At 55.9% G+C, this 57,671-nt stretch carries 39 protein-coding genes and 1 tRNA gene (1 of these 40 running past the window's edge); 21 read left to right on the top strand and 19 right to left on the bottom strand.

The genetic code is table 11. From position 1 onward, the window contains the following. The 3 genes from amrS to amrB form a co-directional block, all read right to left on the bottom strand. Positions 1-1,058, bottom strand: the 5' portion of a protein-coding gene (gene amrS, locus LAO21_15865) for an AmmeMemoRadiSam system radical SAM enzyme (protein MBZ5554193.1). 37 nt of this gene lie to the left of the window's left edge; 1,058 of the gene's 1,095 nt are visible here — the first part of the coding sequence; the start codon lies at positions 1,056-1,058; the stop codon falls past the left edge of the window. Positions 1,059-1,116: 58 nt separating this feature from the next. Then, complete coding sequence (locus tag LAO21_15860) at positions 1,117-3,261, bottom strand: fused MFS/spermidine synthase (GenBank protein MBZ5554192.1); 2,145 nt, start codon at positions 3,259-3,261, stop codon at positions 1,117-1,119. 118 nt (positions 3,262-3,379) lie between these two features. Then, a complete protein-coding gene (amrB, locus tag LAO21_15855) occupies positions 3,380-4,909 on the bottom strand; it encodes an AmmeMemoRadiSam system protein B (GenBank protein MBZ5554191.1) in 1,530 nt (509 codons plus the stop codon). 841 nt (positions 4,910-5,750) lie between these two features. Between amrB and LAO21_15850 the strand changes: the two genes are divergently transcribed. From LAO21_15850 to LAO21_15835, 4 genes are all read left to right on the top strand, one after another. Continuing rightward, the gene (locus LAO21_15850; GenBank protein ID MBZ5554190.1) at positions 5,751-8,900 is read left to right on the top strand and encodes a response regulator; all 3,150 of its coding nucleotides are present in this window, start codon (positions 5,751-5,753) and stop codon (positions 8,898-8,900) included. A gap of 648 nt (positions 8,901-9,548) precedes the next feature. Continuing rightward, positions 9,549-12,146: a protein kinase gene (locus LAO21_15845; GenBank protein ID MBZ5554189.1), complete on the top strand. Its 2,598-nt coding sequence runs from the start codon at positions 9,549-9,551 to the stop codon at positions 12,144-12,146. A 17-nt stretch (positions 12,147-12,163) separates the two neighbouring features. Next, positions 12,164-12,478, top strand: a complete 315-nt coding sequence (locus LAO21_15840; GenBank protein MBZ5554188.1) for a hypothetical protein — start codon at positions 12,164-12,166, stop codon at positions 12,476-12,478. 94 nt (positions 12,479-12,572) lie between these two features. After that, complete coding sequence (locus tag LAO21_15835; protein MBZ5554187.1) at positions 12,573-13,142, top strand: hypothetical protein; 570 nt, start codon at positions 12,573-12,575, stop codon at positions 13,140-13,142. A gap of 639 nt (positions 13,143-13,781) precedes the next feature. On the opposite strand, the gene LAO21_15830 is transcribed toward LAO21_15835, so the two are convergent. Beyond that, positions 13,782-15,125, bottom strand: coding sequence for a protein kinase (locus tag LAO21_15830; protein ID MBZ5554186.1), 1,344 nt, complete (start codon positions 15,123-15,125; stop codon positions 13,782-13,784). A gap of 166 nt (positions 15,126-15,291) precedes the next feature. Beyond that, positions 15,292-15,876: a sigma-70 family RNA polymerase sigma factor gene (locus LAO21_15825; protein ID MBZ5554185.1), complete on the bottom strand. Its 585-nt coding sequence runs from the start codon at positions 15,874-15,876 to the stop codon at positions 15,292-15,294. 303 nt (positions 15,877-16,179) lie between these two features. On the opposite strand from LAO21_15825, the gene LAO21_15820 reads away from it, so the two are divergent. Both LAO21_15820 and LAO21_15815 read left to right on the top strand, forming a co-directional pair. Next, entirely contained in the window at positions 16,180-16,635 is a 456-nt protein-coding gene (locus LAO21_15820) for a hypothetical protein (GenBank protein ID MBZ5554184.1), read from the top strand. A 190-nt stretch (positions 16,636-16,825) separates the two neighbouring features. Next, on the top strand, positions 16,826-17,278 hold the full coding sequence (locus LAO21_15815) for a hypothetical protein (GenBank protein MBZ5554183.1): 453 nt from the start codon (positions 16,826-16,828) through the stop codon (positions 17,276-17,278). Between the two features lie 388 nt (positions 17,279-17,666). On the opposite strand, the gene LAO21_15810 is transcribed toward LAO21_15815, so the two are convergent. Both LAO21_15810 and LAO21_15805 read right to left on the bottom strand, forming a co-directional pair. Continuing rightward, the gene (locus tag LAO21_15810; protein MBZ5554182.1) at positions 17,667-18,413 is read right to left on the bottom strand and encodes a helix-turn-helix domain-containing protein; all 747 of its coding nucleotides are present in this window, start codon (positions 18,411-18,413) and stop codon (positions 17,667-17,669) included. 130 nt (positions 18,414-18,543) lie between these two features. Continuing rightward, the gene (locus LAO21_15805; protein ID MBZ5554181.1) at positions 18,544-21,024 is read right to left on the bottom strand and encodes a protein kinase; all 2,481 of its coding nucleotides are present in this window, start codon (positions 21,022-21,024) and stop codon (positions 18,544-18,546) included. Positions 21,025-21,186: 162 nt separating this feature from the next. Between LAO21_15805 and LAO21_15800 the strand changes: the two genes are divergently transcribed. From LAO21_15800 to LAO21_15785, 4 genes are all read left to right on the top strand, one after another. Beyond that, on the top strand, positions 21,187-22,761 hold the full coding sequence (locus LAO21_15800) for a hypothetical protein (GenBank protein MBZ5554180.1): 1,575 nt from the start codon (positions 21,187-21,189) through the stop codon (positions 22,759-22,761). A 352-nt stretch (positions 22,762-23,113) separates the two neighbouring features. After that, on the top strand, positions 23,114-23,389 hold the full coding sequence (locus LAO21_15795) for a type II toxin-antitoxin system Phd/YefM family antitoxin (protein MBZ5554179.1): 276 nt from the start codon (positions 23,114-23,116) through the stop codon (positions 23,387-23,389). A gap of 2 nt (positions 23,390-23,391) precedes the next feature. Then, positions 23,392-23,724 (top strand): type II toxin-antitoxin system RelE/ParE family toxin, encoded by a 333-nt coding sequence (locus LAO21_15790; GenBank protein MBZ5554178.1) that lies wholly within the window; start codon positions 23,392-23,394, stop codon positions 23,722-23,724. 228 nt (positions 23,725-23,952) lie between these two features. Continuing rightward, positions 23,953-24,318, top strand: a complete 366-nt coding sequence (locus LAO21_15785; protein MBZ5554177.1) for a hypothetical protein — start codon at positions 23,953-23,955, stop codon at positions 24,316-24,318. A 318-nt stretch (positions 24,319-24,636) separates the two neighbouring features. Here LAO21_15785 and LAO21_15780 read toward each other — a convergent pair whose 3' ends face one another. Then, positions 24,637-26,763 (bottom strand): xanthine dehydrogenase family protein molybdopterin-binding subunit, encoded by a 2,127-nt coding sequence (locus LAO21_15780; protein ID MBZ5554176.1) that lies wholly within the window; start codon positions 26,761-26,763, stop codon positions 24,637-24,639. After that, positions 26,760-27,224, bottom strand: a complete 465-nt coding sequence (locus LAO21_15775; protein ID MBZ5554175.1) for a (2Fe-2S)-binding protein — start codon at positions 27,222-27,224, stop codon at positions 26,760-26,762. The genes LAO21_15780 and LAO21_15775 overlap by 4 nt, the downstream gene beginning before the upstream one ends. A gap of 468 nt (positions 27,225-27,692) precedes the next feature. Here LAO21_15775 and tadA point away from each other — a divergent pair, with 468 nt between their 5' ends. Beyond that, on the top strand, positions 27,693-28,202 hold the full coding sequence (tadA, locus tag LAO21_15770) for a tRNA adenosine(34) deaminase TadA (GenBank protein MBZ5554174.1): 510 nt from the start codon (positions 27,693-27,695) through the stop codon (positions 28,200-28,202). 67 nt (positions 28,203-28,269) lie between these two features. Further along, positions 28,270-28,363, top strand: a tRNA-Ser gene (locus LAO21_15765). Between the two features lie 48 nt (positions 28,364-28,411). On the opposite strand, the gene LAO21_15760 is transcribed toward LAO21_15765, so the two are convergent. Continuing rightward, on the bottom strand, positions 28,412-29,701 hold the full coding sequence (locus LAO21_15760) for a hypothetical protein (GenBank protein ID MBZ5554173.1): 1,290 nt from the start codon (positions 29,699-29,701) through the stop codon (positions 28,412-28,414). Between the two features lie 209 nt (positions 29,702-29,910). Between LAO21_15760 and LAO21_15755 the strand changes: the two genes are divergently transcribed. Further along, on the top strand, positions 29,911-30,051 hold the full coding sequence (locus LAO21_15755; GenBank protein ID MBZ5554172.1) for a hypothetical protein: 141 nt from the start codon (positions 29,911-29,913) through the stop codon (positions 30,049-30,051). A 122-nt stretch (positions 30,052-30,173) separates the two neighbouring features. Here LAO21_15755 and LAO21_15750 read toward each other — a convergent pair whose 3' ends face one another. Next, the gene (locus tag LAO21_15750) at positions 30,174-30,818 is read right to left on the bottom strand and encodes a hypothetical protein (GenBank protein MBZ5554171.1); all 645 of its coding nucleotides are present in this window, start codon (positions 30,816-30,818) and stop codon (positions 30,174-30,176) included. A 360-nt stretch (positions 30,819-31,178) separates the two neighbouring features. Between LAO21_15750 and LAO21_15745 the strand changes: the two genes are divergently transcribed. From LAO21_15745 to LAO21_15720, 6 genes are all read left to right on the top strand, one after another. Beyond that, positions 31,179-32,402 (top strand): MFS transporter, encoded by a 1,224-nt coding sequence (locus LAO21_15745; protein MBZ5554170.1) that lies wholly within the window; start codon positions 31,179-31,181, stop codon positions 32,400-32,402. Between the two features lie 347 nt (positions 32,403-32,749). Beyond that, positions 32,750-33,043, top strand: coding sequence for a hypothetical protein (locus tag LAO21_15740; GenBank protein ID MBZ5554169.1), 294 nt, complete (start codon positions 32,750-32,752; stop codon positions 33,041-33,043). A 466-nt stretch (positions 33,044-33,509) separates the two neighbouring features. Beyond that, the gene (locus LAO21_15735) at positions 33,510-34,634 is read left to right on the top strand and encodes an ABC transporter permease (GenBank protein MBZ5554168.1); all 1,125 of its coding nucleotides are present in this window, start codon (positions 33,510-33,512) and stop codon (positions 34,632-34,634) included. A gap of 243 nt (positions 34,635-34,877) precedes the next feature. Next, positions 34,878-35,627: an ABC transporter ATP-binding protein gene (locus LAO21_15730; GenBank protein MBZ5554167.1), complete on the top strand. Its 750-nt coding sequence runs from the start codon at positions 34,878-34,880 to the stop codon at positions 35,625-35,627. 418 nt (positions 35,628-36,045) lie between these two features. Then, the gene (locus LAO21_15725; protein ID MBZ5554166.1) at positions 36,046-37,272 is read left to right on the top strand and encodes an efflux RND transporter periplasmic adaptor subunit; all 1,227 of its coding nucleotides are present in this window, start codon (positions 36,046-36,048) and stop codon (positions 37,270-37,272) included. A 619-nt stretch (positions 37,273-37,891) separates the two neighbouring features. Continuing rightward, complete coding sequence (locus LAO21_15720) at positions 37,892-39,067, top strand: aminotransferase class I/II-fold pyridoxal phosphate-dependent enzyme (protein MBZ5554165.1); 1,176 nt, start codon at positions 37,892-37,894, stop codon at positions 39,065-39,067. 229 nt (positions 39,068-39,296) lie between these two features. Here the strand turns inward: LAO21_15720 and LAO21_15715 are convergent, their stop codons facing one another. The 6 genes from LAO21_15715 to LAO21_15690 all read right to left on the bottom strand — a co-directional run bounded on the left by LAO21_15715 (position 39,297) and on the right by LAO21_15690 (position 48,341). Then, positions 39,297-41,468, bottom strand: a complete 2,172-nt coding sequence (locus LAO21_15715) for a VWA domain-containing protein (GenBank protein ID MBZ5554164.1) — start codon at positions 41,466-41,468, stop codon at positions 39,297-39,299. 10 nt (positions 41,469-41,478) lie between these two features. Beyond that, positions 41,479-44,943: a TonB-dependent receptor gene (locus tag LAO21_15710; GenBank protein ID MBZ5554163.1), complete on the bottom strand. Its 3,465-nt coding sequence runs from the start codon at positions 44,941-44,943 to the stop codon at positions 41,479-41,481. A gap of 390 nt (positions 44,944-45,333) precedes the next feature. Continuing rightward, the gene (locus tag LAO21_15705; GenBank protein MBZ5554162.1) at positions 45,334-45,711 is read right to left on the bottom strand and encodes a hypothetical protein; all 378 of its coding nucleotides are present in this window, start codon (positions 45,709-45,711) and stop codon (positions 45,334-45,336) included. A gap of 1,059 nt (positions 45,712-46,770) precedes the next feature. Further along, entirely contained in the window at positions 46,771-47,178 is a 408-nt protein-coding gene (locus LAO21_15700) for a Spy/CpxP family protein refolding chaperone (GenBank protein MBZ5554161.1), read from the bottom strand. An 18-nt stretch (positions 47,179-47,196) separates the two neighbouring features. Next, positions 47,197-47,730, bottom strand: a complete 534-nt coding sequence (locus LAO21_15695) for a hypothetical protein (GenBank protein ID MBZ5554160.1) — start codon at positions 47,728-47,730, stop codon at positions 47,197-47,199. After that, positions 47,727-48,341 carry a sigma-70 family RNA polymerase sigma factor gene (locus LAO21_15690; protein MBZ5554159.1) on the bottom strand — a complete coding sequence of 205 codons (615 nt, stop codon included), beginning with the start codon at positions 48,339-48,341 and terminating at the stop codon, positions 47,727-47,729. The genes LAO21_15695 and LAO21_15690 overlap by 4 nt, the downstream gene beginning before the upstream one ends. A 27-nt stretch (positions 48,342-48,368) precedes the next feature. Between LAO21_15690 and LAO21_15685 the strand changes: the two genes are divergently transcribed. After that, positions 48,369-48,662, top strand: coding sequence for a hypothetical protein (locus LAO21_15685; protein MBZ5554158.1), 294 nt, complete (start codon positions 48,369-48,371; stop codon positions 48,660-48,662). A 594-nt stretch (positions 48,663-49,256) separates the two neighbouring features. On the opposite strand, the gene LAO21_15680 is transcribed toward LAO21_15685, so the two are convergent. Together LAO21_15680 and LAO21_15675 are read right to left on the bottom strand one after the other, a co-directional pair. Beyond that, on the bottom strand, positions 49,257-52,490 hold the full coding sequence (locus LAO21_15680) for a TonB-dependent receptor (protein ID MBZ5554157.1): 3,234 nt from the start codon (positions 52,488-52,490) through the stop codon (positions 49,257-49,259). An 879-nt stretch (positions 52,491-53,369) separates the two neighbouring features. Then, positions 53,370-56,588: a TonB-dependent receptor gene (locus LAO21_15675; protein ID MBZ5554156.1), complete on the bottom strand. Its 3,219-nt coding sequence runs from the start codon at positions 56,586-56,588 to the stop codon at positions 53,370-53,372. 722 nt (positions 56,589-57,310) lie between these two features. On the opposite strand from LAO21_15675, the gene tnpA reads away from it, so the two are divergent. After that, a partial coding sequence (gene tnpA / locus LAO21_15670; GenBank protein ID MBZ5554155.1) for an IS200/IS605 family transposase occupies positions 57,311-57,671 on the top strand: 361 nt, incomplete at its 3' end.

Below are 57,671 nucleotides of genomic sequence, written 5' to 3'. Positions count from 1 at the left end.
TTGCACTTGCCGGCAGCCATGTTGTTGGCGTAAATCCGGAATCCTTTTCGCTCCATGAGCAGCTTCTTGCATCCATGGCAGTAAGTATTTTCGGCAGCATGCCCGGGGACATTGCCGACGTACACATAGTGCATTCCTGCTTGCATGGCGATTTCTCTCGCTTTGTCGAGGGTCGAAACAGGGGTCATGGGGAGCTGGCTGAGTTTATAGAGTGGAGAAAACCGTGTGAAGTGCAGGGGGCAATCGGCCAGTCCGTTGGCCGCCAGCCAGTCGCTCATCCTCTTGATCATGTCAAGATTGTCGGTCCAGCTCGGGACGACCAGATTTGTGATTTCCAGCCACACGCCCTCTTGCTTCAAGGTCTTGAGGGTATTCAGGATGGGCGCCAGTTTGCCCCCGGACAATCGGGCGTAGGTCCCATCCTCAAAGCACTTCAAATCGATATTGGCCGCGTCGAGATTCTTACACAGCAGGCGGAGGGGTTCTTGATTGATGTAGCCATTCGACTTAAAAACATTTCTAATTTTTTTCGCGCGGGCAAGCTTTGCCGTATCCAGCACATATTCGTAAAATGAAATTGGCTCCGAATAGGTATACGCAATCGATTCACAACCCGAATTGACACACTGGTCAACCACAGCTTGGGGCATTAAATCCGCATTGGCTGTTTCCTTTGGGCTGACTTGGGAAATTTGCCAGTTCTGGCAGTTCAGGCACCGGAAATTGCATCCGGCCGCAGCGATCGAGAAGGCCCGGGTGGTAGGAAGAAAATGATAGAGCGGTTTCTTTTCGATGGGATCAATGTGAACTGCGCAGGGATTTCCATAGGCAATCGTGTAAAGCTTTCCCTGGTAGCTCACCCGGTTGCGACACTTCCCGGTGTCATCCAGTCCCAGTTGGCAGTAGTTGGGGCATTTCAGACAGGTGATGGTATTGCCTGTTCTTGAATAGAAAAGGGCTTCCTTGCTCCATTTCCCGGGACCTTCAGAGCCCAGAAGTACATTCGAGGTGCCGGTGAGATGCTCCAGCCAGTCCAGCCCGACAAGACACGCCCCCATCCCCAGGACACAGTACTTATTGAATCGTCTTCGAGTCAAATTCTTCTGTTCGATTAGTTCACACATGGGCCAACTCACTCTCTGAAAAAACGGTGGATCGGTTTCTATTGAGCGTCGTCACGACGGCACTCAGCAAGCTCAGGGATGCGACGACAAGACTGACTTTCGCAATGCCCAGGAGCGGGACCAGGAAGGTCGAGACAACCAGGGCGCCGATGGCCGAGCCTATGAGGTCGATGCTGTACAGTTCTGAGGCCACCGACTCAATTTTTCCCCTCCGAAGGGCTGAGGCGATGGAGAACTGCAGGCCGACGAGCGCTGCCACCGCAAAGGTGAGGAGGACGAAGATGGCGTGAATTATGAAGTCCCCCAGATGGGCTCCCTTCAATATCAAAAGGACGATGGGGAGCAGCAGGCAATAGACGCCAATGGCGCACTGGGTACCAATGAATCCCGGAACACCAAAAGGCCTGGATCGTTTCTGTCCGTAAAAGGATCCCGCCGCAAGCCCCGCCATGAACAGGGTAATGATCAAGCCGGTGGCCTGATAGACGTACCCATAAAGGATTTGAAACGAAATCAGCAGCAGAAGTTCCATGGAGGAGGCCGCGAATCCCCCCGTAAACAATCCGAAGCTGATCGTATTGAGCTTCGCCGTCACGAGCGCGAGAAGAACGATCAAGACGCCGCCCGGGATCCAGGGACTGAACTGCAGGGAGCTGAGCCAGTACATTAATTGGCGATAGTAGGCGATGGGAGCAAAATCTCTGTTCAAGACGGTCCGCCCTGAGAGATCCCGGACCATGGCATCACTTCTTTGGCGCAAGGAGAGATCGTCGACATAACTGGAATTCACATAGCTGTTGGCGATGTGGCGCTGTTCAATCCTGCGGGTGATTTCGATGTCCAACGGAGCGTCGGAGGCGAGATAGTAATTTCGCAGCCCGGGGACAATCAGCACATTCTTGAACGCCGTGCGCAGCGTATTGTTCATGATGGAACTGAGCAGCCGGGCTTCCGCACCCTGGTAGTCCACCGACGGGAGCAGGCTGAAGGAGACCACTGCCTCCGCATTCAGCTTCATCTTGAGCTGCCGAAGAAACTCTACGGTATAGTACCGGTTAATTTGCGCGGTCACCGGATCGGGCACATTGACTAAGGCGACGTCGTAGTGTCCGTCCGCATCTCTGAGGAATCTCCGGGCATCGTCCGTGAAGACATGAAGTTTGGGACTCGTTAATGCGGAGGTATAGTCTCTCCCCATCTCGATGAGCCAGGGATTGAGCTCCACATAATCGATTCGATCCACATCATACTTCAGGATCTCCCGGATCGTCCCTGAAATGCCGCCCGAGATGAGGAGGACGTTGCGGGGACGTGGATGTTGGACCATGGCATAGTGAACCGCTTCTTCATTCGACATCACATCATTTGTGGAGAAAAGAAGGACACTGTTCTCGTAAAAGTTCCTTTGCTCCCCTTGTTGGGTGAGGGTTAGGTTGCCGTAAGGGGTGTCCAGGTAAAAAAGGAGTTCCTGATTCCGGAACAGGAACCGCTTCGAAAGTGCATCCAGGTTGACCGTTAAAGCCAGCACCACAACCAGACCTCCCACGAGCGGGAGGGCGTACCTGAAGGCCGGCCTCCCATATTTCAAGGAGACAGAGAAACAGACACTGAGGTTAAAGACAGCGAGGAGGAGGAGGGCTTGAAAGGTCGAAAGCAGGAAAACGATCACGAGGTTGAACAGAAAGCCGCCCACGATACTCCCCAGGGATTCCCAGCAGTACACGCTGGCGATGAGATTGGAATTCCCCTGTTCCGAGGCGGTCTGTGCAAAGAGGGTGAAGAGGAGGCCTGAAATCACGCAGTAAGGGAGCAGGAGCAGAAATGAGCTGTACAGGCTTTCGACCAGCCCAATCAGGGCGCCCACAGGGAAAACAAGATTTCTGAGATAGCTCAGGAGGAAGACGGTGACGATTGGAAGCAGGGCAGTCAGAAGGAACAAAATGATGATGAGGTCCAGCCGATGTTTCGCCTTGCCGGCGAACCGTCCCAGAAATGACCCCACCCCGGTCAGAATCATCCAGCTGGCCAGCACAATCCCGATGACCAGTTCATTCCCGGAAAATACCGACAGAAATTCACGCAACAGGATCGTCTGCGTCATGATCGACGTAAAGCCAACTGCGCCGATGGCAAGCATGATCCTTCTGTCGACACTCGAATGAACCATAAAGATAGCACCCGGGATCGCCGGATCGTTGAAGGGGTGGCAAGCCGGATTTCCGAGAATTGGCCCCGGGCAAATCCCGGAATTCAGGTCAATGTTTCAGGATTTCTTTTTCACTGAACACGATCGCCTCGTAGACGTAGATTTCCGCGTCTTTCCACCCGTTCCAGCCCAGGCCCGCTTTGTCCTGGGCGCAATGACCCAGGAACTCTTCCTTCGTCCAGTGCGTATCGGTGGCCACCTGCGGCAGAAACGTTCCTGACTTCATTCCCCTGCGGAGATAGATGCCGTGCTTGCCCATTTCAATCTCATCGATGGAGTGGATGCGCCGCAACGGGGTGAGCACTGAGATTTCGATTTCAAGTTTGTTCAATTCTGCGGATTCCACGGGACCGAAGCGGGGATCTTCCGTTGCTGCGGCAACGGCCATTTGCTGGACCACCTTGTACAACGGCTCGCTCGCATCAAATCGTCCGATGCATCCTCTCAACTGGTCGTTCTTATTCAGCGTCACAAAGGCGCCGGTCTTCGTCCTGATGTTTTCAGAGAAAATGGACGCATCAATCTCAGGGACCCGCCGATTCCTGAGGTACTGATCGAGGGCCGACCGCGCGATTCCCAATAATTCCCCCTTTTCCTTATCGGTCAGGCCGAAGCCGCCACCGGGGGCCCCCTCCTGGAGTGACACAGCGATGGCGTAATACCCGACGACCTGCTGTCTCATGCCGGGATCCGCATCTCCCGAATTCTTGTATTGAATCGGCGTGTAGGTCACCCGGGAATTGTCTTGCGTCATATACAGCAACGTCAGCACGCCCGATAGCCCGCACATGCTGGTGGCCAGGTTGGGGATGCTTTTCAGGGCGTTGGCCCTGACGGTCTTCATCAGGTTTCCGGCGGAATTAGTCAACACGGCATCGCCCGTGGCCTTGTCGACGGTAACCGCATCAGCGTAAGCCGGATAGTGAGAGAAATCAGTGCTGATCACGAAGAGGTTTCTCGTATTCAAGTATGGGCGCAGGGCTTCCGCGATCTGCGCGTACATTTCGGCTGACCCGGAGCCTACGATGACGGGAACAATCCTGAAGTCCTTCTTCATCACCATCTGCAAAAAGGGAAGCTGCACTTCGATGCTGTGCTCCGCCTGATGAGCATCAACCCGGTCTGAAAGGAATTTGTGTTTCCGGACGAGTTCCTGGGCAAGCCTGGTGTTGACCTTGACCGTTCCCAGCGGCGTGACAAAATTGCCTTTGGAGTAAATAGAGGCGCCCTCAAAGCCAATGTGGTGGCTGGGACCCAAAATGAAAATGTTGTCGTATTCCTTTTCCGGATCGATTTGATTAAAACCCGAAGCGGCCACCTCTCCGGAGTAGGGATAACCCGCGTGCGGAGAAATAATGGCGATCACGTTTTTAAGATGCTTTGCGGGAACGGCTTTTGAGAACAACTGGTGGAGCATGGTCTCCAAATGTTCTCTCTCGGCCGGATAGAATTGTCCTGCGACGGCAGGTTGTCGATCTGTTTGCTCGATGTGTCCGGAAGACTGCGCATTTTGGGAGTTGCAGCCAGCAAAGAAACATAAACTCAAAATGAGAAGAAGATAGACCAGTCTGTTTTTCATGATGGCACCGGAATGAAGGCATTTGACGGAACGAGTCCCTTGCATGATCAAATCGCTCGAGGGCTGCGCTGTCTGGAAAGTCTAAGAAATCGATCTCTGGCTGGGCAATACCTGCTCGTGTGGAGTTACGCTCAAGCTCCCTTTCGATGGCAGAGAGCGGATTTCTCAAGTCTTCACCGTTCAGTCACCAGTGTGCTGAAACGGGAGTGGTAAGCCCCCTCAATGACGGGCAAGGGAGAATGGAAACCCTCCCTCCCCCTCATTTCTCCTCCATAGTATATCCCCTTCTCTGGGTGAACCGGTACCCAAACCAGATATTATTAGGAATCCGGGAAACCAGTGGATTGGTCGTCGACGTAAAGCCCCCGTGGCAGGATCATCCCATTCTCCTCAGATTGAAGCTTTATAACCTCCTGTTTTCCTGGCCTCCTGATAATGAATTTTTTGGCCCCTGTTACGACCAATCCTGTTGATAAGGCAAGTGAAGGCGTGCTCGCCAGTGAAGTCCACGAAATGTCGGATCCCCGGGAGTAGGATCGATGGGTGTCGCCATTTCAATGCTGACGTCGATTCAATCAACGCTCTAAAGCTTCTCTCACTGAATGCCGATAAGTGAATGCATGGTATAGCCACCATCCGTCGTCTGACGGAGGGATCACTCATATTAAGCAGGACGACTCTATGGCGCGTTTTCAGATCATTGAAGAGGTCCCCGCTCGGGCTGTTGTAAGGCTCGGCGCGACGTTGATGACCCCGTCCGGGCCCGTCCTGAAGTCGTATTTCACGGGGGGTCGCTAAGATGCGCTCCTTCCGGGACATCTCCATAAGTCGAAAGCTCGCCTTGATAATCACGCTGACCAGTGCGGCGGCGCTGGTACTGGCCTGCGTGGCTTTTGGAGCCTACGATGTGATCGTATCTCGCAGGGCGGCCCTGCGGAATCTGTCCACGATGGCAGAAATGATCGCCAACAACAGCACCGCCGCGCTTAGTTTCGGCGATCAGCAGGCCGCGGGGGAAACCCTCTCGGCCCTGCGTGTTGACCCGGCGATTGTCGCGGCGTGCCTTTATACAGAAGACGGGAAAGTGCTGACCACCTACCCGGGCGGAAACATCGCCCCGCCGCACCTGCCGGAAAGGCCTTCCTCGGATGGAGTCTGGTTCGATGGAGGACACCTGGTTTTGTTCAAACCTGTAGTTCTGCAGGGCGAAAGGATCGGGACGATTTACCTTCGATCCGACCTTCAAGAGTTGAACGCCCGGATGAAGCGATACGTGCTGATCATGGGCCTTGTCCTGTTGATGGCGGTTCTGGTGGCCGGGCTGTTGTCCACCCGATTGCAGCGCGTCATCTCCGGGCCGATCCTGGAATTGGCCGAGACGGCCAGGGTGGTTTCGGTCGAGAAGAATTATGGAGTCCGGGCCCGCCAGCACCGTGATGATGAACTGGGAATGCTCACCACCGCGTTCAACGAGATGCTGAGCCAGATCCAGGCGAGAGACGGGGCGCTTGAACAGGCCCGCAATGAATTGGAGCATCGGGTCATAGGGCGGACCCGGGAGTTGCAGAAGGAAATCGATGAGCGCTCCCGCGCCGAGATCGAGATTCTGTTGCAGAAGGTGCGCTTTCAGCAGCTCTATGAAAACGCACCCATTGGAATCGCCATGCTGGATAAGGAAGAGAAAATCCTGCATGTGAATCAGAGTTTTGAGAATATCTTTCAGTATTCCTTCAAGGAGATTCAGGGGCTGCCCATCAATGAAGTCATTGTCCCCCAGTCATGCTTCGAAGAGGCTTCTGGATTTTCAGGGACAGTGCTGGGGGGGGATGTCGTCTGCCGGGAGAGCTTGAGGAAGAGAAAAGACGGAAGCTTGATGCCCGTCGAAATTTACGGGGTGCCCATCCTGGTGGAGAAGAATCTCGAGGGAATCTATGCGATGTATGTCGATATTACCGAGCGCAAGCGGGCAGAGGCAGAGCTGCAAAAGGCGAAGGTGGCTGCCGAAGCGGCCTCTCGGGCCAAGAGCGAATTTCTAGCCACCATGAGCCACGAGATTCGCACCCCCATGAACGGGATTATCGGAATGACCGAGCTGGCGCTTGAAACGGATCTCTCCGAAGAGCAACGGGAATATCTGGGCCTGGTCCGGTCCTCCGCAAATGTCCTCTTGTCCCTGATCAATGACATTCTTGATTTTTCAAAGATCGAGGCGGGCAAACTCGAGTTGGATCCCATCCGGTTCAACCTGCGAGACAGCCTCGACAACATCATCAGGACACTGGCCTTGAAAGAAATTGACAAGGGACTGGAGCTGGCCTGCCATGTGCGACCGGATGTGCCGGACGTTCTCATTGGCGACGCCGGCCGCCTGCGTCAGGTCATTGTCAATCTGGTCGGCAATGCCATCAAATTTACTGAGGCGGGCGAAGTGGTTCTCCACGTTGAAGTCGAATCCCGGGCGGAACCCAAGGTGCAACTGCACTTTGCTGTGGCAGACACCGGGATCGGCATCCCCGCGGACAAGCAGCAGACCATTTTTGAGGCCTTCTCGCAGGCCGACAACTCGACCACCCGCAAGTATGGCGGGACCGGCCTGGGCCTGGCGATCTCTTCTCGAATCATTGAGTCAATGGGTGGACGCATCTGGGTCGAGAGCGAAGTCAATCGGGGAAGCACGTTTCACTTCACGGCATCCTTTGAACTAGAGAAGGCTGAAGAGCACTTTGAGACGATACGGCCGATGGATTTGAGGGAGCTACCCGTTCTCGTGGTCGACGACAACGCCACCAACCAGCGCATCCTGGATGACGTTCTGACGAGCTGGCGGATGCGGCCGACGGTAGTCGACAACGGAAAAGCTGCCTTGATCGCCCTTCAGCAGGCATGGGAATCAAGTGCCCCGTTTCCGCTGGTCCTGCTCGATGTGGACATGCCCCTCATGGACGGGTTTACGGTCGCTGAGCAAATCAAGCAAGACGTCCATCTGGCGGGTGTCAAAATCATCATGTTAACTTCGGGCGGTCAGCGAGGCGACGCCCTGCGCTGCCGGGATCTGGGCATTTCCACGTACTTGTCGAAGCCAATCAAGCACTCCGATCTGTTCGATGCTATCGTGGGCGTGCTCAGCGCCCGGCCCATGCAAAAAGGTCTATCACCACTCGTCACACACCATTCCGGGCCGGTTCCCCACAAGCCCCTTCATATTCTTCTGGCTGAGGACAATGTCGTCAATCAAAAGGTCGCGGTCCATATGCTGGAAAAACACGGATACACCGTCGTCGTGGCGAACAATGGCCGCGAGACGCTTCGCCGAATGGAGACGGAGGCGTTCGACCTTGTGCTGATGGACATGCAAATGCCGGAAATGAACGGCTTCGAAGCCACTGCGGCCATCAGGGAACGAGAAATGGGGACCGGCGGGCACGTCCCGATCATTGCCTTGACCGCTCATGCTATTCGGGGTGACGAAGAACGCTGTTTGGCGGCCGGGATGGACGGCTATGTGCCCAAGCCCATTCAAGCCACCCGGCTCTTCGAGGCAATTGAAAAACAGATTTCCGCCGCGAGTTCGAGGAACACGGGGATATCCCCGTTAGCGCCAACCGAGAAGAGAGCCGAAGGCGCGGCCGAGGTGTCACCCTCACGTCCCGACGAAAGGGAAGCCATCGACAGGGAGGCGATTCTGGCCCTGGCTGATGGAGATCCGGACTTTCTGAGGGAGATCCGAGATGTGTTTCTTGAGAGTACCTCCCAACTCTTGTCCGAGATCCGGGGTGCAATCACACAAGGAAATAGCAAGGCCCTTGAGCGTTCAGCCCATACCCTGAAAGGTGCTGTGAGTAACTTCGGCGCCAAAGGAGCGACTGAGGCTGCACAGAAATTAGAGAAATTGGGACGCGAGAACGATCTCGTATTGGCCCACGAGGTTTACGCCAAACTCAAGGCGGAGATCGACTGGATCATCCCGGCCTTGGCAACGCTTGCGGAGTAGGGAGTGTTACGAAAATCGTCATAGCCGAAGATGAAGTGTCATCCCGTTAGAGTGCCCAAGTCGGCTTGCGCGATGGTTCGGCGCCCCGTCCTTTGCCGACGAAGTGAGCGCGACACTGGCTCCGGACTGTGAAAGCGGCAGCAAGCGGCCAGACTCCAAAGACGCTCCGAAGACGCGGCGTGAAAAGCTTTTCTCCACCCCTCCTTAATTCCCGACTCCGATCCTTATCCCTCGAAGTCTCAACGAACAAGCTTGATTGTTAAAGGTTCGCGGGTTCATACTATAAGCAGTTTGCGGACTTACCACTTTTGGCGTTTTAAAGACGCCTGGCTTTCGGCAGATACGGGGCATTCACACGTGTCGGAATTCCGGCCGCCCATAGAATTGTGAGCGTCAAGGAGAGGGAGAGTTGATGATTGAGAGCAAACGCACTCGTCCCTCCTTGAGACCGTTTCCTTTGTAGAATGCACTTCAAGAATCATTCCAGGATGCAGAACCGCCGTGATGGTGACTGATCCGCTTTCTGCCCAAGGTGGGTTGCTCCAGATTGTTCTGTGGCGAGTTCGCATGGGCTGAGTCGGACTTGATGTTTGGCCCGTGAAGCTTGGTTCTGCGGAGAATCAGTAACGGGGTGGTTTCCTCGACCGTATGGCTCTGACAACCGGTACACGACTTTGTGCCTACGAAATACTCGGCTCCCTCGGCGCTGGCGGGATGGGTGAGGTTTACAGGGCGCTGGACACCAAGCTCGGACGGGAAGTGGCGATCAAGGTCATCCCCGAGGCCCTCGCGGGGGATGCCCTGAGGCTGTCCCGGTTCGAGCGCGAAGCACGCCTTCTCGCCGCCCTCAATCACCCGAACATCGGCGCCATTTATGGACTTGAGGACTGCGAGGGGGTGCGCTTCCTCGTTCTGGAGCTTGTTCCCGGTCTGACCCTCGCTGACAAAATCGCCGTCGCCCCCTTGTCCCTCCAGGATAGCCTCCAGTTTGCCAGGCAGATTGCAGAGGGGTTGGAGGCGGCTCACGAGAAGGGCATTATCCATCGCGACCTGAAGCCATCGAACATCAAGATCACTCCGGAGGGGAAGGTCAAGGTCCTCGATTTTGGGCTGGCCAAAGGAACGGATAGGGAGAATACAACGGATGAAATTTCGGAATCTCCCACGCTCACCGTGGAGGGAACCACGCAAGGCACCGTTCTGGGTACAGCAGCTTACATGAGTCCGGAACAAGCGCGGGGCAAGCCCGTCGACAGAAGGACCGACATCTGGTCGTTCGGCTGTGTCGTTTATGAAATGTTGTGCGGCAGGAAGGCCTTTGACGGGGAGACCCGGTCGGACAAGATTGCGGCCATCCTCACCCAGGAGCCTGAGTGGGAGGCGCTGCCCGGCGAGACCCCGAGCCTCATCCGGGATTTGCTTCAGCGGTGCATGCAGAAGGAGTTGAGAAATCGTCTCCGGGACATCGGAGATGCGCGGATGGAGATTGAAGCGGTCCTGGCTGCACCTGATCGGACAGGGGGTTGGCTGGGGAAGCACCTTTACCAGCTCCTGGGAGTGCTTCTGATCGCACTGGTGCTGCTGGTGTCCTGGGTTGTCCGGAAGTCCCCTACTTCGCAGCGAGACTCCCTCCCCGCTCAAAAACACCTCATTGTCATGCCGTTCAAGGATCTGAGCGGCGACCCCAACGGGCAGCTTTTTGCAGAGGGTTTTGCGGCGGTGGTGAGCGCCCACCTGCAAGACGTCTCCGGCGTCCAGGTGATGACTCCGGCCATGGTTCGAAGCCTCTCGGTCCCCGAAACGGATCTTCCCCGAATTGTGAGGGAGTTGGGGGCGAACCTGATTCTGAGCGCTTCCGTGCAGCGAGTGGGCGACCGACTCCGGGTGGTCTATTCACTTTTAAGTGGATCAAGGCGGAGTCAAATTGATGGAGATACGGTGGACGGTTCCGCCGAAGATCTTTTTGCCCTGGAGGATCGCGTGGCCCAGAGCGTCGTGAATAAGCTGCAATTGCAGTTTCCGGTGCGGACCGAGCCTCCCCAGCGAACCGGTTTGGAAACCGCTGCGGCCCACGATCACTACCTCCAGGCGCTGGGTTACTTGCAGCGATTTGAGAATGAGTCCTCCGTGGACAGCGGAATTGCCCTGCTCAAGGAATTGGCGAGGACCGGGTCGGACTCGGCGCTCGTTGAGGCGGGTCTATGCCGGGCCTATCTCTACAAGTACGATTTAAGCCACGAAACCACCTGGGCACAACAGGCCATCACCCTGTGCCAGCGCGCTGAGCAACTCGATCCCCGGATGCCGGAGGTCCATGTGACCCTCGGTCTCCTCAAAACGCGCACAGGCCACGCCGTGGAGGGGATCGAACAATTCCAGCAGGCGCTGTCGAAACAGCCTTACTCCGCCGATGCGACACTCGGATTAGCCGAAGCCTACGAGAAAGCGGGCAAGCTTTCAGAAGCTGAGACCACTTACGCCCGAGCCCTTCAACTTCAGCCCGATTACTGGTCCGGATACAACAAGCTGGGGAAATTCTATTTCGAACGCGGTCAGTATCCCAAGGCCCTCAAGATGTTTCAACGTGTCGTGGGGCTCTCTCCGGATAATGCACGCGGCTATTACAATCTCGGGGCCGCCCTTCAACAGATCGATCGAACGGATGAGGCCCGGGCCGCTTACTTGAAGTCGATTGATCTGAATCCCACCGGGGACGCCTATTCGAACCTGGGGACGCTCGAATACGCCCTCGGTCGCTACCATGAAGCCGCGGAGGCTTACGAGAAAGCCGTAGCGCTGAAGCCCGGATACTATGTGCTTTGGGCCAACCTGGGGGATGCGTATCGATGGACACCAGGAATGCAACCGCGTGCCAAGGACTCATACATCAAGGCCATTCAGCTTGCCACAAGGGACTTGCAGGTTAATCCGGGCGACGCTGAAGCTTATTTGACGCGGGCCCTCTGTCTTGCCAAGACGGGCGATGTCAAGGAGGCGCAGAAAGACCTTCGCCGAGCCATGGATCTGGATCCAAACGATCCCAACAACCTCTTCCAGGCCGCCGAAGTCGACAACCTCTGTGGCAAGAAACAGGAAGCTCTAAACTGGATTCGCAGGGCAGTCGAGGGGGGGTATCCCGTCGCCGATATTGCCCGGGATCCAGAGCTGGCCAACCTGCGAAACGAAGGAGCCTTTCAGGAAGCCCTGAAAACGGGAGCAAGACCTAAATCATCGAACCACCAATAACACAGAAGGAGGATCAAGTGCCATTTCACAATGAAGTTCCCATCATGGTCTTCGCCGAAGATCTGAACGATCCGAATAGCGTCGTGGTTGTGCCGGACGAGGCCTACGTCATCTCCAATAAACAAAAACCCCACTGGGTCTCCTGGCAGGGAGAAGTAGTGGACGTCGAGTTCGAAAAGGCCTCCGGGAGCCCTGAGAAGCCGGCCTGCAACCGGGGACATGCGAAGTCGAAAAGCCATCCCCTCACACCGGGGAGTTATAAATATACGGTTTCACTGCGAGTCAACGGAAAGATCTACAAGGGCGATCCCAGACTTGTGGTCGGGAACTGAGAGCATACGAACTCGGCCGGATCGACGGAAAGAAGGATCCCTCGATCATTGTTCCACCATTTGATCGTCAACTCGAATCCTTCCGGATACAGAAATGGTGCGTTCACCGCCTGCAGCGAGGCTGCTGCCCCGGACGGCGGTGACCGCTGTCCTCTACCCGGCGGGGGTTGAATTTCCGGGGTTCGAGAGGTTCGAGGAGTTCCAGTCGCTTGTAATGGAAGTGCGAATTTGGGTCAAAATCGCTTCGCGCAAAGGGGTGGGAACCATGCCAAACCAACAGACCACACGGTTTCGCTTTCTGGCGGGGATACTCTTAACAGGCTTGATCCTGTCGCTGCAAGTTTGCACAGCGCGCAATAAAATTCCCCCCGAGGTCTCAGCGGATTTCAACTTCGAGTCCAGCGGTAGAGTCAGCGTCAGCCCGGACCCGATTTATGTCAAGGCGGGAAAACAGAAGGTGCATTGGCATTACAAAGTGGACCGGTTGGAAATTCGCTTCGGCGACGATCGACCCTTTCCAGACCCTGACTGCAAGAACGGCAACTGCGTTTCAGACATTCCGGGCACGGACAAGATTCGTGATACCCCCTATAAGTACACGGTCTCGGGAAGCGACAAAGGCAAGCCCTTCCAGTTGGATCCTCGACTCATCATCGGGAATTGAACTTGAAAACCGACCTTATCGTGCGAAGACGCCGAGACGCAAGTCAGCAAACGAGATAGACCATTTGGGCATTGTACAAAGGGATGAGGATCTTGCCATCCCGTCCTTTTCGACATACCGGATTGTGATGTACACGACATCGCCGGCCTCAGGCAGGCGTGGCTCAGCCGGCCCGCAAACAGTGATCTCCTCCCCCCGACAATCTATTGCCGTACCTGGAGCAATCTTTATGGTAGTGACCCCATCTGTCGAAATATCCAGCCCGTAGACGACGCCGTATCCATGCAGGTATCGATTGTGCCTTCGATGCTTTTCTTGAAATTAGTACTGTTCCGCGACAAAATCATCGGCAGTCAAAAGTTGACCTGTGAAGTATCGAACTCTCTTTAAGTCATTCATTTTGCAATCCTCGTATCCTGGGGGACAGTCCCTAGGGCCTGTCCCTAGGGACTGTCCCTTTTTCGGTTAGGCGTAGTGATACACAAGAAGTTGAAATCGATAAAACGTCACTCCAACCCCTTACTCTTGTTCTCTCAAATAATTAGAACGAAATGCCAGGAGTCTTACTGGGCAGGACTGCTTCAAATTGTTGATTTCCTGGAGTGCGTGGCAAGCTCCGAGATGGAGCCTCTTGGGAGCCTACCGTTGGGCTAGGTATAGAAAATAAACCAGGGCGGCGATGAAAAGCACCCCGATGAGGATCGCAACGCCGAGGTTGACTCGTTTGATCGTCCTTGAACGAATCGGCTCCTTCGAAGTGGGAAGCCAGACGTGGTCGCTGCGATGGCGCGGCTTCCCGATCGCCCCTGTGGCTGAGCGCAGCCGCTCTCTGTCCAACTCGGCTTTGTCAGTGACCTGAGGACGCGGGGCGGTTCCTTCGGGCCGTTCCGGTTCGGCCGCATTCTCCATTTGATGCCTCAAGTCTTTGAGGTCCCCCATCAACTCGTTGGCCGTCTGGTACCGCACCTCTCGGTCTTTGCACAGTGCTTTGGAGACGATCCGCTGCAACTCTTGAGGGACCGCTTGCTCATCGTGCGTCAGCGGTGGAGGGTCGCGGAGCAGGATTGAGGCCAGGACATCACTGGGCGTTTCGCCTCCAAAGGGTGGACGGCCCGCGACCATTTCATAGATCACGATTCCGAGACTGAAAATATCGCTTCGTCCGTCGATGTCCAGGCCGCGAGCCTGTTCAGGAGACATGTAATGGGTGGTTCCCAACACCATGCCGGTGTTCGTCTGAACATCCGCGAGGGTGGACACCTCGGGATCGACCGGGAGCGATTGCGAATGAATCATTTTGGCCAGCCCGAAGTCCAGGATCTTTACATAGCCGTCGCGCCGCCGCATGATGTTTTCAGGTTTGATGTCTCGATGCACCACCCCCGCCTCGTGGGCTGCCGCCAACGCACCGGCGACCTGTATGCCCATGTCGATTGCTTCGCGGGGATCCGACCTTCCTTCGATCAAGGTCTGACGTAATGTCTTTCCATCGATGAATTCCGTGGCAATGAAGTGGAGCGATTCAGAATGTCCCACCTCGTAGATGGTAAGGATTGCGGGATGGTTGAGAGCGGAGATCGCGCGGGCTTCCTGCTCGAAGCGGCTCATCCGGTCTTGGTCCTGGGCGAGGTAGGCAGGAAACACCTTCAGGGCGACGAGTCGGTCAAGCTTGGTATTCTTGGCCAGATAGATGTGGCCCATTCCCCCTGAGGCCAGGGGCTGCAGGATCTTGTAAGGGCCGACCATCCTTCCTGTCATGGATCGGGTCTGCTGGTTTGACAGGGAATGGGCCGCAAGTTCGACGGCAGGTGTTTCAATAAAGCTTCGGCCCTGCTCTTCGGAGGCGAGCAGGGACTCAACCTGTGTCCGCAATTCCTCATCACCGGCGCAGGCTTGGTTAAGGAATGTTGGGCGTTCGTGGGGCTCGCGTTCCAGGGCGGCCTCGAAGACTTCATCAATCTGCTTCCAGCGGGCAGTATCCATAGAGGAGGGTGCCGGTTGTCAGTTCTCAGTTGCCAGTATAGGATTCGAGAGTAAACATGCGGGAACCCGGGCATTAGACCGTCAATTGACGCAGCTTGACCTCATAGACTTGCCCTGACGCCTCTTTCCAAGGCTCACCGCATGACTTCGCACCTGCCGTTCCCTGTCACTTTCCAGTCGCTCCCCCCTTCTTGATCGCCAGGTACAGCCAGGCCTTGGCTCTTTGCCATTCCCGCTTCACCGTGGTTGGCGAGATCGCCAAAACCTCGGCAGTCTCCTCGATATTCAGCCCGCCAAAGAAACGCAGTTCGACAATCTGACTCTTGCGGGGATCAAAGGCGGCCAGGTCGTTGAGGGCTTCTTCGACCGCGATGAGCTCGGACGACGTATCCTCCGACAAGACCATCGCTTCGTCCAAGGAAACATGGGAGTCGCCTCCGCCCCGCTTGGCATAATGGCGGCTCCGAGCGTAATCAACCAGGATGCGCCGCATGACTTGTGCCGCAACGGCGAAAAAGTGGGTCCGATTCTGCCAACGCATGTTCCTGTAGTCGGTGAGCCGGAGATAGGCTTCGTTGATAAGTGCCGTGGTTTGAAGCGTGTGCCCGGAGTGCTCTCCTCCCATATAGTGATGAGCCAATCGGTGCAGTTCTTCGTGCACCAGCGGAACCAGGGCATCCAGAGCGGCTTTGTCCCCTTTGCTCCAATCAAGCAACAACTGGCTGACTTTCTCGGGCGGGGGTATGGGCATTCGGGGCTCTCTCCAATCGATCTGCGTTGGAGAACACCCGATTCTAACACCAATTCCCCCCGACGGGGGGCGCTCGAAAAAAAACTCTGTAGGGATGGGCCATTTCTCCTCGTTTTCCCGCCTTATATAGGTAGAAGAGACAGACCGCCTTATGAGGCGGAGTCGAGGCGAGCCCTTGCGAGGGCCATCGGTCGCCAGGGTGATTCCGGGCCGATAGGGGATCCAGGGAGGCCGCAATCAGGTTCGCCTCGATATGAGACTCAAAGAGGTGATCCTTTGAATAAACAAGGATGGAGAATCCTTGTGACGATCTGGGCCCTCATCCTGATGGGGGCCGGATCCGCCCGAGGTCAGAACGACGGCATGGCAAGGTTTAACGTCCCGTTCGATTTTCTCGTTGGCGAGAACATATTCCCTCCAGGGGAATATATGATCACTCACCATCTCCCTGCCTTGTACCGGGGAGTACTGCGGATCCACCAGCACAAAGGGAATCTCGGCATGATCATCCAACCCCCCATGCCGCTTGCAGGCTCCCGGGATAAGATTGCAGATAAGGGGATGCTCGTGTTCAACGGTTATGGGAACCGGACTTTTCTGTCCGAAGTGTGGTTGCCCGGGGAGAGCGTCGGACGGAAACTGGCTCCATCGAGGTTGGAGCAGGAGTTGGCATACGTCATCGAACAGGCGGGCAATCGTGGAGGACCGGAAAGGGTAGTTTTGCCCGCAGGGGAGCTCGAGGACAGCGGGATGGAATAAAGGCCCAAGAGGTGATAGATCCGGATGAAGGGGGACTTCCGCCGGGAGCGACAGAAGGAATCAGCTCAACTTAAGCCCTCGACCGCTGAGGGCTCTGTCGGCGGAGCGCTGGTCCAGGAGTGGGTAGCCCCTGGACCAGGAGCATGCCACTTTCGAATGAAGGAAGCCGCCCAGAAAGCGATGCGGGTAGATGTCGATAATGGCTGCGGTTTTTTTGTGCATTGCAATAAGTTTCCACATCATTGCGTTAGGATATCTCTACCGTTACGTCAGATGCCGTGTTTGGGGAGAGGAGAGATATCCGTCCATGGGACAATTTCAGATGTCTATGAACAAATTCGGGGGATTGGAGAATAATCAGACTGTCGAGCCGCAGGCCGCTTTGCCCAGTCCTGATACTCCCTCATTTCCTGCACACTGGGTCCCGTCTGATTTTTCGACTCACGGATTCGATCAGAATTTCAAGATGCCCCATGTATTCAAGGTCAGGATTGTTGACGGCAAGCATCCTGAACACGATAAGGAGTTTGTGGGAATCGCAGACTCCTCAGACCAGGCTGTCGGGTTAGCTCTGTCCATGGTCCCCGAGTGCGAGGTTCCTTTAGTATTTAGCGTGGAAAGGGTTTCAGTCCTGGATATTTGAGAAGAACAGCCATCAGCGATCAGCTTTCAGCAGTCAGCAATTAGCTAGCAGATCTCAGTTGTCAGAAAGAAGCTATCAGCCGTCAGCCATCAGCAAGCGGTTACCAGTCGCCAGCAACCAGCCGTCAGCTGTCGGCAAAAACTGGCGGTTGACAAAACCTGCAGTTTTTTCTGTCGTCGACGGCAGATCCGTGTGTCGATGTATTACAGACCTTCTGGATTCATTCGGAACGATCTTTTCCCCCGAGATTTCCTCCAGTACACCGCACCACAATCATAAAGGGTAGGGGCATCTGAGGCTCACCATCACTAGTCGTCCCTGAAGAACCCGGGACAGGCAATGCAATTGTTAGGGTTATGCCCCTTGACTGACTCCCCCTTCGGAGGGTCTACTCCAAGAAAGGGATATCGGGGTCCGACGTCATCAGGGTTAGCATTCGCCTGAGGGGAAGGAGTTGGGGGGGGATCGGTCCCAGAACTCGTGACAGCCGGCGCAAGGATCGAACGCTTCTTGATTCTCCGCGCTCCAATTTGTTCACCATGGCGCGATCAATTCCAACTTGGCTGGCGAGTTGGTGCTGCGTTAATCGAAGTTCAAGACGTCGACAGGTAAGGAAGGTGCCCAAAGGCGTTGACCGTTCAGGGGGCCGATGGACCATTCGATGAAGGGCCTGATCACATTTCTCCTTCCACCCAAGCTGCTTGAGCGTTGTAGTTTCCGCGCGGAGCGCTTGGGCCATTCTGCGAACCGTATCGCCTCTCGAGAGGACGACCCCCCGATCAATTTCAATCTGGCTCATCCGTTGTCGGGTCACACCCACATGCCCTGCGAGTTGCTGAAGACTGAGGCCCAATTCTTTGCGGCGTCTGCGGACGAACCGGCCGAGCTCAGTGGGACTCTCTTTTGCATAGCCCGGGTTCCCGGCAAACCGTTGTAAATCGGATGGACGGCACCCGAGCGCCTTGGCCCAGGATGCCATTGAGCGCCGGAACATGGAAGAGGCACTTCTTTCGACCTCACGAACATAAGTGTGATCTTTCTTCATCCTCTTTGCCATCTCCCGGATGCTCAAACCCAGAGCCTCCCGACGAGCACGGATATAGCATCCGAGTTCAGTTCGGGGCTTCCATGCCATTTTCCTTTGTCTGCGACCTTGCATACGCAAAGCCATCCAATTCAACAAGGGCAATGACCGCTCGCTATTTGGAACTGTCAAATGCTTGCTGATTGCTGACTGCTGAAAACTGATAGCTTCTCTCTGACAACTATCTCTTGAACCCTACTCGACGAAGCAATTTGCTAAACCTCGGATCGGAACGCAGAATGTCGAGGTCCGGATCCACTTCCAGCCAGGTTAGGTAAAATGGGCGTTCGTCATAGGCCTTGTCGAGCCACTGAAACGCTGCATCCTTTTCACCCAGCCCGGCACAAACAACGGCCATGTTGTATGGCGAGACGTAACTTCGCATGGAACGCTGCTTCAACTCCTCGAGCACCTTTTCTGCTTCGCTCTTCCTTCCCGATAGGGCATACGCATGGCCAAGCGCCGCGTCGATCTCCGAGATAGCATCTTCGATCCGTTTCGCACTCTGGAACTCGGCAATGGCTTCGGGAAGTCTTCCCGTCTGCGCGAAGGACCTTCCGAGAAAAACATGCGCCCACCAGTAATTCGGGCTCGTGCGAGTGACCTCCTCAAGTTGTTTGACCGCTTCATCGTACCGCCGCGCAAAGAACAGATTGACACCCAGGTAGGTGCGGGCCTGGGGTGACAGTGGATCCAGCTCAATGGCCCGATTCGCTTCTCGAATTCCCGCGTCCACTCTTCCGGTCCAGGCCAGAAACGATCCGTAGAATTGATGCGCGGAGGCATCATTTGGATTGAGTTCCAGGGCCCGCTTCAATTCCCGCTCCGCCGTCGCCCAGTCGTACTCGTACCAGTAAGAAACGATGGCCAGGGAGGTGTGAGCTTCAGACAGGGCATTGTCAATCCGCAATGCGGTTTGGAGCGCCGCCTTGGCCTTCGGCATGGCTTCCCGGGGCGACATGAACCAGTCCGCGGCCGTCACGTAGTAATACGCGACTCCATCGTAGGCAAGCGCATAAGAAGGATCGATGGCTATCGCCTGGTTGAAATAGTTGAGTCCCCGGGCCAGGCCGTCCTCGGTAAACTTGGCCGCATGGTACCGACCCTTGAGATACAACTGATAGGCTTCGGTATTCTCGGTGTAATTTTTCGCTAGACGGTCCTTCTCGGCCCCCGTCAGCCTCAGTTTCAGCTTCTCCGAAATTTCGCGGGCAATGTCGCTCTGCAGGGTGAGTATATCGGAAAGCTTGCGGTGGTATTGTTCTCCCCAGAGGTGGCTGTTGTTGTGCACATCCACAAGCTCGGCGCTGATGTCGAGGTCATCGCCACGCTGCACCACCCTTCCTGTCAGGACGGCCTGGACCTTCAGCTGGCGTCCGGCCTCCTGGACATCAGGTTCACGGCCCTTATACCGAAAGACTGAGCTTCGCGACATCACCGTGAGGTTTGGCAGCTGGGCCAGTCGGTTGATGAGGCTTTCGGTGATGCCATCCGGGATGTATTCACTGTTGGGATCCGCGGTGACATTGACAAAGGGCAGGACCGCGAGAGAACTTATGGTTTTCCCGCTTCGGGTTTGGACATAAATCACCCCACTTGCCGCCAGGATCAACAAGGCAAGAACCAGGAATGTGGTCTTCTTGTGGCGTTTGATCTCGGTGACCAGATACTCAGCGCTGGAGGTCGCTTGAGGTAGGGGGTGCGTCCCGGACTTGACGGCGGCCGGCTCTCCCTCCAAAGCGATCGCCTGTGTTCCACTCGAGGTGGCCTGACCTACTCGTTCGCGTTTGGCTTCAAATTCAAGGTCCTCTTTCAAACTTTTTAGATCAATCTGAACGTCCCGGGCCGTCTGGTAACGCAACTCGCGGTCCTTCCGCAGGGCTTTGCTGACAATTCTTTCCACTTCATTGGGAACATCGCGCGCATACCGGGCCAGCGGCGGGGGCTCTCGGTCGAGGATGGCCGCAATCAATTCACTCTTGCTCCCGCCTTCAAAGGGCGGAATACCAGCGACCATTTCATAGAGAACCACACCCAGACTGAAGAGGTCGGTGCGAGCATCAACGACCACGCCTCGAACCTGCTCGGGAGACATGTAACTCACCGTCCCCACCACCACGCCCGTCTCCGTTTGCACGGTCGCCCGAGTGGGTGACTCGGAATCAGACGGGGTCGGCTCGGTCAGCTTGGCCAGCCCGAAATCCAGGACCTTCACGTAGCCATCCGGCCGCAACATGATGTTCTCGGGCTTGATATCACGATGCACGATGCCCACCCGATGGGCCGCACTCAAGGCGCCGGCCACTTGAACGGCCACATCCACGGCGTCCCTCAAACTCAGCTTTGCTTTGGCCAGATATTGGCGAAGGGTCGATCCTTCGATGAACTCGGTGGCGATGAAATGGACGTTTTCGGCGCGGCCGACATCGAAAATGGTAATGATGTTGGGATGATTCAAGGCAGAGGCAGCGCGCGCTTCCTGCTCGAAGCGGTGCATCCGTTCCTGATCCTGGATGTATTCGACCGGCAATAGCTTGAGCGCGACCTTGCGACCTAACCGGTCGTCTTCAGCCAGGTACACCTCACCCATCCCGCCGGAGCCGAGGGGGGAAAGAATCCGGTAGTGGGAGAACGTAGTGCCTGTTTCAATCAATTCCTTCATCGCGGGTGATTGGATCAGTTGGTGGCAAGAAAATTACTGAGGCCCTGGAGTTCGGCCGCAAAGTGATTCCTTGTGAGTATACGCCCGGTCAAATTCAGGGGCAAGGTCAGGGAATGCTCGGCAGGGCTCCAGGGATTAAGTGGTAAAGGTGTAGAATGTAAAATGAAAAAGAACGGCGTTTTCATCATGGCTTCCGTGCGGGAGCGGGCTCATGGCTCAGTCACTGGGCAAGGTAAGAGGATTAAAGGAGAGGATCGGATGAACAGCGCCGGGTCCAAGGCACTCCGGTTGAGATCGCTCTTATTTCTGCTTCTCGTCTTTTCCCTGGTGCGTCCCGCCAATTCCCACAGTTTAATGAGAGAGGATTGCGGGGCGGGCGTCCAAGCCGGGCAGGAGAAAGGAGATGAGAAGCCGGCCGCACCGCATCAGCATCCGGCCCCACCCCCTGAAAAGGCCGCGGCGACCCAAACGCCCGAACACGATCATTCGAAGATGGAAAAGATGTCCATGCCAGGGATGGAATTGCCGGAGTTGAACCCTTCAGGGATGTTTTTAATGGAGCAGGGCTCAGGCACCAGCGTCAACCCCGGATCCTCGCCGATGCACATGAAGATGATTAACGCCCGCTCCTGGAACTTCATGTTTCATGGCTCGGCGTTTGTGGGCGACATCCAGCAGAGCGGTCCACGGGGCGGCGACAAACTATTCTCCTCGAACTGGTTCATGGGGATGGCTCACCGCCAGGTGGGGAGCGGCAGCTTCATGGTTCGAGCAATGCTGAGCCTGGAACCCGCCACGGTGACCGAGCGCCGATATCCTTTGCTCTTTCAAACCGGTGAGACCGCCTTTGGCCAGGCGGTCGTCGATGGGCAGCATCCTCATGACCTCTTCATGGAGTTGAGCGTACAGTACGCGCGGCATCTCGGCGAGAAAAGCATGGTGGATTTCTATTTCGCTCCGGTGGGGGATCCGGCCCTCGGGCCGGTAGCGTATCCGCATCGCGTTTCCGCCGCGGAGCTTCCGCAGGCCACCCTCTCGCATCATCTGCAGGATTCTTCTCATATCGTCAACGAGGTGCTCACGGCTGGGTTCAAATTCGGGATGGTCCGGATCGAGGGAAGTGGGTTTCATGGCCGCGAGCCCAATGAGAACCGCTGGAACATCGATCATGGGGCCGTCGATTCGTGGTCAACGCGGTTCACCGTGACACCTGCGAGCAATTGGAGCGCGCAGGTGTCAGTGGGTCGATTGAAGCATCCCGAGGAACTCGAGCCCGGAGACATCGTCCGGTCGACGGCCTCGGTGACCTATAACCGGCCCCTGGCCTCCGGACATTGGGCGACCAGCCTCATCTGGGGCCGCAATCATAAGGTGGCTGAACGGCGCAATATCAATTCATACCTGGTGGAATCGGTCGTTCAGTTTCAGAACAAAAACTATCTGACCGGCCGAATCGAGCTGGTCGACAAGGACGAGCTGTTCGACGACCAGCCGGAGGTCAAGGAACTGCTCGCCCGCACGGCGGGCTCGGTGTTCCGCATCCATGCTTACACGCTGGGATACACGCGGGATGTCAAAGAGGCGGCAGGGATTACAATCGGGTTGGGAGGAAACTTCACGGGATACGGGGTTCCCATGGTGATCAAACCGTTCTATGGCAATCATCCCGTGGGTTTCATGATGTATCTGCGGCTGCGGTTGAAGGGCGATGAGCATCTGCACCATCATGGGCCATAGGCGACTTCTCTCAACACAGACCTATAGCGGGGCGGATGGAGTGCCACACACTTCGATCTCTCGGGGTTGATTGTGGGTTTGTTTGGATTTTGGAATTTGGGTTTTGTTTGGACTTTGGACTTTGGAATTTGGAATTTTGTTTTTTGGTGGGTGGCGCATACATCGCGCTCTTTGCGATGTGTGCGATACAAAGATGACACCCCCGCTGTGCTCTCTCGGAGTAGCGGGCTCGGCCATACATTGTTCTAGGTGGGGTGCTGAGAAAGGTCTTGATAGATGCGTACTCCTTGCCGTACGTGTCGTAGTACGGATCGTCTCTAGCACGGCCTCATGGAGAAAGGAGAAGAAGCGAATGAGTACGGATGTAGCTGCTGAGATGGCCATCATCGATGCCCGAAATAAGTTGGCCAGCCTTCCGGAGAGGCTTCAACGCCGACCGGGGGCCATCTCGGTAACGCGGCGGGGAGAAACTGTCCTGGCCATCTTGCGGTGGGATCTGTACGAGGCGATCGTTGAGACCCTGGAGATTCTGGGAGATAACGAGCAGATGGCCGCTTTGCGCCAGGCAATTAAGGAGGCGGAGGCAGGGAAGACCATCCCATGGGAAAAAGCAAGGAAGAGGCTCTAGGGGTGCGCTACAAAATCAGAATTACGCCATTCGCCCTGACAATTCTGAAGGGCATTTCAGAGCGCAGGATTATGGAGAAAATCATCAGCCGCATCGATGGATTGGCGGAAGATCTTGAAAAGCAAGGCAAGCCACTGGTCGAAGAGTTGGCGGGCTATCGAAGTCTCCGAGCGGTGGGCCAACGCTACCGAATTATCTACCGGGTCGACCGGGGACTGGTGGTCGTCATCGTGGTCGCTGTGGGTATTCGCAAAGCCGGAAGCCAGAAAGACATTTATTCTCTCGCCAAGAAAATGATCAATCTCCGCCTTGTGGAACCTTTCAAAGCGAAATGAATCCTGGTGCGATGACCCGTTCCCGTTGGGATTTTGTTTGGTACCTGTAATATGGTTTTTGTTTGGATTTTATCCGCCGCGGACCAATTGGATTTTGGAATTTCTTCTGAGTCTGCTTCGACGAACCTCCCCCGCACGTTACATGTGTCCTGTTTTCTCTAGTTTTCCCTGTCGCATCGTTCTTAAACGGGATTCATCGATAGGGTATGAGGGCGATAGGAGGCCTTGATGAGCACACATGCAAGACCATTGCTGTTCTGGACCCCGAGGATTCTATGTCTTCTTTTTGCGCTTTTTGTCAGCCTCTTTGCGCTTGATGTATTCGGCGGAGGACAGGGCTTTTGGAAGACTTCCTTGGCCCTGCTGATGCATCTCATCCCGACCGCTGTCATTCTGATCGTCCTGGCGATTTCCTGGCACCGGGATTGGGTGGGCGCAATCCTATTCCCCGTCTGTGGACTGTTTTATCTCGAGAAGGTTTGGGGACGATTTCATTGGTCGGCCTATTTGATAATTCCGGGGCCGTTGTTCCTGGTAGGTGTCCTTTTCCTGATTAACTGGTATTACAAGGCGCGCATGAAGACTTATTCTTGACCTCAAATAGGGGATAGCGACCTGTCCTTCACATTTTCGCGTTTAGCAAACAATAATTGCCAACGCGCTTGAAGCGGGACCTTAAGTGAGGTTACCGCGACGTCCTACGAGATGAGGGGGGCGGACTCATCGGACAAAGTCCCCAAGCGTCCCGCGAGGCAGGACCGGTGCTACTAAATCGGTTTGAGCGGGGGCATTTCGTTGCGGTGTGGTATGAACCTACGATGACGGACGAACGATCGGAAAGGCCCCCGCCGGCAAAAAGCGCAGGCGGGGCTACCAAAGCTCTATGATAAAGCTCGACGTCTCTGCGGTGAATCAGCCCGGATAGGTCGAGCGAATGGGCAGTCTCCGGATGCGCTTGCCGATGGAGGCGAAGATGGCATTGGCGACCGCCGGGGCAACCGGAGGCAGCCCGGGCTCCCCGATCCCGCCGGGCTTTTCCTGGCTCGGCACGATGTAGGTCTCAATGACCGGCACTTCTTCCATCCGCAGCACCGGGTAATCATTGAAGTTGCCCTGCATGACCCGGCCCCGGTCGATCGTAATCTCGCCCTTCAATGCGGCGGTCAGTCCCATGACAATGGCGCTCTGCATCTGCGCTTCAATGGTATCGGGGTTGACATACTGTCCACAATCCACGGCACACACGATACGATGCACCGTGACCTTTTTGAATTCCACCGTGACTTCTGCAACCTGGGCCACATAGGTGCCAAAGGATTTCGCGACCGCGATTCCCATTCCCCTTTCTACGGGAAGTTTCTTTCCCCACCCCGCTTTGGTGGCCGCCAGCTTCAACACCCCTTTGTACCGTGGCTCGTTGGCCAGCAATTTCAAGCGGAACTCGTACGGATCGCTTCGGGATGCGTAGGCAATTTCGTCCAGAAAGCATTCGTTGGCGTAGGCATGCTGCGAAGCCCACACCGAGCGCCACCAACCCACCGGCACGGGGATGTTGACATTCAAAAAATCCACATGGATGTTGGGGATCGTGTAGGGAAGGGTCGCGGCCACATCGACGGCACCCTTATCCAGACCCGTGAATTTGGGATTCATTTGGGCGTCGATGGAGGGTCCAAGGATGTGATGATGCCAGGCCACCGGAAGACCCTTGCTGTCGATCCCGGCACGAAGGAGTTGAGCGGAGGTCGGGCGATAGAAATCATGTTGCATATCGTCTTCGCGCGTCCACACCAACATGACCGGAGCACTGATGGCCTTGGAGATTTCAGCGGCCTGGACCATGAAATCGGGATTGGCGCGGCGGCCGAAGCCTCCACCCAGCAGCGTGACGTGCACCTTCACTTGCTCCGGCTTCAGGCCGACGACTCCCGCTGCCAGTTCCTGCCCCCAGGACGGGAACTGTGTGGGAGCCCAGATCTCGCACCGGTCAGCACGGGCGTCGGCAGTGCAATTCATCGGTTCCATGGTGGCGTGAGCAAGGTAAGGGAATTCAAACATGGACTCGAGGATGTTCGGCGCGCTCTTCAGCGCGGCGTCGGCATCCCCCACTTTGCGCGCCACCAGCCCGGCTTGCTTGAACTGATCCGCAAACAGTTTGGTGATGCTGGGGCTGCTCACCCCGGTGTTAGGACCCTCGTCCCACTTGATCTCCAACGCCCGGCGCCCCTCCATCGCCAGCCATGTGTTCTCAGCAATGACGGCGATCCCGTCGCGAACCTTGATCACATCGCGGACCCCCTGGATCGCCTTGGCCTTGGAGGCGTCAAAACTCGCCACCTTACCGCCAAAAACAGGACATCGAGCAAGGGTCGCATAGAGCATGCCAGGGACTCGAACATCCAGTCCAAACACCGCCTTGCCATCCACTTTGATGCCGGTGTCGAGTCGGGGCACCTTCTTGCCGAGGATTCGGAAATCCTTGGGGTCCTTTAAGGGAACCGTGGTCGGGACCGGCAACTTCGAAGCTTTTTCAGCCAGCGCGCCATAACCGAGCTTCCGTCCGCTCGGCCCGTGAATGACCATGCCCTTCTCGGCCCTGCACGTCGACTTATCGACGGCCCATGTCTGTGCGGCCGCTGTAATCAACATCGCACGCGCCGTGGCGCCCGCCTTGCGGAGCGGGGTCCACATCGTGCGGATGCTCTCGCTGCCCCCTGTTCCTTGATCCCCATATTTGGGATTGGAGTCGGCCTGCTTGATGTGGATGGTGGACCAATCGGCTTCCAGTTCTTCTGCAACCAGCATCGGGAGGGAAGTCTGAACCCCCTGTCCCATTTCCGACTTGGTCACCCACACCGTGATTTTGCCGGAAGGTTCGATTTGCAGAAAAGCATTGGGGGCAAACGAGCCGTCCGCCGCATCGAGGGAAGTGTCCAGTTCGCGGCCGGAGGGCAAGTAGAAGGCGACGATAAGACCGGTGCCTGCCAGCGTCCCGGCTTTTATGAAATTTCGACGAGTCATCTTGGAAGTCGTGTTCATTTCGCACCTCCGCCCGCCGCACGATGAATGGCACTGCGAATCCGCTGATAGGTTCCACAGCGGCAGATGTTGCCCGACATGGCCGAATTGATGTCGGCATCAGAAGGGTGCGGTGTCTTGGCCAGCAGCGCGGCGGCATTCATGATCTGCCCCGGCTGGCAGTAGCCGCATTGTGGCACCTCTTCAGCAATCCACGCTTTCTGAAGCACGTGGCTGTTCTCGGGCGAGAGTCCTTCGATTGTGACGACCTTCTTCCCGGCAACCTCGGAGATGGGCGTCACACAGGAACGGATGGCGTCCCCCTCCAGATGGACCGTGCAAGCGCCGCACAATGCCATCCCACAGCCATACTTGGTTCCAGTCAAACCCAGCGTATCGCGCAATACCCAGAGCAACGGCATCTCGGGGCTGACATCAACTGTCTGCTTTTTTCCGTTCAAGGTGAAGGTAATGGGAGACATCGGAATTCTCCTTATGGTGGATCTGCGTAGTATAGCGCCGTGGAAAAGTGAGTGACAACGTTTATTCTGAAGATGACGATAGGTTTCAGGTGTCGGGTGTCAGGAAGGCAGTTGTCGGTTCTCAGTTCTCGGTTGCCAGTTGCCCGAGAAAATATAAGGAAGCCAGAGGCCGGAAGCAGGAAGCCGAAAATCAGAAGTCAGAAGCCGGAAATCAGAAGTCAGAGGTCGGAAATCAGAAGTCAGAGGTCGGAAGTCAGAGAAGAAGTGAGAACCATATTTGATGGTCGGTTTGGGGATTTTGACTTTGAACTTTGAACCTTGAACTTGGAACTGGTTCTTTAACTTTGGACTTTGGACTTGGGACTTTGGACTCCGAGATTTGAACTTTGAACTTTGAACCTTGAACTGGTGTTTCAGAACTTCGAACTTCTCCCCCAGTGCTATAATTGCTTGAAAGAAGGATACCGTATGGCCCGTCGAATCGCACGGAGCAAGGGAGAGGCAACAGTGTCGCCAGAAGTGGAAATTCCCTCCGATGATTTCTTCATGGCATTGGCCCTGGAAGAGGCGCGCAACGCGGCGAAGGAAGGGGAGGTCCCCGTTGGATGCGTGATCGAAATGGGAGGACGGGTCATATCAGGCGCCCACAATCGTCCCATCACCTTGAACGATCCAACGGCCCATGCCGAGATTCTGGCTCTTCGCGAAGCCTGTCGCCGCCTTGGGAACTATCGACTGAATGGGGCCACCCTGTATGTTACAATTGAGCCCTGTTCCATGTGCGTAGGAGGCATCCTCCAAGCCCGCATCCGGCGCCTGGTTTACGGCGCCGCCGACGAGAAAGCGGGTGCCGTGGATAGCTTGTTTCATCTGGCGACTGATCCAAGGTTAAACCACCAGGTCGAGGTGACCCGCGGGGTGCGGGAGGAGTCATGCCGTGCCCTGATGAAAAATTTTTTCGCTGGAAAAAGAAGCTAGTCCGCGAGAAACTAGAGTGTTCTTTGAAAGAGGTTGTTGTAACTTGATCGGCGCTTCGCGCAGGCACGGAGAGGTACCGAAGTGGTCATAACGGGGCCGCCTCGAAAGCGGTTTGGGGGCCAAAAGCTCCCGCGCGGGTTCGAATCCCGCCCTCTCCGCCAGATTTGTGAGTTTGTGGGGCAGACGTCTCGTCTGCCCCACGCCTTTTCCTACTGCTTATACCTCTCCTTGTAGAAATCCAGAATCTTCTGTAAATCGGCCGGACTGAACCCCTTCTTCCACTTGTGGAAATCGCTGGCGAGGACCTTCTCGGTCACGCCAGGCTCCAGGCGTTCGGCCTCGGGAAGGAATTCGTTGTAGAAGGTTTTGGCTACCTCAAAAAAACCGTGCCACTGCGTGTAGTCCGGTCCCATCATGGCGGTGCCCATGCGGGCACGGCGGCCCTGGTGATGCCAGAGCTCGTAATAAGTCCATTCGAGCGGCTCATCGAACGGCGTCTTGGTGAGCTTGCCATCCGCATACAATTTATCCATGATTCCTTTGGCCGGCTTGGCAAATTTTTCGTTGTAGAGATCGACCGTGCTGTCGTACTGCTTGTAGAAATTCTCCACCCAGCCGGTGGCATGGCAATTGGAACAGACCTCCTGCATCGACTCGCGCCGTTTCTGCCAGTTTTCCTGTTTGATGGAGACCACGGGTCGCAGCGTCCAGCTGATGCGCGTGCCGATGTCATGCGTGACGGGCTGAGTCGCGGTGGCGCTCATGTGACACGTGGCGCAGGTGGGAGCGGCGGTGTAGTCCTTCCCGACCACCCATTTTTTCTTGTCGAGATTCATCTTTGCAATATTGGCGCGGAACTGGATCCCGTGCTTCGACTCGTTGTAGATCTCAATCTGGGGATGGTCCGGCCCCATGTGGCATTTCCCGCAGTTCTCCGGCTGACGTGCCACGGCCGAAGAAAACGAGTGGCGGCCATGACAGGCGGCGCAGGACCCTTTGGATCCGTCAGGATTAATGCGGCCGATGCCGCTGTTCGGCCAGGTATCGGCATCAAACTTTCCTCCTCCTTTGTAGGAGACCGTCGACCCGTGGCATTGCTTACAACCGTTTACTGCGGCAGCCCCGCCTTCCACCACCTCACCCAAAACGTTATCCAGCGAACCAATGAAACTGGCGGCCATGGCGTGGTGCGACACTTCGAATTCTTTTACTTCCTGCTGGTGGCAGCGATTGCAGTAGTTGGGTGTGACGATGACGGCGATCTTCTGACCATAATGGTCGAACGTGGCCGGATCGCTCTCGTTGGCCTTGTGGCAGGAGTAACAATCCACCCCCTTTCGATAATGCGCACTGTTCTTCCATTGTTCGACAACGCCCGGCGTTGAGCTGCTATGACACTCCAGACAGGCCTTGGCTTCCTTGGAAATGGCAGGGGTGGTATGCGTCTTGGTCACAGCCCCAAAGGTGAGGGGACTGAAAATGACGGATCCAACCAGCATGAGCATCATGGTCCGGAGAAATCTCCGGCAATGCTTCCTTGATGTTTTGTTCATATTGACCTCGCAGGAATAAATCAATTTGGAAGAGCGGGTTTTCAAAAGGAATTGGACAGGAATTCTTCAAAACCCAAGAAATCCAGGTCAATGGCTTGGGTGTGAAAACTCTTTGGCGGGCTGAACAGCCATGACTGGATTATGTGTCGCTGCACATGCGACCACTAAGAATTACAGGAGTTCGCCCCATCACACAAGGCGTACCCTTTGTCGTCGTGACGGCGTGCATCGGTTATGGACAACATCGAACGAAGACCGCAACCTATCTTCGACGATTTGTCGGAGTGATGCTGTGACTTAGGTCTCCCCAGGCTAGTCCGGGGGGGAACCCCGGGCTCAGTGGGGACGGTGCTGAAATGATCTTCTCAGATTCAGTGCAATAACCAATTTGCCCAGTGGGCCAAGGCCTGGCTGTGAGTCATGCCGCCTGATTGACGATGGCCGGTTTACGGACAAAGAACGAGGTGACAATGCCAAACAGCCCACCCACCGCGAGCGTAAATGTGATCCAAAAGATGAGCTGCGGCAGGACAGCGCCATGCCAGAATTTTCCCGCGAAGGTTGTGTAAGGGAAATCACCCGGCGGAAAGGCGCTGTAGTGAGTGTTCCAATTGTTCCAAATTGCGATGGCCATGACGATGACGACCGGGATACGTGCCGCAAAACCATAAGCGAACAGTGTTCTCGCCAGGCTCCCCCAGGCCATTCCGAAGACAATCCAGCTCACCATCATCAGGATATAGCTGATGTATTCCCATTTGAACTTGAATCCCACGAAACCTGCCCCAACTATGATCACAAATCCAACCACCTGCAATCCGATGGCTTTCCCTTTGCTTTCAGGACCACCCTCCTGCTGGGCAAGCTTCATTGCAAAATAGATTCCAAAAATCGGAACCAGCCAAACGATCCCGACGATCGCTCCTGGCCCCCCAGGATCGGGATTGAAGAACCGGGGCGACCAGTGTTGGAGCTCACCGATAAGACGCAGGAGCGTGATGACCACCGTGATCACTGCCGGAATCTGAATCATTTGCCACGTGCTCTTTGTTCCATTGGACATAGCTGAACTTCCTCCCTGATTGTTTTGGAATTGAAATAATTCCTGCAAGAAGAGGCTTCTAATTTGAAGAAGATGATGATCCTCAGAATGAAAATTCGCTGTCCCCAGTACGCCTAAACGCAAAGATGTCTGATTTGCAGTAAGTCTAACCTACACGGGATGTCAATTCCATAGAAATCAGGTATTGGACGGCCCATATCCTCTTGAGGAGAGGATAAGGCGCGCTGAAGGGGAACGCGGGCCCCTCGTCCCTGCCCCCACAACCCGCTCTGTGGTACCATAGCGGGTTTTCATAGGACTCAACTCACCGCAATGCATCTCGCCCCGTGCACGGGGCGATGAAGAGGAAGAGCGAACGGGATGGGCGACGCAGAATCGAAGATTTTGACGAGGGGGAGGCCGGAGGCAGCTCCTGAGAAACCGCTGTTTACCCCCCGGTTTTTTCTGTTGGCCTCCTATTCCTTCGTCACCTTCTTCACTGCATTTCAACTCTACCCGACGATGCCATTTCGGATTCTCGCCCTGGGAGGAAGCGAGGGGAAGGCCGGACTGTTTTTGGGGCTTCTTACTTTTGCCTCGGCATTTTCAGCACCGTTTGGTGGGGCCATAGCCGACCGTCTGGGTCAGCGGCACATCCTGCTGGTCTCGAGTTCCGCTTTCTTTGGCTTGAGTTTTGTTTTTTCTTTTGCCCGGAGTCTGTGGATCATCCTGCCCTCCGCTTTTTTGTTCGGCGTTTTCTGGAGCGCCCTGCTGGCGGCATCATTTGCCTTGATGACGGACGTGATTCCGTCGGAACGACGCGCTGAGGGGATCGGGTACTGGGGGGTAGCCAGCACGCTGGCCATCGCCATTTCTCCATCGGTGGGACTGGCCACTTATAACCTGCTGGGATGGCACTGGTTGTGTGGAGGAATCAGCATGCTCTGCCTGGGCATGCTGGGGATCTCCTTAGGCGTTCAGGATAAACCGCACACCCATCCCAGCGGCCGGACCTTGAGAGGGTTCTTTTCCGAAGGGTTTTTCGAGCACCGGGTCTTCATCGTTTCTATTGCCTTGTTCATGTATTCCTTTGGTTATGGTGGAATCACCAGCTTCGTGGCGATTTATGCAAAAGATTCCGGCACCCGGCCGGTGGGAATCTACTTCCTGGTTTTTGCCGCGACCATGCTTTTCACGCGTCCCTTTGCCGGCAGGGTCGCCGATCAGTGGGGGCGAAGGAAAATCCTGCTGCCGAGCCTCGCCCTGATTGGTGTGGGCGAGACGCTACTGGCCATTTCAGGGGCTTTCTGGATGCTGGTGGCTTCGGCTATTGTCTTCGGCTTCGGGTTCGGTTCCGCTTATCCCATCTTTGCCGCCATGATCCTCGATCGAATCGACTCCCACCGGCATGGAGCCGCCTTCGGATCCATTTTACTTGCGTTCGATACGGGGATTGGTTCCGGTTCCGTCGTGACCGGTCTCCTGGTGCAGCACTATGGATTCCATGTCGCTTACGGGGTTGCCGCCATCCTGGCCCTTTTTTCCATCCCTTATTTTCTTTTTACAGAAAAATCGTTGGATGCCGATCCTGGCAAATCGCCTTGATCTACCCTCACCTTGACCTTGCCTTCCGGAATTGATATAAAATTGAGCCATCCGGTTCTATTTGGCTTTGAGCCCAGGAGGGCTCATTTTCGGGTGCCGAGTGCACTCGATTCGGGAGGCCGTTCGAATGAGCGCCCAAGTTTGTCTCCCTCCCTTGGAGAGGGTCGAAGTAGATTTCCTTGCGCCAAGCCATCCAAGGTGGATTGTCAGCGCATGCGACGACTTGGTTTGGTTCATCGGCAGTGCGGCGGCGGGTTACCTTTTTTGGGCCCTGTGGCGTTACTCACAAATCCCCCTGGCATGGCTTGTGGCTGCCTGGGCTGTCATTTTCGATGAAACCCACGGGTATGCGACGTGGTCCCGCACCGTCCTCGACAGTGAGGAACGCGCTCGTCGCGTTGGCCAATCGAAATCTGGTCTTCTACGCCGCTTTTGCTTTTCTCTACGCTTCCCTGTTTGATGTCCTTCCCCGGTTTATTCTGCCTCCCTGGCCCGGTCCTCAGGAGGCCAACCTCCGGAACCAGCTATTGTTCTCTATATTCGCAGCCCCCGGCTTGCTGCATTACTGGCTCGACTCAAAAATCTGGAAGGTCGGGCACGATCCGGAAGTGCGTCGTTACTTGCAGATTGATGCGGGGTGAAGGGCGGAGTCCAAAGTCCCAAGTCCAAGGTTTAAAGTCTAAGAAACAATTCCAAGTTCAAGGTTCAAAGTTCAAAGTCAAAAACCCCAAATCGGCCATCAAATAAGGTCCTCAATCTTTGTCCGACTTCTGACTTCCGACCTTTGACTTCTGGCTTCAGATGTCTGCCTTCCAGCTTTCTGCCTCTGACTTCCGACTTCTGACGTCCGACCTCCGACTTTAACCGAGGGCGCACATCTGTGCGCCCCTACGGGAGAATTCCGGCCTCTGGCTTCTGGCCTCCGGCTTCCGTTAATTCCCTCTGACAACTGACCACTGAAAACTGGCAACTGCTTCCCTGGCACCCAACACCCGGCACCTGACACCTCTTCGAACATCCTTGCGACGGTCCCGCCTTTTGAGTAGTATGAAAGTTTCTTTTCAGGACAAAGGGCTTCACTGAGGACGGCGAGAGAAGACAAACTTCATGGTGTCGATTGCCCGAAAGAACCTGTTCCGCGACAAACTGCGGTTCGTCATCGCGCTGGTGGGAATCCAGTTTGCCGTGGTCCTCATCACCATCCAGGCAGGGGTATTCCTGCGGTTCCTCATCAATGCTTCGGTGCTGATTGACCATGCCCATGCCGATATCTGGATCACGGCCCGGAACCTGTCCAACTTTGAATTCGGGCGCGCTTATTCCGACAAAGTGTATTACTTGACTCAAAAGGTAAACGGGGTCAATTGGGCGGAGAAGTACATCCTGACGTTTTCACTTTGGAAGCGGCCCAGCGGCGGGCAGGAATCGGTGGAATTGGTGGGCTTCGATCCGGAGACGATGAACGGGTCTCCCTGGCAGGTCATTGAAGGAAGCATATATGATGTGAAGTACCTGGATCAGGTGATGGTGGATGAGGCGGACCTGGCGCGGCTGGGCAATCCCCGAGTGGGGGATTACATTGAAATCCGAGGCACAAAAGCCCGCATCATCGGATTGACGCGAGGGGCCAAGTCGTTTACCCAGACCCCGTTTGTGTTCACTTCCTTTGAGAACGCCATTCGCCTCTCGTTCCTCAGCCGCGGGCAGACGGTCTATGTCCTTGTGAAAGTTGCGCCCGGATACACCGTTCCCGATGTTCAACGACGCCTGCAAGAGGTTCTGCCCGACAACGATGTATATACTCGCCAGCAGTTTTCGAACAAGTCACGGCAGTATTGGATGGTTTCGACCGGTGCAGGGCTTGCCTTGCTCGCTTCCGCCCTGATGGGATTAGTGATTGGGACCATCATCGTGGGCCAGACGATTTACGCATCAACCATTGAACATATTAAGGAGTTTGGAACGCTGAAGGCCATCGGCGCCTCCAATGCCGACATTTATCTCATCATCATTAAACAGGCGTTGATCAATTCGGTCATTGGATTCTCCACGGGCATGATTATCGCCCAGGGTGTGATTCGACTGATGCGCCAGGGGGGACTCGATGTACTGATGCCCTGGCAGATGATGATCGGGATTTTTGCGGTCACGGTCATGATGTGTATCAGCTCCTCGTTTATCTCAATTTTCAAGATCACCCGGATTGATCCGGCCCTGGTCTTCAAGAGTTAGAGAACGGTAGTGCCGACTTCAGTCGGCCTTTTGCGACTCGTAGTGCCGACTTCAGTCGGCCTCTTGTGACTCGTAGTGCCGACTTCAGTCGGCCTTTTGTGATTCGCAGTCCCGACTTCAGTCGGTCCTTGTGACTCGTAGTGACAACTTCAGTCGGCCTTTTGCGACGCTCTTACAAACGATTTACTGCCGAGCCGCAGAGAGCGCTGAAGGGGACCGGGCTCCGGTCGATCACCCACTCCTATGCCGCCACTGGTCGAATTAAATGATGTCACCCGGATTTATAACGAAGGAACCTCCTCCGAGGTTGTCGCGGTCAGCCATGTCAACCTGCGGATCGAGACGGGGCGGTTTGTCATCCTGATGGGGCCCTCCGGGAGCGGGAAAACCACGTTGCTGATGCTGTTGGGCGGCCTGTTGAAACCCACCTCGGGGACCGTCTCTCTGCTTGGAACCGAGATCAGTCGACTCAGTGAGAAGGAATTGCCTTACGTGCGACGCCGGCAAATCGGATTTATTTTCCAGGGATTCAACCTGTTCCCGGCGCTGACGGCAGTGGAGAATGTGGAAGCCACGCTGAACGTCAAGGAAGTGCGGGGGCAGAAGGCGGAGGACCAGGCAAAGGCCCTGTTGGAAAAGGTGGGGTTGTCGGCGCGGATGCACCATCTGCCCGAGGATTTGAGCGGCGGAGAGAAGCAGCGGGTGGCGGTGGCACGGGCGTTGGCCGGAGAGCCGCCCATTATTCTCGCGGATGAACCCACCGCCGCACTGGATTCAAAGACCGGTCGCGCCATCGTGGGTCTGCTCAAGGAGCTTTCCCAGAGGGAGAATCGCCTCGTGTTCGTGGTCAGTCACGACAATCGCATCCTCGATTACGCGGATGAGATCCTATACATGAATGACGGGATGTTGCTGTCGCACGAAAACGAAGAGGCTTCAGCCCGCTTCCGGAAACAGATCATGTCGTCTGGCCCGCCGCCGGTTTCCGGATAGGCAGATTAGAGCGAACAAGTCCGACCGAGGATATGGAAGGATAGCGGCTGGGATGAATGCGGATCAGGGAATTGATGGCATTTGGGGCTGTGCCCCCCATTATTGCGGTAAGCATTTGGCTTACCGTGGCGAACCCTTTCCCTCTTTCTTTAATGGATCGCTGGGGCCCGATGCCATAGGCGTCGGGCCCCAGCGAACGAAAAAGGAACCAAGAGTTCTCACTGTCGCGGAAAGGCACAGCCTTTCCGCAATAATGGGCGGCAAAGCCGCGGACCATGATGAAGATCGATTACTCCGGAAAGCGAAAAAGATGGTTGAGCCTGAAGGCCGGATCGCCGTCAAGAACTGGAAAGAAATGCAATAGTGCATTAACATGAAGATTGTGGTTAAAAAGACTGCTACCTGAATATTCTCAACCATGAGGAAGTATTACTACATCATCGCGATTGTTGCCTTTGCGCTCGTCATCGTCATCGGGTTCAAGTACTCCAATGGCACGAGCAAAGCGGAAGGACTGCGCGAAGCCACCGTCACCCTGGGCGATATTGACGATCATATGGCGGCGCGGGGACGTGTGGAAGGGATCTCGGAAGAAATTAAGGTGACCTCGAAGCTGGCGGGCCGGTTGAAGGAAGTGCGCGTCGAAGAGGGCAACCACCTCAAGCAGGGAGATGTCATCGCCGTCCTCGAAAATGACGATCTCCTGGCTGCAGTTCACGCCGCTGAGGCGCAGCTGAAGGATGCTGAAGCTCGACTCGAGAAAGTCCTGAACGGGGCGCGCCCGCAGGAGCGCGATGAGGCACGAGCCTCGATGGAGGAAGCCCGTGCGGCGGAAGAAAACACCCGTTCTCTCTACGATCGCTGGTCGACGCTCTACAAACAGGGCGGCTATGTTTCGAAGGAGCGGGTTGAAGAGGTCGAAAGCAACTGGAAGATGGCCAAAGGAAGATTTGACGCGGCCACGGAGCGCTACCGGCTGATCACCGCCCCTCCCCGTCGCGAGGATGTCGATATGGCCCGGGCACAAACGGCCAACGCACGCGCGCAGCTCGAGGCCAGCCGGGTGAACTACGAGAACTCATTTATCCAGGCGCCCATTGCCGGGGTGGTCTTGAAGAAGTATTTGAAACCGGGTGAATCCATCATCGCGTTCGACCGTTCCAGCGCCCCGGTGATTTCGATGACCGATGATTCCGTGCTTCGCGTGCGCGCCGAGGTGGATGAAACCGATGTGAACAAGATCCGGTTGGGTCAGCGCGCGGCCATTACTGCCGACGCCTACGGGTCCCGGATCTTTCAAGGCGCCGTCGTGCGGATCGGTAATTCAATCGGCAAGAAAAACATCCATACTGACGACCCCACCGAGAAGGTGGACACCGAGATCCTGGAAACCCTCATTCAGTTGGACCCAAACGAGCGAATTCAGATTGGCTTGCGGGTGGATGTCCGCATCCAGGTTGCAAAGAAGGACCGGGTTCTCCTCCTCCGGCGCGCGGCGATCCGGGCCGATGCAGCAGGCCAATCGATGGTTTCACTCCAAGGTAACTCCGCAGAGCACAACCACCGCGTCCAGGTGGGTGTTTGTGATGGCTTGAATTGCGAAATCGTGAGCGGGCTGAAGGAAGGCGAAAAGGTCCTGTATTGAAGGGCTCCCCCGGTTCACGGAGGTTCATAAGAGCACCCCGATTTATCGGGGTGACCACCGATCCGAAGAAACGACTCGAAACCGTTTTAACGGTTTCATGGGAGAAATCAAGAAGGCCTTGAAAATTAGAACAGGACGTTCATTCCTTTGGCGCGACTCGCATCAACGACCGGGCACCGATAAATCGGTTGAGGAGCAGGAAGGAAGAGGGCGGCAAACCAAGGAGCCGGTTGGAGGGCCCGGTTCACCGGGCATGGCTGTGTACAGCCCGCCGCTTTAGCGGCGGGTAATGTCGTGAACAAGAACGCGAGCCCGGTTCACCGGGCTTGATTCCAATTCATTGCCCGTTGAGGGGCGAAGGGAAAACAGAGGTTTTCAGTAGCGCAGTGGGCGCTCAAGCGCTCCGGTCCAGAGATCGAAGCCCCGTGAACGGGGCTGGGTTTTGTTCTTTACTCCCGGGGAAAATTGTTGTCCTCAATTCCCGCCGGTAAACCAGCGGGCTGTACGGAGTCAGGCCCCGTGAACGGGGCCACACGCGAGCTCGGCATGAGAGCGCATATCTTCACAACGATCGGCCGATGCTCGTCGGATCTCCCATCTCAATAACCGAGCAGACCCTATGAAAAATCAACACTCGTTGTTCACCCTTGCCGTTCACGCCGGAGAGGAGCGTCGTGGCAAGTTCGCTCCGGTCGCGACTCCCATCGTTCAGACCTCCACGTTTGTTTTTCCCAGCAGCCGCGAGGTGCAGCGGTTCTCCGAGGGGAAGAGCAAAGCGTTCATGTACACCCGCTACGGAAATCCGACGCTTCAGGCGGCCGAGGTCAAAATGGCTGCCCTCGAAGGAGGAGAGGCGGCCCTGGTGGCGGCCTCAGGCATGGCTGCAATCTCCACCGCTGCCCTCGCCTTGCTTCGCTCTGGGGACGAAATCCTTTCCAGCCGGAACATTTACGGGGGGACGTTTCATTTTTTTAATCACGTCTTGCCGAAGTTTGGCATCCGCACGCGTTTTTTTTCGGGGGATGATTTGGATTCGGTGGAGCGCTTGCTGACTCCCCAGTCGCGGCTCCTTTATATTGAAACGCCCGCGAACCCGGTCATGCAGGTTATTGACTTGCGCCGCGCGGCCCAGTTGGCCCGAAAACACCGCATGCTCTTGATGGTCGATTCCACTTTTGCCACCCCCCTCTTACAGCGCCCGCTTGAATTGGGAGCCGACGTGGTGATGCACAGTGTGACTAAATACCTGGGCGGGCACAGCGATATTATCGGTGGGGTACTGGTGGGGAACAAGAAAATGATTGGCAAGATCCGCGACATGATGAAACGGCTGGGCGGGATCATGGATCCGGCCGCGGCTTTCCTTTTGCTGCGGGGGATGAAGACTTTGCCGGTCCGTGTCGAGCGGCAATGCGAGAGTGCCATGACGATTGCCCGCTGGATGGAAAAACATCCGCGCTTCTCGAAAGTCCACTATCCGGGATTGAAGTCCAGTCCCTATCATGCACTGGCGAGGAAGCAGATGCACGGCCTGTTCGGGGGAATGATCGCCGCCGACCTGCGGGGCGGCCGTCCCGCGGCCATGCGATTTGCGGACCGTTTGAGGATCATCCAAAACGCCGCGAGCCTGGGAGGCGTGGAATCGCTGATTTCACTCCCCGTGTTGACTTCTCACTGGGGCTTCTCGGCCGAACAACTTCGCTCTGTCGGCATCACGGAAGGGACCGTCCGGCTGTCAATTGGTCTCGAAGACGCGAAGGATTTGATTGAGGATATTGAGCAGGCGTTGGGGTGAAGGGGATAGGTAATAGGTAATAGGTGATAGGTAGTAGGTGATAGGGGATAGGTGTGAGGCAATAGAGATTATGTGTTGGGTTTCAGGAGTACGTTCCCATGTCCCGGAATTCTTGTCGATTTTCGAAAACTAGCCTTCCGACTTAGGTACCTGCCCTCCCGCTTCTGGCTTTTATTACCTATGACCTATCCCTATCACCTATTACCTATTACCTATCACCTATCCCCTATCACCTAACTACGAACGGCAGCCGCTGGTAAATGTGAGTGTCTGCAATGCGGTCGGTCACGACCAGCTGCAGCGTATATCGTCCCCGGGTCAACTGCGACAGCGGGACTGAGAAGTTGCAGTCCACCACGTCCGATGAAGTGCCCTTGAATTGGGCGACCTCGTATTCCGGCGTTTCATAAAACTTCTTTCCGTTTTTGAAAAAAAGCAATGCCAGGTCCACGTGGGGCCTCTTCTTCTCGGGGTCGACACCGGGCTGGTACACCTGGAAGAAAACGTAGAGGGTCTGTTTGGGCGAGAACACGTGACCGACGTTTGGAACAATTTTCTTCTGGTCCTGGATGAGCGGATTCGCAATCTTATCCTGCTCCTGGAGCAGGGAGTCTCTTGCGTTTTTGCGGACCATCGAGGCCTGCTGGTCGACAGGCTGTAACTGGCTGCTCAGGATGACGGAGCTCATCTTCAGGGTCTGTTTGCTGAGGTCCGGAACCGCCAGGCTCTGTTCAAACGAACCCATCTTCCCAGTCTGGTCCTCCCGGATCAGGAACTTCATCTTGTAATTCCCGGGCCGCAGATAAAATCCGGTGTCGTACTGGATGGATCCCCCCGCCGCAATGCGGGAATACGTGGCGTCATCCAGCTTCAGATGAATGACATCCCGGACGTAACTTACCATGGCGTCTCCGCGCGCCGGGTCCCGCACCTGTCCCACAAAATCAAAATCGGCCTCCTTGCGGTCTTTCTTCGCCGCAAAAGGGACATCGCTTGACGGGAGCCGCAAGGAGACAGGAACAAACATCTGGTTGTTCTTCGGGTTCTGGGGATCTTCCGCCTTGAAGGAATAAGCGCCCAGGATGAAGGGAAGATCGGTGAACGGGCTGTCGGTATTGATGGCCTCATCCAGCTGATGTTCACGTTCCGACTTGGTGAATTGGCCGAATTCCTTGGGGGCAAAATAACCGGGGCGGAACCGGATCTTGGTGTCCGCTTCATCCACGGTGACCTTGATCTTGCGAAAGCGCCCGTCGTGCTTGGTGTTGTTGGAATAATAGCCGAGCAGGTAATACGTGTTGGTGTCGTTTTGAACCTGGTCGAACACCTGCCCCAGGTCGTTGGTATCGAGAAACGCCCGTCCTCCCGTGTCTTCGGAGAGCGTGGTCAACGTCTCCTGGGCTGCGTCGATATTGCTGAGACCGGAGCGCTGTGAGGCGCCGCTGAACATGGCCGTGCCCCCCGTGCCCCCATGACTGGCGTCCCCGCCCGCCGGTGTGGCGATGAGTCCTCGCGCATCCACTGCATAGATCGACATGTTGGAGCGATTGGCCGCATTCACCGTCGCCACCAGCTGGGACTGATTCTCAATGCCTGTGGTTTGCAGGCCGCTCGAAAAATGGATCAGCGATTTCTTCTCCGGGAGATCTTTGAGCATGTTGGCCACGGACTCAATCGCCATGAGCTTTCGATCCGTATTGAAAATATTGAACTGGGTCTCGTCGAGGGCGTAGGCGTCGGAGGTGTCTTCATTCGTGTTTTCGGCGGTCCCGGTAATGTCGCCCGACGTGGTATCGGTGGCGCCCTGGGCGACAAGCTCGGAGCTCTGGCCGAGTTTCAGCTTGTTCAGAGCGGCGATCAGGAGATTCTGGTCGCTGGTAAAGTCCTGCGCTACGCGCAGGGTGGCCGCCATGACGACCACCGCGACCAGATCAGCCGGTGAGATTTTCGTGTGGATGAATTCTTCCGCGGATTTGCGCGCAAAGATGGCATCGGGGACGTCGAGAGAAGACAGGTCGAACATCATCACGATCAGCCGGCGGTTGGAAAACCGGGCCGCGTCCGTCTTCTGGGATGCCAGGGTTTTCTGAACGGGCGGCGGGGCAGCGGCAGGGACAGGAGGCGCGGGGGCAGGTTCCTTATCCCGGTCGGCTTGGAACTGGGAAATATCCTCGAATCGAAAGACCTCAATCGACTGTTCAACGCCATCTTCAAAGACGTGAAAATCCTTTTTGCCCAGATTCCGGATGGGATTTCCCTTTTTGTCGGTGACTGCCACATCCACGAGCACCAGGTCGCTGTATACCTTGAACTTCGCACCCGACTGCACCTGGGGCAACAAGGTCGAAGCCGGATTCAGTACCAGGGCGAAAAGGAGGATCGGTGTGATGAGCTTGCGCATGGTAGAACTTTCAAAATCTGAATCTCAAATTGAACTCCACGGTTCGCATTCCGCGCGTCGAGGTCAGGCGTCCAAAGTTGGTCGAGTCCACAACTGTGTTCAGCCCGGTAAAGTTGGGATGATTGAACACATTCTGAATTTGAGTGCGAAATTCGATCCGCTTTCCCTCCCACCGGGTGCGAATAATCTTGTTCAGTGCCATGTTCAGATTCACCAGCCCGGGACCCGGAATGATATTGCGCCCCGCGTCCCCAAAACTCCCGGGAGGGGGATCCAGGAAAGCCACCGTGTTAAAAAAATGATCGATCGTTTGCTGGTCGGGCGGGAGTGAAATCGGGAGCCCGTTGTAATCGGACCGCTCTGATTGGTTGGCCCCGGTGCCGCTGTTGTTGATCGCGCTGCCCAGGACACGCGGTGTGTAATAATTTCCTGACTGAACGATGGCATTGGCACTCGCTTGCCAGTCCCCCAGGATGTCGGCGAGGAAGCTTCGTTTGCTCAGCCAGCGCTTGCGGTCCCCGAAAGGAAATTCATAGGTGCCGTTGAGGATCACCCGGTGCCGGACGTCAAAGCTGGAGAGACCGCGATCGGCGCGAAGGTTGTTTTCATCCTGAACCACCGTGCCTCCGCCCGCGCCACCGATGGAAGAGGCGTCATCGATCGATTTCCCGAAAATGTACATTCCCTGCACGGCAAATCCCTTCGTCATGCGACGCTGGACGCGGACTTGAAGGGCATGGAAAATCGAGGAGGCTCCGGAGGTGTCATACAGAAACCCTTCGGCGTTGCCGATCTGGAGACGCTCCTGGGTCGTCAGCGAAGACCCTGGGGCGGCCCGGTTGGGCGCCCGCAACAGATCGAGCTTGGTCCCCTTGGTTCCCAGGTATCCCACCGAGACGACAAAACTGCGGGTCAGCTCATGCTGGATGAGGAGGTTCCACTGCTGCACGTACCCCACCTGGTAATTGGGATCCACCGCAAACGAGTTTCGTATGGTCACGCCCGGATTGGGATTCAGAGGGAATCCGTTCTCAAGGGTCAGCACGCTTTGCGGTGAAGTCAGCAGTTGAGACGTTACCGCAAAAGGGGGCTGACTGGCCAGCTGCGGATAGAGCTGGTTGTAAATCGAAGGGATAAAAAAGATGCCGTAACTGCCGCGCACCACGGTCCTCTTCTTGGCAAACGGGCGCCAGGCAAAGCCGAAGCGCGGAGACAGATTGTTATAATCGCCGTTGATCAATGATTGCGGGAACACCCCGAAAAAAGGGCCGGTCTGGCCGGGCAGGACGGCCGAGGCGTCGGTGAAGTTGGGAGCGATATCCAGATTCGCGATGCGGTCAAATTTCTCCGTCAGAGGTGTGAAAATCTCGTAGCGCAGTCCCAGGCTGAGGGTCAATCGGGGTTTCACACGCCAGTTGTCTTGAATATACCCGGCGTAGACGTTTGACCGAAAATATACATTGTCGCCCCCAAACCGGAGACTCGTCGATTGGGGCAGTCCCAGGAGAAAATCCGCGAGATCAAATCCGGTGTTGGCGAGGGCCTGGCCTTGGGGGTCAAAGGCGGCCGTCGAAAATCCGCTGAACACGAAGTTTCCCCGGCCATTGACGCCACCCGTGGTGTTGAGCTCGATGCGGCGAAACTCAAACCCAAATCGTAGACTGTGCTTTCCGCGAATGACGGTGAGATTGTCGGAAATATGGGACGTCTGGTTCCGGCGGAGCACGGGGCTGTTGAGCGAGAGCGGACCGAAGTTGGTGAAGCTCACGGTCGGCGGGCCGAAGTCGATTGGGCTGCTCGAAGCGCCGGTGATCCCCAGCTGGCCGGCGACATCATTGACAAAGGCGAAGTTGTTCAGCACCGAAAAACGCAGCCGGTTGAACTGGTAGCGGACCTCGTTGAGCAGCCGGTCATTAAAGGTATGGGTATAGGAGGCCGAGAAGTTCTGTCCCCGGGAGGAGGTGGTGGAGGATAAATCGGGATAACCTTGTGAGGACAATGAATCGCTGCGGCGAAAATTGTAGCTGAACGAAAGATTGTCTTTGTTAGTGAGCTTGTGGTCAATCCGGCCGCTGAAATTGTCGGTGATGTCGGAGAGGCTTTGCTCAAAATGGAAGTTCAAGGACTGCCCGGGGAGGTTGGGCAACGGGATGAACTTCAGCAGGCCCTGGGCTGCCGGATCAATACGATTCAGAGGGATTTGGTTGTTGGGGAACTGTTGACGGCTTTGTACCGGGCTTTGGGGATCGAAAATGGGAATGATCTGCCCCGCGTTGGGGCCCGTCGCAAACACCGTCTGCGAGAAATCGCCGTTGCGTTCCGCCAGTGTCGGCACCGTCGTCGTGGTTGCGAACGGATCCTTGCTCCGCTGTGACTGCCAATTGAAAAAGAAAGAAGTGCGGTCCCGCGATTTGTAGACGTGCGGGATATTCAACGGGCCGCCGACGGAGCCGCCAAAATTGTTCCGGATATAGGACGGGCGGGATTGATCGACTCCCTGAAAGGAATACGGCTTGGCGTCAAAGACGGAGTTGCGGTAATTCATGAAGAAATTTCCCTGGATCTTGTTGACGCGGGCGTTGCGTCCACCGAACCCGCCAAACCCGCCGCGACCGCCTCCCCCGGGTCCGCCCGGGCCGCCCATCCGCCCTCCTCCGCCAAATCCGGGACCGCCGCCGAACCCGCCAAAGCCGCCGGCGCCGGCCATCTGTTGAATGCGATCCAGTAACGCCGGGTCCGCATTGCGCATGAATTCGCGCACCCGCTCCATGCGGTCGGCATCCCCCATGTCTCCCGGTCCGTTTTGAGTGAGTTGGAAGGCCCCTGTATTCACCGAACCATTGATTAGAAAGTTTTCCGCAACATTCTGTCCCCCGGAGTCCGGACCCAAGCCCATTCCTCCGTTTTCACCTCCCGCGGCTGCCGGCGCAGACTGGGTCACATCGGCCACATCGGGGTTGGTAAGGAGGGTCAGATTCTGGAAGTTAGGAGGAAGCTGCCGTCGATTGCCAGGCGTTGAGCCCGCCGCTTGTCCGGGCCGCGACGGTGGAGGTCCGGGGCGCTGCGTGTTGGGGTTCTTGCCTGGTTCGGACTTCTCCGCGCCCGGTACGCCCTCAACTTTCGGCTTCAACTGAACACGACCCAGCACGAGGTCAACATGGGCCTCTTGAAGACTCACGACATTGATTCCATCCTGGGCTGCCTTGGGGAGAGAAATGATTTCAGCGTCGACCCGGTAAGTTCCGCCGGGCAGGCCTGCAAACACGAACTGACCGTCGTCGTTGGAATAGGTTTCATACTTCTTCCCGGTTTCGATCTGCGTGGCGGTCACCGTGACACCGGGGACCAGCGTCCCTTTGGCGTCTTTCACCGTTCCGGAAAGCTTGCCAGGAGGGCTTTGGGCAAAAAGAGTTGACATCGCGCAGAAGATCAGTGTGGCCAAGAGTGCAGTCGACCGATTGATGAATGTCTTCATGCTCACCGTTCCAGGAGTAGTTGTCAGTTGCCAGAAGCAGTTGTCAGTTCTCAGTTTTCCCCGATCAACATGGATGCATGTCTCATGTTTGTTATGCAGACCGAAAATAGATATGTCTTCGACGAACTTTATGAAATGCAATCCATGGCCTAATTCTTCGTTCTTGCCGACAGCTGAAAGCTGATGTCTGACAGCTCTCACTGACAACTGAGAACTGGCAACTGCCTTTGACAACTGCTTCAAAAAAAAATCGAGCGGGAAGAGTGAATCGAAGAAATCGTGCTTTCCTCGAGCTCCTGCCCAGCTCGATTCGGTTTCAGATCCCGCACGTCAAGACGTACTCTGAACGCGCCGGGTTACGAGAGTTTTGACCCTTCAGAAAGGAGAGGTCTATTCCCCAGAGGGTCGCTGTCTGCCCCCGGTCATCACCTGCTCCGCCATGAACTTTCCATCCTTCCGCTCGCCGGTGGCGCGAATGCGGTCGCCTACCTTGAAGTCCGAAAACTTGGCATCATTTCCGTCCTTCTTGAATGCGGTTTTGTCGGTGCAATAGATGGTGTCCTTGGTGGTCTCGCCGGACTGCCGATTGACCCGCTCCACCTCAAAGGTCATGGCCTTGGCATCAATGTTCTTGATTTCACCACCCGTCATCTTGTTGGGATCAAACTGCATGCCGGGCCCACGCCCCTGTTGGGCATAGGCAAAAACGGAACACAGCATCAGCGCCAGAGCGCAAACCATGAGTACTTTGAACCACGTTGTTTTCATGAAGTTTCCCTCCTGGGAAAAAGTTAATAGCATTGATAGTGCTATGGACGTTGGCGTCCCGGTATGGGTTACACGCGGGCGCGGAGAGTTATGAGGGGGGGAGGGTGAAGAGAGGTGTTGCCTAATAAACTGAATTCCGAGGTTGAGGGTGTCAACCAAGTGTTAAGCTCTTCGATTCAAATCGATTGGGATGGGATGAGGGAAGAATGGAATCGTTCCCATCTTGAAGGGACGGGAGAAAAAGGGAGAGATGTCTGACTAGGTTCTGTCCGTCCATGCTTTTCGAACGAGGCTGTTGTCGGTCTAGGCACAGAGGGCTCTCAGATTGTAGCCCCGTCTGTCGAAGATCCGCCGAGGCGGGAGCCCCGTCCGCCGTAGGCGGAGGGCGAGGGCGGGGTACCCATGAGAGAAAATGTGAGAGCCCCGCTTGCGGGGCGAAATAATGTCGTAAGAGCCAAGTATGCCGAATGTCCTATTCGATGCCTTGCACTCGGAGAGGATTTGTTTGACCTAAGCCCCATTCGACAGGTTCTTTCGCCCCGCAAGCGGGGCTTGGATGTCTTCGGAGAGACCGGTACCCCACCCTCGCTCCGCCCCGCAAAGAACGCGGGACGGAGCTTCTGGTGGGGCTACAATCTGGCGTCCCTCCGGGCCTATTCAGACTTTATTTCACTCCCTGAGTCCACTCTCGTTCTCGAGCAAAATGCACGGGACAAAGCTTTCCACCCCAGAGGGTCTTCGACTGGAGGGGCTATGCGCCGCGGCGCAACAGCCCTCCGGGCCTAGACCGACAGCAGCCTCGTTCGAAGAGCATCTCCTGATGGGAATCGAATCTTCCTCCGACATGAGTCATGGCCTTCATCTTCGGAATTCGGGATACAACCAGTAGGGCTTACATCCCGAAAAGAAGATTAGAGTCGACCGCACCGATGGGAGGAAGATGAGGCAATGAACTAACGACAGGAAGAAGTACTTTCGGGGGCAAACAGAATGGGGGGACGGAACTCTTATTAATATCGGATTACACAGAGCGGGCGAGGACGCCCGCACTTCGAAGGACTATCTCCTTCGCGCTTCTCCGCGCTGGCGCCGCTCTTCGTCCATCTTTCTCAACATATCCTCAAACTTGAGCTTCTGTTCGTCGGTGAGCATGGCGCGGATCCTGTTGCGCCCTTCCTGGCGGATGGCGTCGGCCTGGGGCTTGAAACTCTTGTGGAGTTCGCTGAATTTCTGTTCGTTTTCCGCAAAAATCGCATTGAGGCGCTGGGTTTGTTCGGGGGTCAGGTTCAGTTCACGAGTAAACTTGTCGACAACCTCGCCGCGGTGGCTGGCGCCGGGGGCGGTCCGGGTGGACGAGGCCAAAGCACCCTTTTCTTCGAGCAGGCGATATCCCAAGCTGCCCGTGATGGCTCCCAGCAGGAAGATCAAGACCAGCAATCCGACAATTTTCACTCGGGGTTCAGCCATGAGAATGACCTCGGGAGGTTATGGGTTGGGTGTCTGTTTTTCAGGTGCATGAGGAGCCGGCATCGAGTTCTGCTGCCGGTCACGCACCATCAGGTTATCGAGCAATTGATCCCGATTCGTGCTGACATCTCCAATGAGCACGTCGCGGAAGGCGTCAGGGGCGCCGGGCGCTTCCAGGTAATTCTCAATGGCCATCTGGCTCTCGCTCGGCCTGGATCCGCTGAGGGCGTCGACCCCGACCAGCAGGGCGATGATCAATGCCACCCCGGCGACAAAGCGCAACGCCAGACCTCGAACCACCACCCATGAAAACGGCCGGGAGCGCTCGGCTTCGATCGACTGCCAGAGCGTGGAGAAGAACTGTGGTGAAGCGCTCCAGTCTTCTGCGGGAAATGCAGCATGAGCCACGGTCCGCCCAAAGGAGGCGTCTTCCACCAGGGCGCGGCAATCCGCGCACCCCTTACAATGGGATTGGAACTCTTCGAGCAGCGCTCCCTCCAGCCGCTCTTCGATAAAATCTTCCAGGTTCACTCTGCAAATTTGGCAATTCATGATCGACCTTCCCCTGACGCTGTTCTCTTCAACGGGGCCGCTCTCTCCTGCGACTTCTGATAAATGGCGCGCAGTTTGTGCCGCGCCCGCATCAACCGGATCTTCACATTGCTTTCCGAGATCTTGAACACCCGGCTCAATTCCTGGACCGACGCCCCATCCACTTCTTTCAGAATCAGCAGGGCACGGTCATTTTCGTTCAATTCCTTGAGCAGACGCGTGGCCGCCTGCCGTGAGATGACGCCTTTCTCCGCGTCCGGGGTATGGCCGGGCCGCGCGGGCTGGAGCGTGACATTGGCTTCTTCAGCGCTCATCGCATCCAGTTCGATGGCTCCTTTGTGGCGCTTTTTCTGCCGCAGGTAATCGAAACATTGATTGACCGCGACGCGTTCGACCCAGACGGAAAATGCCCCCTGAAAATGATAAGAGCGGATCGAAAAGTATAGCTTCGAAAAAACATTTTGGGCAACGTCTTCCACGTCATCGCGGTTCCAGATCAAATGATACACGATCGAAAAGATCTTCGACTGGTATCGCCGGAACAATTCATTGAAGGCGAGTTCGTGGCCCTGCTGGCAACGCTTGATAAGGTCGCGTTCTTCCGGTTCCATGCCGCCGCTACAGTATCAAGTTTCAAAATGAAAAAGAAGCCCTTCGTGTCAAAGAACGTCTCTCAATCCCAACGGACGCTGATTCAGGGGTGGCGGTTACAGGAGGATCGTCCCCCTGGACGGCAAAAGGGTGAGGGGGTGTTCAACCCGGATCCCGAAGTTAATGGCCGTGAAGGAAGCCGGGGGAAGATTAGAATCCCGTTATGGACAGAAATCAGGGTCGAAAGAGAGAAGTCGCTTTCGATTGGGCCCGAAGGGCTTCCGCGCTGCGGTGCATTGCCCCACCTGTCGAAGATCCGCCACGGCGGGACCACCGCTTAGGCCCGGAGGGCCGTCAGAATGTAGCCCCGTCTGGTTTAGGCCCGGAGGGGCGTCAGAATGTAGCCCCGTCTGGTTTAGGCCCGGAGGGCCGTCAGAATGTAGCCCCGTCTGAGCCCCGCGCCTTTTCTTTTTGCGGGGCGAGGGCGGGGTGTACAGGCCTATCAATAATAATCCAGGAGGCCCGTAGGGCCGACAGAAACATAGATCAGCGTCCCTCCATTTTTCCGTGCTGAATAAATCCGGATGAGTTGAGACATTGCCTCAGTTCCGGTCTGATTCACGACTCGTCTCACCCTCCTGATGCCGTAATCGTTAGACTGGAACAGCGCGATCCTTTGAACGTAAGGGGAGTCTTTCGCCCCGCAAGCGGGGCTCTTACAATTTCTCTCATCACTACCCCACCCTCGCTCGGTCCCGCAAAGAGCGCGGAACGGAGCATCAGGTGGGGCTACACTCTTTCGGCCCTCCGGGCCTAATCGGATGGCGCGGGCAAGATCACGGACAAAAAAAGGCGCCCCGAATCTGAATCATGACTCGGGGCGCCATAAAAACTTCAGGAAAACTTCTTCAGTTCGTCTATTTAATAGTCTCCTCTTAGAAGCTGAACTTTGCCCCCAAGGTCATCGTGCGCGGGGTCGGGTTGTTCAGGTTCAAGCCGAAGTTGGGGCTCGCCATACTATTGGTGGGATTTCCCCAAGAGCGGTTGTTGAATGCGTTCAGCATATCCAGACGAACCCTGAGTTCATATCGCTCGGCGAATTTGAAGGCTTTCCCAAGACTGAGGTTGAAGTTGGCAAATCCCGGGCCACGCAGAGTATTCTTTCCCAGGTTGCCGTTACCCAACGAGCTAGCCACAGGCAGTCCGCTTGATACTACCGGGACTACAAATGGTCCTGTCAAACGGGAAGAGGTAAACGAGCGGAGGTTGCCAGTCACCGGGTCCAGCGAGAGCGATCCCCCGGGGTTGAAATTCGGTCGATCACCACCGGCGCCATTGCCGTTGGTGTCGACACCCGTCAGAATACTGAAGGGTTGTCCCGATTGGAACGAATCGACGCCGGAGAGTTCCCAACCACTGAAGGCCTGCCGGGCTACCCAACTTTGTGCCCAGCCCGTCTTTAACCACGGGATCTCGTAGATGTAATTGACCACGAACCGCTGCGTCCGATCGAAGACCGACGTGCTCTTCTCCGCTCCATAGTTCAAATAATCCTGGGGTACCTGAGGAGAGCCTGCGGTGATCGCGGCCACGCCGAGAGATTCATCGTTGTTGCTGATGTTGTGACTCCAGGTATACGAAGTCCCGAACTGCAATCCATTCGAAAACTTCTTGTTTAACGACCAGTACCCCGCGTTATAGGAGGCCATCGCCGTGGTTGCAATGGTGACACGCGAACCAAATTGCGGGAGGAGACGACGGTTCTGCGTGCTGGGAATCAGGCTGGAGGGGACCGGCTTGTCCGGGTTCGCAGTCACGAATGCTTGGACCGTTGCGATCTGCGTGGAAGTCAGGACCGCCGGATTGAGCTCGCCCTGGTTGATCTGGTTGATGGCACGGCTGCCCGTGTAACCCACCTCCAGGACGAAATTCCGGCCAAGCTCCCGTTGAATGCCAAAGCTGTAAAGCTCGGCATAAGGCGTCCGGGCATCAGGCGGCGTGTTCACGAAGGTGGCCAGGGGATTAAAGACTGCCGATCCGCTCACGGGGAGCAGATTGGGGAACACGTCAGGGGCATTGTTGATGCGCGGGACCACAACGCGCGGGAAGTTTGAAGCGTCAACAGTCAGGATGTTGTAAAACAAGATGTCGTACGCCATCCCGAACCCACCGCGGAACACTGTCTTCCCGTCTCCCACGAGACGGCCCAGGAACCCGGGTCCGCCATGGGGACTATAAGCAAAACCAAACCGAGGTGCCCAGTTGTTCTTATCCGGCTGTGTGGGTCCCGGAACCAAGGCGGCCAACGACTGCGGGTCGGTGGCGCCAAAAAAGCCAAACGGAACGCTGGAGTACTCGTATCGGACGCCTAAATTCAAGGTCAGATTCGGAGTGACTTTGAAGTCGTCCTGAGCAAAGTAGGCCTGATTCGTTTGGCGCGCGTCGAAGGTTGCCGTCTGCAGCGCCTGTTGGAAGAAGTTGGCGTTGTTGTTCATGAAATCCTGCAGGTTGTTAAAGCTGAACGTTCCCTTGGAGTCAAAAGCCGCCAGGTTGAACAGCCGAACGCGACGGATATCGGCGCCCACCTTAATCGAATGCCGGCCCTTTTGAAAGGTCACAATATCCTGGAACTGGAAGCTGTTCTGGACACGCCCTTGCGGGAAATTGCTCAACCCTCCGATAGAGAAGAATCCCGTGATTCCAGTCGCAGGATCATTGGGGTCGTTCTCAGGAAATGCAAGGTTTCGCCGGATGGCCGAGAATCGGAATTCGTTGAGGACCGTCGGGCTGAAGATGTGAGTCTCGCTCAGGGCGCCATTCTGGTCCACAATGTTCTGGTTTCCTCCAAAGAGAGAACCGAACTGAAGGTTGCTGATCACGTTCGTATCGTCTTCCTTATTGTTGACGTAACGTGCCGTGAAGGTGTCCCTGTTGCTGATGCGGTGATCCACGCGAATGGTTATGTTCCTTACATTGCTGGGCTGATCGATGGGGAAGGAGATGGTCCCGATCGGGATGTTCACCCCATTGATCTGAGTTGTCTTGAGGGCGGAAAAAACCGGGTTCTTAGCATAAACACTGGTCAGGAATCCCATCGAAGCCAACACTGCCTGCCGGCTCGCGGTCGTTTGGGCAGGCACAGTGCCGGCCAGCGGACGCAATGGCACAGTGTTCAGCAGCGCAAATCCAGCAGGCGTAGGAATGGTCGCCGAAGTGCCGGGTGCCCCTGCGGAACGAAGGCGATCCCATTGCATCAAGAAGAAGAAGAAAGTCCTGTCCTTCTTGATCGGTCCTCCGACATCGAACCCCACCTGATGTCGGTCGAAGCGCGCCGGATCGGTCAATCCATTTCGTTTTTCGCCCGGGGATAGCGCGTTCAAGGCGTTGTCGCGATAGTACTCCCAGCCTTCCCCGTGAAGAGTGTTGCTGCCTGACTTCGTGATCACATTGAGCTGTGCCCCGGTGCTGTGCCCAAACTCCGCATTGTACGCATTGGTCTGGACTTGATACTCCGAGACGCTCTCGGCCACGACCGGGATCGTAGCCAGTGTCACACTGATGTCGTTATTGTCGGTGCCGTCGATAGTGAAATTGTCGTTGCGAGCCCTCTGGCCGTTGGCGGAGATTCCCGTGGAGCCGGGCGCCGTGAAAACGTTCGGAGAGAGCAATGAAAGTTGATTAATGTCACGCCCCGCGCTCAGCGGCAATTCCACAGCCTGGCGCGACGTGGATGTAAGACCGATCGTCGGATTCGATTTGTTCAAGCTGATCGCTTCCGCCTGGCCTGTCACATCGACCGTGACGTTACCCGCGGCAGCCACCTTCAAATCGACATCATAGGTGACTTCCTGGGTAGACCGAACCGCAAGGGAACGGTTCTCAATACCTTCAAACCCGTCCTTGGTGATCTTGACAGAGTAGTTGCCGGGTTCAAGGGCCGTAACGCGATAAAACCCCACCTCATTTGTGATGGCGTCACGGACAAAGTTTGTGTCGAGATTGGTGATGGTCACCGTTGCGCCCGGAATGACAGCCCCTGAGGTGTCATGGACTGTTCCCGAGATTGTACCGCGCGTCAATTGAGCGTTCATTGACGTGGGCAGCGCGATCAGAGCAATGGTCGCCAGGACCAGGATCACGAGTCCCATGGATTTAAATGCAAACTTCATGTGTTGTCTCCTTCTTGTTGAAGTTGGAAATGAGCCGAATGAAAAGCCTCCCGCCCGTCCTGTCCATGTAGAGAGAAGAACAGCCGCGCACTTTGGAATTGACCCTCATCTGCCACTTTTCGATTCGGCCTGTTGATGTGTTTAAGCTTTTAAGATGCCCGTCCCAAACGGGCGAGGGTAAATACGAACAATGGTCCTAAAATCTAGCCTCCATCTCGCAAGTTTGATTCCATTCTTAGGGTGGCCTTCGGATTGGATGTAAAATATTGTAAATATTATACTTATATTAGAATTGAAGCAAAGTGTCAGGGTGATTGGGGGAAGAATACTCCATAATTCTGTAGAACGTTATGGGTTTGCGTAGAATGGTTCGGGAGAATTTGTGCCGGGTTATGGCCCGGGGCAATATCAATGCGACTTCCAAGGATCTCCGTCCCCTCTGCATATTTATTAGAAACAATGCATGGTTGGCCGAGTTATCTCTTGTTGAAAAGAGCGCCCGGCATCGCACTAAGCGAGAAAAAAGCTATACCTCTCCCCGCATTCCAGCTCTCTAACCGATTCATCGGTTTCCTCTCGTTGGCGCCATTCGCAACAAGGATGCCCGTGGTCGATTCCCTTTGGCTAAGCGTCAGAGCTAAACCGTTGAAACGGTTTCGGTATGTTTTCCCTGGTTTGTGTCCACCCCGATGAATCGGGGTGCTGTTAAATTCGTCCCCCATGCTCGCTGGTAACGTCGAGCAGGCGATCAAGGCCGCGGGTCAATCTGGCAGTACTTATTTGGATACCCTTTGTCCGATTCCTGGTCGACCGGGTCAATAACAAAAAAGGGGAATCCACCAAGGTGGATTCCCCGAAAGTGGAGCAGGTAAACTTTGCCTAGAACGCGTACTTCAGCCAGAAGCGAATCTGTCGGCCGCCGAAGCGGGTGACATCTGCATTTCCAAAACTCGGATCCTGCAGGTTGAGTGACAGATTGCCTTGGTTGGGGTGATTGAACACATTGAAGAGCTCGGTTCGGAATTCAATGTGCTGTCCCTCCATATGCTTCGACGGCATCTTGAACTGGCGCGCGATCGAAAAGTTCCAATCCTGGCGCCCGGGTGAGATGATCGTATTCCGGCCCACATTGCCCACTCCCGCTCCCTGGATAAGCCAACGCACAGAGTTTGGATCGACCTGGACGAGATTGCCTGTGGAATTGAACGTGGGGCCATCATAGAAAACGCCCGGGATTCCGCCGATCTGCACTCCGTCATAGGCGAATGAAGTGAGCGGGGCGCTGACATTGCCCTGCACGGGGCGATCACTGCCTCCGTTCAAATCGCCATTGATATCGAACCCCGGGGTAACGGTGTTCGGGGCGCCTGCCTGGAAGGTGGTGGTTCCCGAAATCTGCCAATCGCGGAAAGCGAAGCTGGCGGCCGAGGCTGCAAAATTACCATTCCGCTTCAGGCTCGGTAGATCGTACACATAAGACAGCACCAGCCGTTGTCGGCGGTCAAAGGCGGAGAGCCCGCGGTCAGCACTGCGGTTAAACGAGTCTTGTGGAAATGAACTCAGGCCCGTGGTCGCAAATACTTCGGAGCCGTCGTCAATGAGCCGCGACCAGGTGTAGGCGCCTCGCAGCAAAAGGCCCTTGCTGAAGCGACGATCCACCTTGAGGTTGAAGCCATGGTAAATCGAGTCGCCCGCATTGGTGCGCACCTGGATGGAGCCGCGGTCGGGATTGATGCGGTTGAAATCGATTCCCGGGTTGAGCTGGTCGTTGACGAAAAGCCGTTCTCCCCGCGTCCCGACGTAGGCTGCCGTCACGATGAAGTTGCCGGGCAGCTCCCGTTGAATATCGAAATTCCACTGGTGGGTGACCGGGTTCACGAGGTTCGAGATCACCGCACTTTGCGTGGAGAATGGATCCAGGCTCGGCGTCACGGCAGGGATCAGGCTGAAAGCATTCGCCAGGCCTCTTCCATCCTGCCCGGTCAAGGTTCCGCCCAGGACATTGGGGACCGAGGCTCCTGCATTGACCAGGATGTTGCCGAACAGGCCGTCGTAAAACATACCGTAGCCTGCCCGGATGACGGTCTTGTCTTCCCCGAACAGTCCCTTCCAAACATGAGGCGTGTAGGCAAGGCTGATGCGAGGTCCCCAGTTGTTGGTGTCTTTCTGTTGCCTGACTGCAACCGGGAAGGTGCCGACCTGTCCGAAGGTCCCATCGACCGTCGGGAAGGGAAGAACATTCAGCGGGGTTCCCCAGTACTCGTAACGCACGCCGTAATTGAAGGTGAAATTCGGTTTGATGCGCCACGAGTCCTGAACGTAGTAGGCTTGTAACGTCTGGTTGGGGTAAACGGTTGGACTCCCGAAGTTAATCGAGGCGGCGCCGGATTGGCCGGTAAAGTTGTCGATGAAATTACCCAGGGCCGTGAATCCTCCCCCGGCGGTAAAGTCCAGGGTTCCCCGGGAGTTGAACGGAACATCCTGCCTTTGGAGGAAGCGGTCGATGTCAAACCCGGCTTTAAGGGTGTGATTGCCGCGGGTATAGGTGTAGGCATCCTGGTACTGCCAGGAATTCTTGAATCGCGCCTGCGGAAAGCCGGTGGTGAGTCCGAACTGGTCGCCACTCACCAGGAGTCCTGAAATCGTGACCCCAGGAAGCTGCGACAGGGGATTGTTAAGAGTCGCCGCCGTTGGATCAAAGGCTGCGCTGATTCGCCCATAAGAGAAGCGAAACTCGTTGAGTGCCCGCCCGGACAGCGTATGGGTCCAGGTGATCCCCATGTTTTGAGAGATCCCTCCCTGTTGCGTGTCGAACGGCGAGAGGGTGCCGGGGTTTGCAAAAGTATCCGGCGCGAATACATTGGCGGAGTAAACGTATCGAAATGTGAAGGTATCGACTTGCCGTGGCAGGTAGTCGAGTCGCACATCCCATTGTGTACTATTGTCGAACTGCGCGAGGCCCGAACGTTGTACCAGCCCGGTTTCGACACTCGGACGGCCATTTCCCAGCGCGATGTTCGAGAGACTATTGCCTGTGCCCCGCAGTCCCCCGAGGGAGTTGATGAGAAAATCGACATTGGGATTGGGGCCAAGGGATTGCAGGGTTGCAATGCCGACCGCGGTGGGCACCCGAAGCGTAATATCGTTGGCCGTACTGCGGAAGCGATCCCATTGTGAGCTCCCGAAGACGAACAGCTTGTCCTTAATGATGGGACCTCCCATAGAGAATCCAAAGGTGTTCTCGATGCTCACCGGGTTGCGGGTCACTCCCACGAGTTTCTGATCGGCGGGGATTGCCTGCAGGGCTGAACTTTGAATCAGGTCCCAGGCCGAGCCGTGATACTGGTTCGTCCCGCCCTTGTAAATCACGTTGGTGACCGATCCACCGCCGCGTCCAAATTCCGGACCGTAAGCGTTGGTGAGAATGGCGACCTCGCCCACGGCTTCGAGATTGGTGGGCTGGAGGGCCTGCCCCTGGATGGACTGGTCATTGTTTTCCTGGCCATCAATCAGAAAGTTGTTGGAGCGCGGGCGCGTGCCGTTGACGGAAAACCCCACACCGTTGGTGAAATCTTCGCGGCTGGAGGGAGCCAGGACCCCCGGCTCGGTCAGGACCAGGCTGATCGGATTCAGGCTGAGAATGGGAAGCGAAGTGATCTCGACAGACCCGATACTGTGACTGAGATCGCCCGTGACGGTCTGGAGCTCGGTGCCCGTGGAGGCCTCCACGTTCACGGAAGAAGTCACCCCACTGACGTCGAGTTTCCCATTGGCCGTGGTGATGAGTGAAGCGCGCACCTCGAGATTCTCGATCTTCAGGGGTGCAAATCCATTCGCGGTGACCGCTATGGAAAATACGCCGGGATTGAGCGCGTCGAACCGATATCCGCCCGAAGCATCGGTGGTGGTCGTGCGCGTCTCTCCACCCGTGGTCGCGGCAATCGTCACGGTGGCTCCGGGGACAGAGGCCCCTGTGGCGTCGGTGATGGTACCGGCGATAGTGCCCTTGCTGGTCTGAGCCCACGTCAGCGTGCTGACCAACAAGAGGATCGCGGCAAGAAATACCATCCCTCTCTTGCAATTCAATTCAAGGTTCATCTTTTTCTCCTTATTTTATTGAGACTGGAAAAGTGTCAGCCGTTCCAGTCCCCAGGTACAAGTGTTTGCCTCCGATCTCGACTCCGCTGATCAGGGGCAAGTGTCAAAATCACAAAATCCACTTTGCGGAAGTGGAATTCTGCTTTAAGGGATACGGGGGTCTAATTCGCAAGTCGAATTCCAGTTTTCGAAAACGGCCTGCAAAAAGTTGTCATCGCATAGGACATTGATTTTTATCGCGGAGGTGTTTTCGCGGAGTTCACGAGGAGAGGACGTTACATTAATTTTGAACCCTTTCATTCCATTTTTAATAGACGACTCCTGCCGAATTCTTGAATTTCATAGAGACAAATTTTTACAGAGAGGGATTTTAGAAACAAAACCAAGTCGAAGAGATCCTGTAAGCGAAGGAATGCGAAATTTGAGTTGGATGTGATTCAGTGGGGGGAATGGAAACTGAATTCCGGAGTGAATGCGGGAGGGTTCATGAATACCTTTTATGCCCGGAGGGCATCCAGAGTGCCCCACCCGAGCTCGGTCCCGCGCTCTTCGCGGGGGGGAGCGAGGGTGGGGTAGCCATGAGATAAATAGTAAGAGCCCCGGCGAAAGAATCCTCCAACAGACGCTAAATAATTTCCTGCTAATTTCATCTCCCCGGTGTATCCTCTTCATACCCCCCTTACCTTCCCCCGGTCCCGATCTGCGGGGATGGAGATTACCTCATGGGCCACACCTTCACGAACCTTCTCGTTCACATGATCTTCAGCACCAAAGACCGCCTTCCCCTGCTCGATGCCGACCTACGTTCACGACTCTATCCTTATTTAGGGGGCATTCTCAATCACCTAGGCGCAGCCCCGCTGGCCCTCAATGGTCCCGCGGATCACGTGCACGGTTTGGTCAAGCTCCGCGCCGTGCATTCCATTGCGAAAGTAGTCGAAAAACTGAAGTCCAACTCGACCGGGTGGGTTCACGAAGAATGGCCAGAACGGCGGCAGTTCGCTTGGCAGGAGGGGTACGCAGCTTTCAGTGTCAGTGAGTCATGCGTGCCGGCCCTGTTGAAGTACATTGCCGGGCAGGAGG

The organism is Terriglobia bacterium, assembly GCA_020073085.1.
Classification (GTDB): domain Bacteria; phylum Acidobacteriota; class Terriglobia; order JAIQFV01; family JAIQFV01; genus JAIQFV01.
The sequence above is the reverse complement of the archived record's forward strand: the minus strand, read 5'-3'. Positions and strand labels throughout refer to the sequence as shown.

Bases quoted from the DNA above. Each gene is read 5' to 3' on its own strand.
- LAO21_15745 (MBZ5554170.1), top strand. From the start codon at position 31,179: ATGGGCGACGCAGAATCGAAGATTTTGACGAGGGGGAGGCCGGAGGCA.
- amrB (MBZ5554191.1), bottom strand. From the start codon at position 4,909: ATGAAAAACAGACTGGTCTATCTTCTTCTCATTTTGAGTTTATGTTTC.
- LAO21_15810 (MBZ5554182.1), bottom strand. From the start codon at position 18,413: ATGGCATGGAAGCCCCGAACTGAACTCGGATGCTATATCCGTGCTCGT.
- LAO21_15805 (MBZ5554181.1), bottom strand. From the start codon at position 21,024: ATGAAGGAATTGATTGAAACAGGCACTACGTTCTCCCACTACCGGATT.
- LAO21_15680 (MBZ5554157.1), bottom strand. From the start codon at position 52,490: ATGAAGTTTGCATTTAAATCCATGGGACTCGTGATCCTGGTCCTGGCG.
- LAO21_15860 (MBZ5554192.1), bottom strand. From the start codon at position 3,261: ATGCTTGCCATCGGCGCAGTTGGCTTTACGTCGATCATGACGCAGACG.
- LAO21_15720 (MBZ5554165.1), top strand. From the start codon at position 37,892: ATGAAAAATCAACACTCGTTGTTCACCCTTGCCGTTCACGCCGGAGAG.
- LAO21_15795 (MBZ5554179.1), top strand. From the start codon at position 23,114: ATGAGTACGGATGTAGCTGCTGAGATGGCCATCATCGATGCCCGAAAT.
- LAO21_15700 (MBZ5554161.1), bottom strand. From the start codon at position 47,178: ATGGCTGAACCCCGAGTGAAAATTGTCGGATTGCTGGTCTTGATCTTC.
- LAO21_15690 (MBZ5554159.1), bottom strand. From the start codon at position 48,341: ATGGAACCGGAAGAACGCGACCTTATCAAGCGTTGCCAGCAGGGCCAC.
- LAO21_15715 (MBZ5554164.1), bottom strand. From the start codon at position 41,468: ATGCGCAAGCTCATCACACCGATCCTCCTTTTCGCCCTGGTACTGAAT.
- LAO21_15685 (MBZ5554158.1), top strand. From the start codon at position 48,369: ATGAAAAAGAAGCCCTTCGTGTCAAAGAACGTCTCTCAATCCCAACGG.
- LAO21_15775 (MBZ5554175.1), bottom strand. From the start codon at position 27,224: ATGTCTCCCATTACCTTCACCTTGAACGGAAAAAAGCAGACAGTTGAT.
- LAO21_15695 (MBZ5554160.1), bottom strand. From the start codon at position 47,730: ATGAATTGCCAAATTTGCAGAGTGAACCTGGAAGATTTTATCGAAGAG.
- LAO21_15675 (MBZ5554156.1), bottom strand. From the start codon at position 56,588: ATGAACCTTGAATTGAATTGCAAGAGAGGGATGGTATTTCTTGCCGCG.
- LAO21_15800 (MBZ5554180.1), top strand. From the start codon at position 21,187: ATGAAAAAGAACGGCGTTTTCATCATGGCTTCCGTGCGGGAGCGGGCT.
- LAO21_15730 (MBZ5554167.1), top strand. From the start codon at position 34,878: ATGCCGCCACTGGTCGAATTAAATGATGTCACCCGGATTTATAACGAA.
- LAO21_15780 (MBZ5554176.1), bottom strand. From the start codon at position 26,763: ATGAACACGACTTCCAAGATGACTCGTCGAAATTTCATAAAAGCCGGG.
- LAO21_15825 (MBZ5554185.1), bottom strand. From the start codon at position 15,876: ATGCCCATACCCCCGCCCGAGAAAGTCAGCCAGTTGTTGCTTGATTGG.
- LAO21_15740 (MBZ5554169.1), top strand. From the start codon at position 32,750: ATGCGACGTGGTCCCGCACCGTCCTCGACAGTGAGGAACGCGCTCGTC.
- LAO21_15750 (MBZ5554171.1), bottom strand. From the start codon at position 30,818: ATGTCCAATGGAACAAAGAGCACGTGGCAAATGATTCAGATTCCGGCA.
- LAO21_15785 (MBZ5554177.1), top strand. From the start codon at position 23,953: ATGAGCACACATGCAAGACCATTGCTGTTCTGGACCCCGAGGATTCTA.
- LAO21_15830 (MBZ5554186.1), bottom strand. From the start codon at position 15,125: ATGGATACTGCCCGCTGGAAGCAGATTGATGAAGTCTTCGAGGCCGCC.
- LAO21_15760 (MBZ5554173.1), bottom strand. From the start codon at position 29,701: ATGCTGGTTGGATCCGTCATTTTCAGTCCCCTCACCTTTGGGGCTGTG.
- LAO21_15755 (MBZ5554172.1), top strand. From the start codon at position 29,911: ATGCGACCACTAAGAATTACAGGAGTTCGCCCCATCACACAAGGCGTA.
- LAO21_15710 (MBZ5554163.1), bottom strand. From the start codon at position 44,943: ATGAAGACATTCATCAATCGGTCGACTGCACTCTTGGCCACACTGATC.
- LAO21_15845 (MBZ5554189.1), top strand. From the start codon at position 9,549: ATGGCTCTGACAACCGGTACACGACTTTGTGCCTACGAAATACTCGGC.
- LAO21_15835 (MBZ5554187.1), top strand. From the start codon at position 12,573: ATGGTGCGTTCACCGCCTGCAGCGAGGCTGCTGCCCCGGACGGCGGTG.
- tadA (MBZ5554174.1), top strand. From the start codon at position 27,693: ATGGCCCGTCGAATCGCACGGAGCAAGGGAGAGGCAACAGTGTCGCCA.
- LAO21_15735 (MBZ5554168.1), top strand. From the start codon at position 33,510: ATGGTGTCGATTGCCCGAAAGAACCTGTTCCGCGACAAACTGCGGTTC.
- LAO21_15725 (MBZ5554166.1), top strand. From the start codon at position 36,046: ATGAGGAAGTATTACTACATCATCGCGATTGTTGCCTTTGCGCTCGTC.
- LAO21_15705 (MBZ5554162.1), bottom strand. From the start codon at position 45,711: ATGAAAACAACGTGGTTCAAAGTACTCATGGTTTGCGCTCTGGCGCTG.
- LAO21_15815 (MBZ5554183.1), top strand. From the start codon at position 16,826: ATGTCGATAATGGCTGCGGTTTTTTTGTGCATTGCAATAAGTTTCCAC.